Annotated in this window: 49 protein-coding genes (1 of these 49 running past the window's edge); 22 read left to right on the top strand and 27 right to left on the bottom strand. The window is 50.9% G+C overall.

Going from position 1 to position 57,671, the window contains the following annotated elements:
- The 4 genes from AC3WQT_RS28485 to AC3WQT_RS28470 form a co-directional block, all read left to right on the top strand.
- A protein-coding gene (locus AC3WQT_RS28485) for a tetratricopeptide repeat protein (RefSeq protein WP_492709340.1) crosses the window boundary here: on the top strand, positions 1 to 195 show its 3' end. It extends 1,047 nt beyond the left edge of the window; 195 of the gene's 1,242 nt are visible here — the last part of the coding sequence; its start codon lies off the left edge, out of view; it ends in the stop codon at positions 193 to 195.
- 115 nt (positions 196 to 310) lie between these two features.
- The gene (locus AC3WQT_RS28480; RefSeq protein ID WP_492709338.1) at positions 311 to 1,120 is read left to right on the top strand and encodes a Crp/Fnr family transcriptional regulator; all 810 of its coding nucleotides are present in this window, start codon (positions 311 to 313) and stop codon (positions 1,118 to 1,120) included.
- Positions 1,121 to 1,159: 39 nt separating this feature from the next.
- A complete protein-coding gene (locus AC3WQT_RS28475) occupies positions 1,160 to 2,683 on the top strand; it encodes an MBOAT family O-acyltransferase (protein WP_492709336.1) in 1,524 nt (507 codons plus the stop codon).
- Between the two features lie 12 nt (positions 2,684 to 2,695).
- Positions 2,696 to 3,673 (top strand): hypothetical protein, encoded by a 978-nt coding sequence (locus tag AC3WQT_RS28470; RefSeq protein WP_492709334.1) that lies wholly within the window; start codon positions 2,696 to 2,698, stop codon positions 3,671 to 3,673.
- A 34-nt stretch (positions 3,674 to 3,707) separates the two neighbouring features.
- On the opposite strand, the gene AC3WQT_RS28465 is transcribed toward AC3WQT_RS28470, so the two are convergent.
- Both AC3WQT_RS28465 and AC3WQT_RS28460 read right to left on the bottom strand, forming a co-directional pair.
- Positions 3,708 to 7,010, bottom strand: a complete 3,303-nt coding sequence (locus AC3WQT_RS28465) for a glycosyltransferase family 4 protein (RefSeq protein ID WP_492709332.1) — start codon at positions 7,008 to 7,010, stop codon at positions 3,708 to 3,710.
- A 58-nt stretch (positions 7,011 to 7,068) separates the two neighbouring features.
- A complete protein-coding gene (locus tag AC3WQT_RS28460) occupies positions 7,069 to 8,358 on the bottom strand; it encodes a class I SAM-dependent methyltransferase (protein ID WP_492709330.1) in 1,290 nt (429 codons plus the stop codon).
- A gap of 348 nt (positions 8,359 to 8,706) precedes the next feature.
- Here AC3WQT_RS28460 and AC3WQT_RS28455 point away from each other — a divergent pair, with 348 nt between their 5' ends.
- The 3 genes from AC3WQT_RS28455 to AC3WQT_RS28445 are packed head-to-tail and all read left to right on the top strand — an operon-like array spanning position 8,707 to position 12,220.
- Positions 8,707 to 10,161 (top strand): mannose-1-phosphate guanylyltransferase/mannose-6-phosphate isomerase, encoded by a 1,455-nt coding sequence (locus AC3WQT_RS28455; RefSeq protein WP_492709328.1) that lies wholly within the window; start codon positions 8,707 to 8,709, stop codon positions 10,159 to 10,161.
- A gap of 23 nt (positions 10,162 to 10,184) precedes the next feature.
- On the top strand, positions 10,185 to 10,979 hold the full coding sequence (locus AC3WQT_RS28450) for an ABC transporter permease (RefSeq protein ID WP_492709326.1): 795 nt from the start codon (positions 10,185 to 10,187) through the stop codon (positions 10,977 to 10,979).
- The gene (locus AC3WQT_RS28445) at positions 10,976 to 12,220 is read left to right on the top strand and encodes an ABC transporter ATP-binding protein (protein ID WP_492709324.1); all 1,245 of its coding nucleotides are present in this window, start codon (positions 10,976 to 10,978) and stop codon (positions 12,218 to 12,220) included. The genes AC3WQT_RS28450 and AC3WQT_RS28445 overlap by 4 nt, the downstream gene beginning before the upstream one ends.
- 17 nt (positions 12,221 to 12,237) lie before the next feature.
- Here the strand turns inward: AC3WQT_RS28445 and AC3WQT_RS28440 are convergent, their stop codons facing one another.
- From AC3WQT_RS28440 to AC3WQT_RS28410, 7 genes are all read right to left on the bottom strand, one after another.
- Entirely contained in the window at positions 12,238 to 13,362 is a 1,125-nt protein-coding gene (locus AC3WQT_RS28440; RefSeq protein ID WP_492709322.1) for a glycosyltransferase family 4 protein, read from the bottom strand.
- A gap of 12 nt (positions 13,363 to 13,374) precedes the next feature.
- Complete coding sequence (locus AC3WQT_RS28435; RefSeq protein WP_492709320.1) at positions 13,375 to 14,583, bottom strand: glycosyltransferase family 4 protein; 1,209 nt, start codon at positions 14,581 to 14,583, stop codon at positions 13,375 to 13,377.
- Positions 14,580 to 15,476 carry a GDP-mannose 4,6-dehydratase gene (locus tag AC3WQT_RS28430; RefSeq protein WP_492709348.1) on the bottom strand — a complete coding sequence of 299 codons (897 nt, stop codon included), beginning with the start codon at positions 15,474 to 15,476 and terminating at the stop codon, positions 14,580 to 14,582. The genes AC3WQT_RS28435 and AC3WQT_RS28430 overlap by 4 nt, the downstream gene beginning before the upstream one ends.
- A gap of 8 nt (positions 15,477 to 15,484) precedes the next feature.
- Positions 15,485 to 16,522: a GDP-mannose 4,6-dehydratase gene (gene gmd, locus AC3WQT_RS28425; protein ID WP_492709319.1), complete on the bottom strand. Its 1,038-nt coding sequence runs from the start codon at positions 16,520 to 16,522 to the stop codon at positions 15,485 to 15,487.
- 256 nt (positions 16,523 to 16,778) lie between these two features.
- The gene (gene pyrE / locus AC3WQT_RS28420; RefSeq protein WP_492709317.1) at positions 16,779 to 17,447 is read right to left on the bottom strand and encodes an orotate phosphoribosyltransferase; all 669 of its coding nucleotides are present in this window, start codon (positions 17,445 to 17,447) and stop codon (positions 16,779 to 16,781) included.
- A gap of 73 nt (positions 17,448 to 17,520) precedes the next feature.
- Positions 17,521 to 20,526, bottom strand: coding sequence for a glycosyltransferase (locus AC3WQT_RS28415; RefSeq protein ID WP_492709315.1), 3,006 nt, complete (start codon positions 20,524 to 20,526; stop codon positions 17,521 to 17,523).
- Between the two features lie 15 nt (positions 20,527 to 20,541).
- Complete coding sequence (locus AC3WQT_RS28410) at positions 20,542 to 20,826, bottom strand: hypothetical protein (RefSeq protein ID WP_492709313.1); 285 nt, start codon at positions 20,824 to 20,826, stop codon at positions 20,542 to 20,544.
- Between the two features lie 139 nt (positions 20,827 to 20,965).
- Between AC3WQT_RS28410 and AC3WQT_RS28405 the strand changes: the two genes are divergently transcribed.
- Positions 20,966 to 21,739 carry an exodeoxyribonuclease III gene (locus tag AC3WQT_RS28405; RefSeq protein WP_492709312.1) on the top strand — a complete coding sequence of 258 codons (774 nt, stop codon included), beginning with the start codon at positions 20,966 to 20,968 and terminating at the stop codon, positions 21,737 to 21,739.
- A gap of 73 nt (positions 21,740 to 21,812) precedes the next feature.
- Here the strand turns inward: AC3WQT_RS28405 and AC3WQT_RS28400 are convergent, their stop codons facing one another.
- From AC3WQT_RS28400 to AC3WQT_RS28340, 13 genes are all read right to left on the bottom strand, one after another.
- Positions 21,813 to 23,510, bottom strand: a complete 1,698-nt coding sequence (locus AC3WQT_RS28400; protein WP_492709310.1) for a bifunctional metallophosphatase/5'-nucleotidase — start codon at positions 23,508 to 23,510, stop codon at positions 21,813 to 21,815.
- Between the two features lie 112 nt (positions 23,511 to 23,622).
- On the bottom strand, positions 23,623 to 26,007 hold the full coding sequence (locus tag AC3WQT_RS28395) for a TonB-dependent receptor (protein WP_492709308.1): 2,385 nt from the start codon (positions 26,005 to 26,007) through the stop codon (positions 23,623 to 23,625).
- 529 nt (positions 26,008 to 26,536) lie between these two features.
- Positions 26,537 to 27,445 carry a M48 family metallopeptidase gene (locus tag AC3WQT_RS28390; RefSeq protein WP_492709306.1) on the bottom strand — a complete coding sequence of 303 codons (909 nt, stop codon included), beginning with the start codon at positions 27,443 to 27,445 and terminating at the stop codon, positions 26,537 to 26,539.
- 103 nt (positions 27,446 to 27,548) lie between these two features.
- Positions 27,549 to 28,157 (bottom strand): methionine biosynthesis protein MetW, encoded by a 609-nt coding sequence (gene metW / locus AC3WQT_RS28385; protein ID WP_492709304.1) that lies wholly within the window; start codon positions 28,155 to 28,157, stop codon positions 27,549 to 27,551.
- Positions 28,154 to 29,317 (bottom strand): homoserine O-succinyltransferase MetX, encoded by a 1,164-nt coding sequence (gene metX / locus AC3WQT_RS28380; protein WP_492709302.1) that lies wholly within the window; start codon positions 29,315 to 29,317, stop codon positions 28,154 to 28,156. Before metX ends, metW begins: the two co-directional genes overlap by 4 nt.
- A gap of 250 nt (positions 29,318 to 29,567) precedes the next feature.
- A complete protein-coding gene (gene ptsP / locus AC3WQT_RS28375; RefSeq protein WP_492709300.1) occupies positions 29,568 to 31,334 on the bottom strand; it encodes a phosphoenolpyruvate--protein phosphotransferase in 1,767 nt (588 codons plus the stop codon).
- A gap of 282 nt (positions 31,335 to 31,616) precedes the next feature.
- Positions 31,617 to 31,886 carry an HPr family phosphocarrier protein gene (locus AC3WQT_RS28370; protein ID WP_423010119.1) on the bottom strand — a complete coding sequence of 90 codons (270 nt, stop codon included), beginning with the start codon at positions 31,884 to 31,886 and terminating at the stop codon, positions 31,617 to 31,619.
- Between the two features lie 19 nt (positions 31,887 to 31,905).
- Positions 31,906 to 32,313 (bottom strand): PTS sugar transporter subunit IIA, encoded by a 408-nt coding sequence (locus tag AC3WQT_RS28365; protein WP_422976802.1) that lies wholly within the window; start codon positions 32,311 to 32,313, stop codon positions 31,906 to 31,908.
- 55 nt (positions 32,314 to 32,368) lie between these two features.
- Positions 32,369 to 33,313, bottom strand: coding sequence for a glutathione synthase (gene gshB / locus AC3WQT_RS28360; protein WP_492709297.1), 945 nt, complete (start codon positions 33,311 to 33,313; stop codon positions 32,369 to 32,371).
- A 32-nt stretch (positions 33,314 to 33,345) separates the two neighbouring features.
- On the bottom strand, positions 33,346 to 34,644 hold the full coding sequence (gene gshA / locus AC3WQT_RS28355; protein WP_492709295.1) for a glutamate--cysteine ligase: 1,299 nt from the start codon (positions 34,642 to 34,644) through the stop codon (positions 33,346 to 33,348).
- 133 nt (positions 34,645 to 34,777) lie between these two features.
- Entirely contained in the window at positions 34,778 to 35,080 is a 303-nt protein-coding gene (locus AC3WQT_RS28350) for an antibiotic biosynthesis monooxygenase family protein (RefSeq protein WP_492709293.1), read from the bottom strand.
- Between the two features lie 47 nt (positions 35,081 to 35,127).
- A complete protein-coding gene (locus tag AC3WQT_RS28345) occupies positions 35,128 to 36,162 on the bottom strand; it encodes an AI-2E family transporter (protein WP_492709291.1) in 1,035 nt (344 codons plus the stop codon).
- Positions 36,159 to 36,548: an MAPEG family protein gene (locus tag AC3WQT_RS28340; protein WP_492709289.1), complete on the bottom strand. Its 390-nt coding sequence runs from the start codon at positions 36,546 to 36,548 to the stop codon at positions 36,159 to 36,161. The genes AC3WQT_RS28345 and AC3WQT_RS28340 overlap by 4 nt, the downstream gene beginning before the upstream one ends.
- 294 nt (positions 36,549 to 36,842) lie before the next feature.
- Here AC3WQT_RS28340 and AC3WQT_RS28335 point away from each other — a divergent pair, with 294 nt between their 5' ends.
- Both AC3WQT_RS28335 and AC3WQT_RS28330 read left to right on the top strand, forming a co-directional pair.
- The gene (locus AC3WQT_RS28335) at positions 36,843 to 37,406 is read left to right on the top strand and encodes a glycine zipper 2TM domain-containing protein (protein ID WP_492709288.1); all 564 of its coding nucleotides are present in this window, start codon (positions 36,843 to 36,845) and stop codon (positions 37,404 to 37,406) included.
- A 263-nt stretch (positions 37,407 to 37,669) separates the two neighbouring features.
- Positions 37,670 to 39,130 carry a sensor domain-containing diguanylate cyclase gene (locus AC3WQT_RS28330; protein ID WP_492709286.1) on the top strand — a complete coding sequence of 487 codons (1,461 nt, stop codon included), beginning with the start codon at positions 37,670 to 37,672 and terminating at the stop codon, positions 39,128 to 39,130.
- On the opposite strand, the gene AC3WQT_RS28325 is transcribed toward AC3WQT_RS28330, so the two are convergent.
- Together AC3WQT_RS28325 and AC3WQT_RS28320 are read right to left on the bottom strand one after the other, a co-directional pair.
- Positions 39,115 to 39,951, bottom strand: coding sequence for a Rossmann-like and DUF2520 domain-containing protein (locus AC3WQT_RS28325; protein WP_492709284.1), 837 nt, complete (start codon positions 39,949 to 39,951; stop codon positions 39,115 to 39,117). The genes AC3WQT_RS28330 and AC3WQT_RS28325 overlap by 16 nt on opposite strands.
- Positions 39,952 to 39,954: 3 nt before the next feature.
- On the bottom strand, positions 39,955 to 40,656 hold the full coding sequence (locus AC3WQT_RS28320) for a Crp/Fnr family transcriptional regulator (protein ID WP_492709282.1): 702 nt from the start codon (positions 40,654 to 40,656) through the stop codon (positions 39,955 to 39,957).
- Between the two features lie 298 nt (positions 40,657 to 40,954).
- On the opposite strand from AC3WQT_RS28320, the gene AC3WQT_RS28315 reads away from it, so the two are divergent.
- From AC3WQT_RS28315 to AC3WQT_RS28265, 11 genes are all read left to right on the top strand, one after another.
- A complete protein-coding gene (locus AC3WQT_RS28315; RefSeq protein ID WP_492709280.1) occupies positions 40,955 to 42,907 on the top strand; it encodes an AMP-dependent synthetase/ligase in 1,953 nt (650 codons plus the stop codon).
- 11 nt (positions 42,908 to 42,918) lie between these two features.
- The gene (locus AC3WQT_RS28310; protein WP_186955877.1) at positions 42,919 to 43,707 is read left to right on the top strand and encodes an ABC transporter ATP-binding protein; all 789 of its coding nucleotides are present in this window, start codon (positions 42,919 to 42,921) and stop codon (positions 43,705 to 43,707) included.
- An 88-nt stretch (positions 43,708 to 43,795) separates the two neighbouring features.
- A complete protein-coding gene (locus AC3WQT_RS28305) occupies positions 43,796 to 44,692 on the top strand; it encodes a branched-chain amino acid ABC transporter permease (protein WP_492709346.1) in 897 nt (298 codons plus the stop codon).
- 160 nt (positions 44,693 to 44,852) lie between these two features.
- Positions 44,853 to 45,911 carry a branched-chain amino acid ABC transporter permease gene (locus AC3WQT_RS28300; protein ID WP_492709277.1) on the top strand — a complete coding sequence of 353 codons (1,059 nt, stop codon included), beginning with the start codon at positions 44,853 to 44,855 and terminating at the stop codon, positions 45,909 to 45,911.
- Positions 45,912 to 46,031: 120 nt separating this feature from the next.
- Positions 46,032 to 47,333 carry an ABC transporter substrate-binding protein gene (locus AC3WQT_RS28295; protein ID WP_492709275.1) on the top strand — a complete coding sequence of 434 codons (1,302 nt, stop codon included), beginning with the start codon at positions 46,032 to 46,034 and terminating at the stop codon, positions 47,331 to 47,333.
- Between the two features lie 67 nt (positions 47,334 to 47,400).
- On the top strand, positions 47,401 to 48,270 hold the full coding sequence (locus AC3WQT_RS28290; protein WP_492709273.1) for an ABC transporter ATP-binding protein: 870 nt from the start codon (positions 47,401 to 47,403) through the stop codon (positions 48,268 to 48,270).
- A gap of 215 nt (positions 48,271 to 48,485) precedes the next feature.
- Positions 48,486 to 49,733, top strand: a complete 1,248-nt coding sequence (locus AC3WQT_RS28285; protein WP_492709271.1) for a phenylacetate--CoA ligase family protein — start codon at positions 48,486 to 48,488, stop codon at positions 49,731 to 49,733.
- 214 nt (positions 49,734 to 49,947) lie between these two features.
- Entirely contained in the window at positions 49,948 to 50,406 is a 459-nt protein-coding gene (locus AC3WQT_RS28280) for a (2Fe-2S)-binding protein (RefSeq protein ID WP_492709269.1), read from the top strand.
- An 11-nt stretch (positions 50,407 to 50,417) separates the two neighbouring features.
- Entirely contained in the window at positions 50,418 to 52,664 is a 2,247-nt protein-coding gene (locus tag AC3WQT_RS28275) for a xanthine dehydrogenase family protein molybdopterin-binding subunit (protein WP_492709267.1), read from the top strand.
- Between the two features lie 134 nt (positions 52,665 to 52,798).
- On the top strand, positions 52,799 to 53,257 hold the full coding sequence (locus AC3WQT_RS28270; RefSeq protein ID WP_492709265.1) for a cache domain-containing protein: 459 nt from the start codon (positions 52,799 to 52,801) through the stop codon (positions 53,255 to 53,257).
- 72 nt (positions 53,258 to 53,329) lie between these two features.
- Positions 53,330 to 53,764, top strand: a complete 435-nt coding sequence (locus AC3WQT_RS28265; RefSeq protein ID WP_492709263.1) for a DUF3052 family protein — start codon at positions 53,330 to 53,332, stop codon at positions 53,762 to 53,764.
- Positions 53,765 to 53,790: 26 nt separating this feature from the next.
- Here the strand turns inward: AC3WQT_RS28265 and AC3WQT_RS28260 are convergent, their stop codons facing one another.
- From AC3WQT_RS28260 to AC3WQT_RS28250, 3 genes are all read right to left on the bottom strand, one after another.
- Positions 53,791 to 54,903, bottom strand: coding sequence for a carbonic anhydrase (locus tag AC3WQT_RS28260; RefSeq protein WP_492709261.1), 1,113 nt, complete (start codon positions 54,901 to 54,903; stop codon positions 53,791 to 53,793).
- Between the two features lie 123 nt (positions 54,904 to 55,026).
- Positions 55,027 to 55,329 (bottom strand): DUF1330 domain-containing protein, encoded by a 303-nt coding sequence (locus AC3WQT_RS28255; RefSeq protein ID WP_162061220.1) that lies wholly within the window; start codon positions 55,327 to 55,329, stop codon positions 55,027 to 55,029.
- A 22-nt stretch (positions 55,330 to 55,351) separates the two neighbouring features.
- Positions 55,352 to 56,350, bottom strand: a complete 999-nt coding sequence (locus AC3WQT_RS28250; protein WP_492709259.1) for an NAD(P)H-dependent flavin oxidoreductase — start codon at positions 56,348 to 56,350, stop codon at positions 55,352 to 55,354.
- Between the two features lie 94 nt (positions 56,351 to 56,444).
- Here AC3WQT_RS28250 and AC3WQT_RS28245 point away from each other — a divergent pair, with 94 nt between their 5' ends.
- Positions 56,445 to 57,299 carry an enoyl-CoA hydratase-related protein gene (locus AC3WQT_RS28245; protein WP_492709257.1) on the top strand — a complete coding sequence of 285 codons (855 nt, stop codon included), beginning with the start codon at positions 56,445 to 56,447 and terminating at the stop codon, positions 57,297 to 57,299.
- Positions 57,300 to 57,671 lie beyond the last annotated feature (372 nt).

Here is a 57,671-nt window from a genome sequence, read left to right as displayed (position 1 = left end):
ATTTACTCACCCAATCTGATTGATGTAGCAAGGCGACAAGATATCCAGATGGTGAAAGCTGGATTAAATTGGTATTTCACAGACAAACAGTCACTGCAATTGGAATTCCGTGCGATAAATAACAAGGAAAATATCTCCATCCTTCAATACAATAGCAAGTCGGTACAATTGAGCTGGCAATGGCAAAATTTCTGAATTTTAATTTTATGTCAGCATCATCACTTGCCATCATCTATGAATCAGGAAATATTGAAAACGAATGAAGGGTCACCAATTGGCAATACAAGCCCCTTCAACATTGGATTGATCAATGACAGTATCAAATAACGAAGTCGCTGTTATTCACAACAAGGCACCGGGCGGGGAGTCGCAAACGCCCTTGCCTGGGCAGTTGCAATTAAATATTCCCATTCAGACCAAAGTACAGGTCAAAGTCAACCAGATTACAGTCAACTTGCGCAATATCCCCCTGTTAATGGGGTTGAGCGACGAGGACATGAACAAGGTCAAGGGCGACATGCGCGTGCGTCACTTCAATAAACGGGATGTGGTATTGCAAAAGGGTGGCATCGGTGACAGCCTGTTATTTTTGCTCTCAGGACAATTGCAAGTCGTCGATGTTACCGAAGATGGCCGCGCTATTGGTTTGCGCATGCTAAAGGAAGGTGATTTTTTTGGTGAAATAGCCATCATCAATGGCACTCCGCGTTCTGCCTCGGTAGTCGCTTTGAGCAATGTGCTAGTAGGCTTTTTACCCAGTGCCACGGCACTGCATTTGTTTTCGCACTCACCAGCCATGGCAAACATGATGCTGCGCCATCTGGCTGAAAAAATCCAACGCGATTCTGAATTCCGTGCCTTGCTCAGCATAGGCAATACTTCGCGTCGCATCTACGCCTTCATTGCCCTGTTCAAAAAAATCATGCCAGGCAATCTCGAGGTCATAGAAAACCTGCCCACTCATCAGGACATTGCCATGATGATCAACACCAGCCGCGAAACCGTTACCCGCGCGCTCTTGCATCTGGCCCAGCAAGGCATAGTCGAAAAAGACTTGCATCGTCTCATCATCCGCAAACCTGACGAGCTGCAAAAACTGGCGCTGGGCGCTACCGTGTGAACACAGCCGCACACCTGATACAGTGCCAGGCTGCCCGCCATGCTATTTAATTCCTTTGGATTCCTGTTCCTCTTCCTGCCCATCACACTGGCAGTATGGTGGCTATGCAAGCATCAATGGGGATTAAGACCGGCTTTGGGCTGGCTGGTGCTGGCTTCGCTGGTATTTTATGCAGTCTGGGATGTGCGTTATCTGGCAGTGCTCCTGAGTTCGATCAGTATCAATTTCTGGCTCGGTGGCAGCATCCTGAAGGCCAGGCAGCAAGCGCTGGATCTGCACGCAACAAGATGGATGAAGGCAGGCATCGTCTTTAACCTGCTGGTACTGGGTGGTTTCAAATACACCTATTTTTTGCTCGCCAATCTGTTCGCGGCATTCCATGCAGCACCACCGATAGACCCCATCATCCTGCCATTGGCAATCTCGTTTGTCACCTTCCAGAAAATTGCCTATCTGGTTGATTGCAGGCATGGTGATGTGCACAGACACAATGTGCTCGACTATCTGTTTTTTGTTTCCTTTTTTCCGCAACTGATCGCCGGGCCTATCGTGCATCACAAGCCTTTGATTGCGCAAACCAGGGCAGATGAAAATCCCCTGTTCAGACAAAAAGAAGCACTCATCACCGGCGTGTGTTTTCTCGCACTTGGCTTGTTCAAAAAAACCATCCTGGCCGACAGCATGGCGCGCTATGCCAGCCCGGTTTTTGAGCTGGCCAGGCAAGCAACACCGGGTAGCGAAGCAGCATGGCAGGCCATGCTGGCGTATAGCTTGCAATTGTATTTTGATTTTTCTGCGTATTCAGACATGGCAATAGGCCTGGCGCTGATGTTTGGCTTCAAGCTGCCAGTCAATTTTTTCTCGCCTTATAAAGCCACTTCCATCATCGACTTCTGGCGGCGCTGGCACATGACGCTGTCCAGTTTCTTGCGCGATTATCTGTACATACCCCTGGGCGGAAACCGCCACGGCCAATTCATGCGTTACCGCAATCTATGGCTGACGATGCTGCTAGCTGGCATCTGGCATGGTGCTGGCTGGAACTTTTTTTTATGGGGTGCTTTGCATGGCACTATGCTGCTCATCAATCACTTCTGGCACCATGTACTGGAAAGCAGTTCAGCGCTAAGCAGACTATGGGGGAAACTACCCAAAATAATTACTATCGCTGTGACCTTCATCCTCGTTGCCTTCGCCTGGGTATTGTTCCGTGCGCCTGATATGACAAGTGCCGGACATATGTATACCGCTTTGCTGCAACCTGGCTCAGGCGTACATCTACCCGCCCTGCCCTGGAAAAATATCGCCCAGATATTTGAAGGCTTGTTGAGCACAGCACCAGATGCAGGCTGGTTGTGGATAGGCATAGGCATGGCTGTCGTCTGGTTCTTGCCTAACACGACAGAATTACTGAATTACGATCCCAGCCCGAATATCGCAATCAGACCACTCAGCGAAAAAAGGCAAATCACATTCGGTATCATTGCAGGCATCTGCCTGTGGTTTGCGCTGAAATGGATGGCAGTCAGGCCAGCCACAGAATTTTTGTATTTTAATTTTTAGTTGGGCGAGGATATGAAGAAATTCTTGCTCGCATTGACCGGCAGTTTTTTGGTTCTCAGCCTGTTATGGATAGTCGGCATCAAATACCAGCTCGGTTCGCCGACAGCCAGCTCACGCTGGGTTTATGATGCTTATCAACATAAAATCCACGCAGCACAAGTAGTCAAAACACCACGTGTATTGATCGTGGCAGGTTCAAATGCCATGTTTGGCATAGATTCAGGCATGCTGGAAGATTACTGGCACAAACCTGTCGTTAATCTCGCTGTCAATGCAGGGCTAGGCTTGCCTTATATACTGGATGTATCACGTCGAGTCGCACGCCCCGGCGACACCATACTCATGCCCATGGAATATGCGCTTTACCTTGATGAGGGCAAAGCCAATTCGCAGATTATCGACTATGTCATGGCCAGGGATCTCGATTACTGGCGCAGCCTGTCACGCATTACTCAACTGCAATATGCCGCAGGTTTGGGAGCAGATCGCTGGCTGCATGGTTTGCGGCATTTGCCAGACGGACCGGTCACCAGCGGCACTTATGGAGCTCATCATCTTGATACAAGAGGTGATCAGACCCACACAAGCGCAGCAGAACGCAGCGCTGGCGATATCGCCTCAGTCAAAGCAACCAAAGCCTGGGATTACGCGCATAGAGCAGCCATAGAAACTGGCGGCTGGAAGCTCATGGAAAATTATGCGAAATGGGCAAAGGAAAATAACATCTGCCTGATCGCCATGCCCACAGTCTTGCTGCATCATGCCAAATACGATACAGATGCAGAAGACCTGGCCTTTTACGCAGGGCTACCAGACCGCATGAATCAACTGGGCATAGCGTATCTGGGGAAGCCAAAAGATTTCATGTATCCGGAGAGCTGGTTCTTTGATACTGATCACCACCTGCAAGACTGGGCCAGACAAAAGCATACTGCAAAGCTGATCGCTTTACTGCAAACACGTTCTCAGGCAGCTTGCGGCCGGCCATAAAAAACGGCGGAATATATCCGCCGTTTTTGTGCGCTCAGATGCGACCAATATCGATATCCAGTGCATTCGCAATACCATCAATCGTATTCAACAAGCGTTGCGACAAGGCTGGCCATTGTCTGGTGGCAGTCCAGGCCTTCGCCTGTATTGCTTTCTCTTTCAGCCTTAGTTCATCATGTAAAATTGCAGTGATGCCTTCAGCAATATCTGCAGGTTCGGTACCAGGCAAAACATGCACCGCATCTTTGACATCATCAAAAATCGACAAAGGCGTCACTGCTACCGGGCGGCCAGAAGCCAGCCCCATGCGTACTGCAGCGCTCGAAGATTCCTGCGTTTGCTGATACGGATAAACAATCAGGTCTGCCTGCTGCAGCCATGACTGGCTGATTTCATCCGTCAGATAATCCGACAGGAAAGTCACATGCGCATCCAGGCCTGATTCAAAAATCAAATGGCGGCATTGATGATATTCATTGTCGGACAAGCCGGATGGATAGAGTGAATTGACCAGCAACAAATGATAATTCCTGCCCTGCCCGCGCAATTTTATAAATGCCTTGATCAATGCCTGTACGCCTTTATGCGGCAACAGGAATCCGTAAGCGGCGATCACAGTCTTGCCTGTCAGACTCGCAGTATCCACTCTGGCTGCAGCATGCTCCAGCGTTGGCATCAAGCCCTGCGGAAAAAACACCAGATTATCCGCAACACCCAGGTTCTTGAGACGGTTCATGTCATCCAGGCCATGCACGAAGATACGGTCAGCCAGATTCAATTCGGCAACGATAGTGGACAAGCTGATCAGTCCATCTTCTCTTTGCACGTCGGCTGTCGAATGAAAGAATAAGTGGATCGCCTTGCCGTCTTCCTTGACACGCCTGATCAGGCGCGCCATGGCTGCCAGTGAAAAGAAACCGAAATTGTATTGGACAACAATCACATCCAGTTTCTGTTCCTGGATCATCAGCCAGGTATGCTCCAGATCCTCGTCCATGCTGGCATCCCAACTACGAATGACATTCTCAGCATCGCGCGCTGTTCTTTCAGGGATATGGCTGCTCAGATAAACCACCCTGTCCTGCGGCATGCCAGCAGTCAGGAAAGAAGAATACGAAGCGATACCACAACGCGCATTCCAGCTACTGATCCAGCCTATGCGCGGTTCCTTGCGCAACAGCGGTTGTTGCTCAAGCGCTGCAATCGCCTGGCGGGTTCTGCTGGCGACATCTGACCATGCATAGTGCGTTGATATAAACGCATGCGCTGCTGCAGTTTTTCTGGCGATGACATCTGCCGGGCTGGCATGTACTTCCCGCATCAGCGCCGCCAGATGATTGACATCAGGGTCTGCCCAGGCTGAATGCGTGGAACTGAAATGCGAAGTTGATTTGGCGTATTGATAGTCACATAGCCAGATCCTGCTGTCGTCGCAGAAATCCATCTGCCCGCTCCATGCGGTAGCAATCACCGGCAGTTTCAGCCACATTGCTTCAGCTACCGGCAAACCATAGCCCTCGCCACGGCTGGGGGCAACCAGCACATCACATGCCTCATACAAGCCACGCATTTGCGCCTGGCTATAATCATCCATGATGATCAGCACATGCGGGAAATCCGGATCAGCGGCCTGAAGTGCCGCCAATTGTTCAGCCACATCATTATGCGGATTGGGAAAAGTCTTGATGACCAGGCTGACCTCATCACTGGCCCGGTAAGACTGGCCATAAGCTAACAACAAGGCATCAGGCCCCTTGCGCGGGAAACAGGATGAGACATGCAGGAAACGATAAGCCTTGAGGCTATCCAAAACAGCCTGCGGTACCGGTAGCGCAGCAACACGCATGACATGATCAACACCATTGCCAACAGCAGCAATCGGTACACGCACACCATTGTCACGCAAGACTGTGCCGACAAAGCGCGACACCACCAAAATCAAATCCAGCTTGCGGTTGAATTCATTGACAAACTCTTGCGGGAAACCCGTCTCTTCCCAACCATAGGAATTCACGATCCTGACGCGCGCCTGCATATCATCCAGCGTCGGCGGATAGCAATTGCGCAAGGCCAGGTCAGGCATATTTACTGCCTGTTGAGATACCGTTTGCAATTCAGCGATATCAGGATTGGCGGCCAGGAAATCTGCCGAGGCTGCGAAGTCACCATAACCTTCACGGCTGCGCAAACCCAGTTGCACAGCCTCGTCATTTTGGGATGCCAAGGCACGCGTCAGTTCACGGTTGACGATGGCCAGGCTATAGGTAGAATCGAAAGGGCCCTCGATTTGCCACAGGGGCTTTTGCTGTTCATTGGTAGCCACTGCCTGTTGAGGAATTTGTGCGCCCAGCTTTTGCAGGAATTGCTGCAAATCTGCCTGAATTTTTTGACGCGAGAAGCGTTGGATATTTTGTCGCTGACCGGCAATGATGCGACGGCGCAAAGCCGGCTCAGTTAAGAGCATATGCACATGCGCGGCGCAAGTGGCCGGGGTCACGTCAGCATCCAGCAAGATGCCTGCGCCGCCCATGGTGGAAGTGACGCCTTCAGTAGCACGTGCAATCACTGGCACATCATGCAGCATGGCTTCGATCAGAGGCATGCCAAAACCCTCATGTTCGCTGAGACTGACATAGGCGTCAGCATTGCGGTACAGGGCCAGCAAATTCTCATCAGAAACTTTGCCTGTCATCAGCACCTGTGCCTCCAGCTTCAATTCAGCGATGCGGGTACGCACTTCCTGTTCATACGGCATGCTGGTGACACCACCTGCCAATATCAGGCGTACTGACTGGCGCGAGAAATGGCGCAATTCATCGAGCATGTCCAGCAATTGCAACTGATGCTTATGTTCGCACAAACGGCCAACAAACAGGATATTGTGGGCACCGCGCAAGCTGTTCATCAGCTCCGTGTTATAGCTATGATGCTGCCAGCGCGTCACGTCCACCAGTAAGGGAATCGTCGTCACATCTGTATGGCCAGCCGCACGCAATTCAGCACTGTTCAAATCAGAATCACCGATGGCAGCCTGAAAATCCTGCGCCCACAATGCCAATTGCTGCCTGCCCAGCATGCTTAATTCAGGCAAGCCATTATCGGGTAAAAATTGTGGCGGAGTGATGTTGTGGTACACCAGCACCTTGCACGCTTTGATGTCTTTGAGCCAGGCGCAATTCTCATAGCCCAGGCTGTGATGCACCAGCAGGATGTCATCTTCAGCAAGCTGCAATTCACTATAGTGCTGCACTTCATCACGCACTTCGTCCTGCACAAGGTCACAATAAATGGCGGAAGTAAAACCCATCTCGCGCAAGAGCTTGCGAGTAAAGAACATGCCATTGCTGACGCCGTCACCTCTTCCACAGGAAGGGCTGAATTGATGTATCTGCATCTTATTTACGACCTATGACTGCATAATCCTGAGCACCGAATAATTCCTTATTGAGCAGTGCTTCAACCTCAGTGCCACCGTGCAGCAAGTGATCATCAGGGTAAGGATGCAAACGCAAAATTTCTGCATGGCTAAAGCCACGCTGCCGCGCCATGAATTCAGCCACCTGTGGCACGATAGGATGCAAATGGGTAGGGTCAAAATAAAAATTGCAGGCACCCACCTTGAGGTTTTCCGGATTCGGAGTCTCAAAAATAATGACGCCACCAGGGCACAATGCATGACGGGCTGCATCAAACAGCGCAATCAATTGCTCGAACGGCAAATGCTCTATGATCTGAAAACCAGTCACTGCTCCTATGCTGCCTGCAGGCTGTTCGCGCAAATAGGCAATGGCGTCAGCATGGCGGCACAGAAAACCTTGGTCCAGACAGGCATTGACCATAGAGATATTCATATCCACGCCCATCGCAGGTATGCCTTGTTCATCGAGCAATTCCAGCCATTCACCACGGCCACAACCGACGTCGATGACCAGCTTGCGTTCGTCTTTTGCCTGTTCGCTGATATGCGCCAGATACGGCAAATAGACTTTCAAGCGCTCCTTGATATCAGCACGTGAACCGCGGAACAAGGCTTCGAATTCCAGATAAAACTGATCCTGGTCAAAATCGCTGGCAACTTTGGCTACGGGCTGGCTAGTGTTGGCAGGAACGAGCTGATTTGCTGGCTCCGTAGTAATTACAGCAGCTTGCTCAACCTGCTTAATACCGTTTTGCAAACCAGCACGCATCATCAGGTTCATGGAACGCAACTGCCGACCTATGTGCAGGCGATCCAACTCCATTAACCTGTTACCAATATCAAGTGCATCGTATTTTTCCAGCCGTATGGCGAGTTTTTGCTCTTCCATTTTCAAGATTTTTTGTTCCTGACTGCGCAACTGCAATTGCAAACCATCAATCTGCCTTTGCAAATTTGTCAACGCAACTTCGGTCTGGAAGCGGGTGCGCGGCAAGCGCAACAATGCCTGGCCCCAGGCCAATGCATAACCCAGACCTGGTATGGAACGCAATTTCTGGCGCAAACCTTGCGGCGGTGCTGATACTTCAGCATTTTGTTGAGCAATATCTTGCTGATTCAACATGATTTCCCTTGCATCATCCTGCTCTGCCCCCATCTCATTCGAAGCAATGCCGACGGGTGTTGAATGCTTCCTGCTTTTCAATATCAAACTGGTCTTGTCAGCCAGTTGCTGTGCTTCGCATTCAGATTTGTTCTGTGTTGCCATATTCGCCATATAATCCGGATGTTTTATTCATAATAGGCGGCAAATGATTCGTGTTTAGACCGCTAAAAGGCTAGAAAAAGGGGTAGAAGTATAAATGATGATGTAAACTGCGACGAAATTATCAGCGTCTGCAAATTTCCAGATTATTTCAGCTTCAGACTTTTTGCCTGACTCTGGCTTACCCTTCAGGTCCTGCAAGTTTAGCCTATTCAGCAATTGCTCACATCTGACCAGCCTAGCCGGAGGAAAATTGCCGCTGATTGCATACTTATTGCAATATATTAAATATTTTATAATGATTTGCCTCAGGACATAAACCCAAAGGCATAAAGATTACGAAAGTTATCCATGTTATTACAGCCTGTCATTCTCTCCGGGGGATCTGGAACCCGGCTATGGCCGCTATCGCGTGAAAAGCATCCCAAGCAATTGCTCGCCCTGATAGGCGAAGAGACCATGTTGCAGGCAACTGCAACACGCGTCAGGGACTTTTCTGGTGCCGTGGGCGTGGCCGAAAGAATGATCGTGGTCTGCAATGAAGAATACCGCTTCATCACGGCAGAGCAATTGCGCGTCGCAGGTTTCAACAACTGCAGCCTGTTGCTCGAACCAAGCGGTCGCAATACAGCCCCGGCATTAACACTGGCAGCCCTGGCAGCGGTGGCATCAGACACTGATGCAGTCCTGCTGGTGATGCCGGCTGACCATGTCATCAATGATAAACAGGGTTTTCACCAGGCCATACAAGATGGTCTGCAACAAGCCATCGATGGTGCCATGGTGACTTTTGGTATCGTACCAGACCGCCCTGAAACCGGTTATGGCTACATCCAGACTGGCGATGTGTTACCAGGCCAGGCGGTGCGCGAACTGCAGGCCTTTGTAGAAAAGCCGGTATTGGAGGTAGCCCAGCAATATCTGGATGGTGGCCGCCATTTATGGAATAGCGGCATTTTCATGATGCGTGCAAGCACTTGGCTGAAAGCCATACAGCACTTTCATCCAGCCATGCATGAGGCCTGCAAACTGGCAATGGACAAAGCCAGCATCGATAGCGACTTTGTCCGCGTTGATAAAGAAGCCTTCCTGTCTTGCCCTTCTGACTCCATTGACTATGCCGTCATGGAAAAACTGGCCAAAGACCAGTATCTGCATATCCCCGGCTATGTCGTGCCTTTCAATGCAGGCTGGTCTGACGTAGGTGCCTGGGATGCGGTCTGGCAAGTGTCAGACAAGGATGAGAACGGCAATACTGCCCATGGCGATGTGCTGCTGGAAGACTCGCGCAATTGCCTGGTAATTTCTGACAGCCGCCTGGTTGCCTGCCTGGGTCTGGAAGATGTCATCGTGGTCGAAACACCAGATGCGGTACTGGTTACCAATAAAGCCAATACCCAGAACATCAAACGTGTTGTAACCCGCCTGAAAGATGAAAACTATACCCAGACCGATAACCACCGCAAGGTCTATCGTCCATGGGGACATTATGATTCTGTCGATAGTGGCGAACATTTCCAGGTCAAACGCATCGTCGTCAAACCGGGTGGCCGTCTTTCGATGCAAATGCATCATCACCGTGCCGAACACTGGATCGTGGTCAGTGGCACAGCGCTGGTCACGCGTGGCGAAGAAGTCATGACCCTGGTTGCCAATCAATCCACCTACATCCCGCTGGGCGTCAAGCACAGGCTGGAAAACCCGGGTGTAACCGATCTTGAACTGATAGAAGTGCAATCCGGTACTTACCTGGGTGAAGATGATATCGTCAGATTCGATGATATCTATGGACGTGTTGCAGGCTAATCCCTGCTAAGGAAAACCAAGCTTTGAAAGCTGTACTTATCTCATTGTGGCACTACCGCCACTTTATCCTGTCGTCCATCAAGGCCGAGTTTGCCGGGCGCTTTGCGCGCAGCAAACTGGGTGCCCTGTGGATGATTTTAAATCCTCTGGCACAAGCTACCATCTTCGCTATCGTCTTGTCTGAAGTGCTGGTCACCAAGATACCAAATATCGAAAACAAGTCGGCCTATGCGATTTATCTGATGGCTGGTATGGCAGCCTGGGGTTTGTTTGCGGAAATCATGACACGCTGTACCACGGTGTTTATTGACTATTCAAACACGCTGAAAAAAATCTCTTTCCCCAGACTCTGCCTGCCTGTGATCGTTGGTGGCAGCGCCCTCATCAACCACTTGTTATTGCTGGCAGCAATAGCAGTCGTGTTTTTATTCTTTGGCCACATGCCGACAGCAGCATGGCTGGTACTGCCGCTGGGCATGCTGCTGATCATCCTGTTTGCCTTTGGCCTGGGCATCATACTAGGGCTGCTGAATGTATTTTCACGCGACGTTGGTCAGGTCATGGGCATCGTCCTGCAACTGTGGTTCTGGTTCACGCCTGTGGTCTATCTGATGGACAATATGCCCAAGCGCTTTATCGCGGTATTAAACCTGAACCCGATGACACCGCTGGTCAAGATCTACCAGAACGCGTTGCTATATGGCGCAGTACCAAACGTGGCAGATTTGCTGGTTCCTGTGCTGATTTCATCCGGCATGTTTATATTTTCATTCTGGATTTTCCGCCGTGCCAGCGCAGATCTGGTGGATGCATTATGAGTCAAATTGTATTGAGTGTCTCTGGCGTTGGAAAATGCTATTCGAAATTCAGCGGCCTGTTGTCACGCCTGATGTACTGGGCTGGGCTGCCAGTAAAACCTGCGTATGAATACTGGGCCAACCGCGATATCAGTTTCAATGTGCCTGCGGGCCAGGCAGTAGCCATCATAGGCCAGAACGGCGCAGGTAAAAGCACGCTACTGAAAATGATTACCGGTACGGTACGGCCAACAACTGGCAGTATCGCCGTCAGCGGCCGCATCAGCGCGATGCTGGAACTGGGGCTGGGTTTTAACCCTGAATTTTCTGGCAGGCAAAATGCCTATATGGCGGGCGGTCTGATGGGTCTCAGTGGTGAGCAGCTGGACGAGCTCATGCCAGGCATAGAAAGCTTTGCTGAAATTGGCGCCTTTTTTGATCAGCCCTTGCGCGTGTATTCCAGCGGCATGCAGGCACGCCTGGCTTTTGCTGTTGCCACTGCAGTGCGCCCGGATGTACTCATCGTTGATGAAATCCTGTCGGTGGGTGACAGCTATTTCCAGCACCGCAGTTTCGACCGTATACGTCAGTTCAAGGAACAGGGCACTTCCATCATTCTGGTCACGCATGGCATGGGTGATGTGCGTAGCCTGTGTGATCACGTCATCCTGATCGATAAGGGTTGCGTACTCAAGCAAGGTGCGGCAGATGAAGTGGTCGATTATTACAATGCGATGATTGCCCGCAAGGAAAACGAAAATTTCTCCGTTGAGCAGAACCGCAATGAACAAGGCTGGCTGCAAACACGTTCAGGCACAGGCATGGCGACTGTCAGCAAGCTCACCTTGCGCGACCAGGACAGTGATCAGGTACTGGCCGCGGCCCACGTAGGGCAAAAGGTCAAACTGGTGGCTGAAGTGCAATTGCGTGCCGACATCCCGGAACTGGTGCTGGGGCTGATGTTACGTGACAAGCAAGGCAGCGTCATCTGGGGCAGCAATACATGGTATTCGCAACAGGTGCAAAATGATTTGCGCCAGGGTGATACGCTGGAATTTGTCCTGCCCTTTGAATGTCCTTTGGGACCAGGTTCTTACTCTGTCACCACTGCACTGACCAAGGCAAAAACCCATCTCGATGAAAACTATGAGTGGTCAGATAATCTGCTGGTGTTTGATGTCATCAATGTGGATCACACTGAGTTCATCGGCAGCAACTGGCTGCGTGGGGAGTTTGAAATCAGGAAATTGACGGTAAGCTAGGCAAACTTACTTGTGCCTTATTTGTGCTTATGCTCATCTATGACTTGCTGGTAAAGGCGGGCATAATTGCTCGCCATTTTATCGGCGGTGAATAAATCCAGATAACGCTGACGCGCATTGATACCCATTTGTGCCGCCTCTTGCGGATGTGCCAGCAAATATTCCATGGCCTGCCTGAAAGCTGCCGGATCACTCGGTGGTACTACCATGCCAGTCTGGCCGGCGACATTGATATAAGTCGTACCGGTGCCGATTTCGCTCGAAATCATGGGCTTGCCATACATCGCCCCTTCCAGCAATGAAATGCCAAAAGCTTCCGAACGCAGGTGTGAAGGAAATGCCAGCGCATAACACAGCGTTAGCAAGGCGACCTTGTCAGGTTCAGGCAAGGCACCAAGGAAATGCACGTTCTTCAGTTGCAGGCTTTCTGCCTGGCGCTTGAGTTCGATTTCTTCTGGCCCGTCACCAACGATGACGATAGGGATATCCGTCCCCGCCGCCGCTTCCAGCAGGATATGCAGGCCCTTGTAGTAACGCAACATGCCGACGAACAGGAAAAAGTTTTCACCTACCCTGGTACGCCATTTCGCCAGCAGCTCCGCTGAGGGGACTGGGTAAATACTATTGTCCAGACCATAGGTGATCACCTCGGTCTTGTCTTTATACAGTTCCAGCGTCGGGCTGGTGGCCAGATAATTGGGCGAGGTCGCCACAATGCGGTCTACATCGCGCAAGAACTGGTGTTTGAGCGGCGAATACAGTTTCAGTAAATATTTTTGCCTGACGATGTCCGAGTGGTAAGTGACGACACTGGGTTTTTTGATACGCCCCAGGAAATGAGCGATATCCATGAAAGGCCAGGGAAAGTGATAGTGAATCACATCCGCCTGTTTGGCCAGTTCAACAAAACGCGACAACGCCGACCAGGAGAAACCGGTTGAAGCAATTTCAAAATTCAAATGGGCGCGATGTACCTTGTGTCCTTCAAATTCTATCAGCGGGCGGTCCGCATCGCGTGTCAGGGTCAGTACTTCATTTTCCACACCCAGACGTGTTGTACCCACCGCCATCTGGCGTATGACTTGTTCAACGCCACCGAAGGTGTCGGGGTAATAGGTGCGGTAGAAGTGCAGGACTTTCACTGGGCGCTATCCTTAACCGGCTCTAACCGTATTGACCGTCTTGACCATCTGATAGGCAGCCACGGTGTTACGCACACAGGCATCCCAGGTCAGCTCGGCAGAACGCTGCAAACCGCGTGTTTTGGCGATGCTGCGCCATTCTTCATCCTCCAGCGCCTGGCGCAAGCCATCGCGTATGGAATTAACATCCGCCGGGTCTACCAGCATGGCGGCACCAGCGGCTACTTCTGGCATGGAAGAACAATTCGAAGTCAGCACAGGCACACCACTGGCCATGGCTTCGGCGATAGGCAAACCAAAACCTTCATACCAGGATGGATAGGTAAACAAGCGGCAACCGGCATACAGGATGGGGAGCAATTGCTGGTCAACGAAACCCAGGTATTTGATCCAGCCTTCACGCTGGCCTTTTTCTATCTCGTCATGAATGGCTTCGCTTTGCCAGCCCTCGCCACCCACCAGTACCAACGGCCAGCGCTGACGCAGGCTATCTGGCAAGGCACGGTAAGCTGCCAGCAAATGCAGCAGGTTCTTACGGGGTTCTATGGTCGAGACGAAAAAACTATAACCATCCGGTTGCAAGCCAAATTCATGCAAGACTGGCGCTGTTTCTTCTGCAGTATATGGGTGGAAAACTTCATCGACACCCAGCAAAACGGCGCGCACCTGATCAGGGCCCAGACTGAATTCCTGCATCACTTCGTCTCGCGTCGCCATGGAGTCTGTCAACACCAGGCTGGCCCGCTGGATTGCTTCAGGAATAGCAATGCGCATGCGGTCTATCCTGGCCTTGGGATGCCATTGCGGATACCGGTAAACCGATAAATCATGCACCGTCACCACACTGGGCAAACGGGTTTTGGGTACGAAATAATTAGGGCCGTGAAAAATCCCGTCTGGCACACTGTTCAATTGGCGTCCAGCAAGGATGGGCAGTAACTTGCCATACAAGCGCGCCACCATGGGTAGCTGCCCCAACTGGCGGCGTATGCGGCTTTTGTAACTGGTTCTGGCTGGTGCCGTGACTACTGGCCCTGTTACTGTTGCATCAGTATTTGCTGGCTGATCTATGCGTGGCAAATCGCGCCAGAAACCATCTGACAAATAACGTACAGATTCTATCTCTGTCTGCAAAGGCAGGCGTGTGGCAAGTTCCCATGCGTATCTGCCTATGCCAGCCAGTGGTGGGTGTATGGCTTCTATAGACAGGACGACATTCATGCTGCGTCCTTGTGCTGCAGCATCCAGGCCAGCGTATCGCGCAAGGCGATGGCAGGCAATTCACCTATGCATGCCTGCAAACGCTGACCATTTCCCATGAGTTTATGTACCTCATTGGCACGCACAAATGCAGGGTTCACATGTACCTTGATTTCGTAACCAGCAAGTTCGCTGGCCATTTGCAATACAGAGCGCAAAGTATGGGCCGTGCCGGAACAGATATTGAAAGTCTGTCCTGCAGGTGCCTGCTCCAGCAAGCGGGCATATGCCTTGGCAACCGTGCGTACATCAGAAAAATCCCTGGCGACGTCCAAATTGCCGAGTTCTATATCACTAGCCTGACGGCGGTAATGGTTGATGATTTTAGGCAGCAGGAAATTTTCTGTCTGGCCAACACCGGTGTAATTGAAGGGACGGGTCACAATGATGGGCAATTTATCCATCCATAAACGCGCCACATGCTCCATCGCCAGTTTGCTGACGCCATAATCATTGGCAGGCTGAGCAGGTTCACTCTCTGCGATGACTTCTGTACGGGTATTGCCATAGATATTAGCGCTGCTGGCGACCAGCACGGCTTTTGGCTTTTTATCCAGGCTGGCCAGTGCTTCCAGCAAATTACGGGTACCGACCACATTGACGCGATAAATTTCTGCAGCATCGCCATGGGCAACAAATGAAATGGCGGCAAGATGGGCAACCACATCTGGCTGGATTTCTGCTACCAGTTCAGCCAGGCGCTGCTTGTCACCCAGATCGACGGCAAAATTGTCTTGCCCAGGTGCTTCTGCTCCGTGGGTAGTACCAAAAACCCGGTAACCAGCCTCTTTCAGTTCTTGCGCCAGATAACGACCTGTAAATCCCTTAATACCTGTTATCAGGGCGCGCGGCATCGCAGACATCAGAACGACGCGCCGTTCTGATTACGGCGCAAATCCGCTTCTACCATCATCTGGCACAATTCTTCCAGCGTGGTTTTCGGTTCCCAGCCCAGCACTTTTTTGGCTTTGGCAGGGTCGCCGATGAGCAATTCAACTTCGGCAGGACGATAGAATTTTGGATTGACACGCACCAGCACTTTGCCGCTTTTTGCGCACGTAGCTGTTTCGTGTTCGCCTTCGCCTGACCATTGCAACTGTATGTCTGCTGCCTTGAAAGCCATGGTGACAAAATCACGCACAGTTTCGGTACGGTTGGTCGCCAATACAAAAGTATCTGGCTTGTCGGCTTGCAGCATGCGCCACATGCCTTCTACATATTCCTTGGCATAACCCCAGTCGCGCTTGGCGTCCATATTGCCGAGTTCCAGCACGTCGAGTTTGCCGAGCTTGATCTTGGCGACAGAATCAGTAATTTTACGCGTCACAAATTCGCGGCCACGCAGCGGAAATTCATGATTGAACAAGATACCGCTACAGCCAAAGATACCATACGATTCGCGGTAATTGATGGTCATCCAGTGCGCATACAACTTGGCTACGCCATACGGGCTGCGAGGATAAAACGGTGTTGATTCAATTTGTGGCACGGCTTGCACCTTGCCAAACATTTCGGACGTCGAAGCCTGATAGAAACGGATTTCAGTATTAACGATACGAATTGCTTCAAGCAGATTCAAGGCACCGATACCGGTAATTTCTGTCGTAGTCAGCGGCTGTTCAAACGACACGCCAACAAAACTTTGCGCTGCCAGGTTATAAACTTCGGTCACGCCTGTAGTTTGCAGCAGACGTATGCTGGCCGATAAATCGGTGAGATCATATTCAACCAGATGCAAGGCAGGATGAGTAGCAATACCCAACTCTTCTATGCGCCAAAAATTGACTGAACTGGTACGGCGATACGTGCCATAAACGGTATAGCCTTTTTCCAACAGCAATTGAGCCAGATAGGCTCCGTCCTGACCAGTAATACCAGTGATTAACGCTTTTTTACTCATTCAAGAAAACCTCTTCGCCATGGCGAACATTCAAAATTCTTCGTTCAAAATTCTTTTTGCTAACCAGATAATGGACCGCTAGTTTGAATCCATCTGTGACAGTGATCACAATTTATCCACAGTTGCACAGTATACAATGAGTGTTCGCCGCACTGCGGAAAATTAATGCAAGCGCATGTAAGTGCTACTACTTAGAGCTCATTCAAACCGGATAAACGTCAATTATCTGGAATTATTTCTATATTATTAATACCAATCAGTCCAGCGCGCCATAACGCTTGCGGTAAGCGGCGACTGCCTCTTTATATTGAGACAACTGCACATCACCGCCAGCAACCGACAGATAATCAAATAAATCATTCAGGTTGGCGATAGAAACGACCGGCATGTCATACGCCTGGCCGACTTCTTGCGCGGCAGAATGGGCAGAGAGGGCATCATCCTTGCCGGAACGTTCCATACGGTCCAGGGCGATCAGCACTGCGCTTGGGGTAGCGCCAGCGTTACGGATCAAGTCCACCGATTCACGCACCGATGTGCCTGCAGAAATAACGTCATCAATGATGACGACCTTGCCTGCCAGTTTGGCACCGACAATGCTGCCGCCTTCGCCATGATCCTTGGCTTCTTTGCGGTTATACGCAAACGGTACGTTCCTGCCCATGCGCGCCAGTGCCACTGCGGTGGCTGATGCCAGGGTAATGCCCTTATAGGCAGGACCAAACAGCATGTCAAATTCCAGGCCAGAATCCAGCAAGGTACGTGCATAGAAATCGGCGATTCTGCCGAGATTGGCACCATCATTAAACAAACCGGCGTTAAAAAAATAAGGTGAGGTGCGACCGGCTTTGGTGACGAATTCGCCAAAGCGTATCACTCCAGCCTCGACTGAAAACTGTATAAAATCTTGTCTCAAAGTACTCAAAATAACCTCAATTCCTTTAATTTGTGCCGTTTTCTTTACCAGACCACAGCATAACATGCGTCCTTGTCAGGATTTAGTCTGTTTCAGGCGGTAAAACCAGTAAAAATTCCGTCATCAGCGCCTTAGACACTGACAAATCCACCATATTTGCCTGCATTTGAGTGGAAATGGCGTTACAAGTGACACCAAGTTGTTGTAATTGCATGGTCTGCATTTGCAAATCTTTACATCCGGATAAATCCAGATACAAATCTCCCGCGCGGATGGCGACAAAATCGTCTGCTGGCGGCAAGCCGGGCAAGTCCAGTTGCTTGAAAGTCCAGTCTCTGGCGTAACGATAATCGGGGCCTGCATACCAAACCGGCTCAAAGCGCAAATCCTGGCGCTTGAGCACCAAACTTTCCAATACCGCTTTCAAACCTGCGGGAATGATGTCCTGCGACTGGCACCACGCACTGACATCCAGCATCACCATGCATTTGCCGGGGCGAGGCGTGCAATTGGCCAGATGGCGCGCCAGTTCGCGTAAATCATCGTTTGCTACTTCTGCCTGCAAGTGTGGATGTTGCGGCGACACGGGCGAGATGTCAGCAATGGCGGCCAGGCTGCGGTGCATGCGCGCGGCTGGTTCTGTCAGTGCAAATTCTTCTATCGCTTCGGCATACATACGTGCGGCCAGTGCAGGTGCATGATGTTCTTGCACAAACTGCCTTGCCCTTTGCCCCACAGCCTTGCGAAGCGCGGTGTCATCATGTAGCTGGCTGATGCTTAGCAATAATTCAGCTTGGGTAAAATTGTCTGGCATTGCCTGCACAGCATTTTCCGGTAGTTCTGCCATGGCGCCGTTACGGTTCAAAATCACAGGCAAACCATAAGCCATGCATTCAAGGACAGCAGCCGAGGTTTCGCCACGTGAGAGCGTGCGCAATTGCACAGCACCATCGGCAGCCTGCATGTATAAGGCAAATTCTTCTGCAGTTGTAAAACCGGTGATGCGCACACGCTCGCAATTGGCGATACGCTCTTGCAACTGCGCGCCATATTCACCCGGATCATTCTTGCCAACAAACACCAGATGGCAACGTTCGTTCTTGCCAAGTGACGATTCCAGCCAGGTATCCAGCAAAGCATGATTGAGCTTGGTCGGCCCCAGCATACCAAAGCTGCACAATACAAAATCATGCTCGTCCAGCCCCAGCTTGTTGCGTGCGAGGTGTCTGACAGATGCAGCAGGAATACGTCTCAACAAGGGCACTTGCTGCCACTGACAGGCTGGCCAGCCTTTGATCCAGGTGCGTGCGAGTTCTTGCGCATAGGCCGAATGTACTATCACACCTTCGGCACGTTCAAGTATGCCGCTACTGCAAGGATATTTGCCCATCACTGCCGTGTAATCAGGCGCATTGCGTCTTTCCAGCAAAGCTGCATAGCCATGTGAGAGGTACATATGCTGCGCCCATATACCAGGCCTGGATGAACTCATCTCAAGATTGGCGAGCGAGTCACTCAAGAAATAATCATGCAAAACCACGATGCCAGGGTAGCTGGCAAACAGCGGATACATATAAGCATGCACGGCAGAATTACCAAAATGATAGACGACACGGTCAAAGCTGGCAGCATGCTCAATAAACCACTGGCTATCATGTATGGCGAAATTGGCTGTCAGCCACGGGGCATCTATCTGGCTTTGTTCTGCAATCAGGGTGATGTCGTAATAATCGGCCAGCTCAGGCAACAAATCTGCGCTGTAGTTGGCAATGCCGGAAGCCACAGGTGGCAAAGGTGAAATATACGCCAGCCTTGGTTTGACAGATGGCAGGCACACATGGACTTTGGCAGCAGCCACTTGCTGTAAGTGGGCATGGCTGACTTCAATCGCATGCAGCGCTTTTTTGGCTGACGCATCCCAGGAAAATTTCTTGCATTGTTTCAAGCCGTGTTCGCGCAAATAGGCAGCAAATTCTGGCTGCTCCAGTACCTGCAGCATTTTTGCTGTGATGGCCCGTGTATCTCGAGGGTCAAACAAGGCATCGGGACATTCCAGCACTTCAGGCAAACTGCTGGTGTTGGCCGCAATCACCGGAGCACCACAACACATGGCTTCCAGCGCAGGCAGGCCAAAGCCCTCATGCCATGACGGGAAAACGAATAATTTGCAATCCTGATACAGCAATGGCAAATCTTCATCCGGTACAAAGCCGGTCAGTATGATTTCATCCTCTGCCAGTTCCAGTTGCGTGACCAGTGCAGCTATACGTTCGCGGTCTGCTTTTTGCACGCTGCAGACGATGGCCAGTTGGTGTTGCTGACGCACTGCAAGTGGCAAACCAGCGTAAGCCTGGATCAAGCCATCGATATTCTTGCGTATATCAATACCGCCGGTGTACATCACCATATCGCGGGTGACGCCATAGCGCTGACGCAATGCCTGCATGGTCTCATCGCTGCAGCTACGCAACTGGAAATGCTCATCCACGGCAGAAGAAATATTGACGACGCGATCTGGCGACAACTGCAGCAAATCCATGCCCTCCTGTCTCGATGAGTCAGAGATGGCCAGCAATAAATCCGCGCGTTTCAAACTGGCGAGTTTGCGGTAATACCAGGCTCTTTGTGCAGGGTCGTTCAAATACTGTTTGTCGTACATCAGGGGGATCAAGTCATACAGCGTCACCGCCGTGGGCAAATGTTCACCCGATATGGCAACGCTGGACACTGCATCATCGCCCGACCCTTCAAACAGGCTGGTGACATGGACAAAATCAGGGCGCAGGGTAGCCAGTGCCTGTTCTCTCAGTAATTCTGCCGCACGGCTGCGCCAATAGTTTTGTGGCACCAGTTCTGCCACCGGGCCGGGTGCGCCCCAGGTGACAATGCGCTCTTGCGGCACCATGCCGGCAAAGGTGTCACGCAGGGGCTGTATGGTGTCAGGGAACAAATTGCTCAGTAACAGCCAGATTTCATGCTGGCCTGCATTGCGTACCATGGCTTTGGCCAGCGCCAGTGAATAACGGCCTATGCCACGGTGGCGGCTACCAGTGGATTGACAGGCTTGTAGATCGATAATGATGCGCATGGTGGGAGGTCTGTTTTACTTTTGTCGGCTACGGCTAAGGCTGCGGTGCATGCGGCTCTGGAGTTCATTCAAAATTCGCTGGCCTTCGTCATTGAGCCGGTCGGGCATGACTTCGACCGCTTCAGCCTTGACTGTTTTGGCGGGCATGAGTTTTTTGAGCAAAACCTTGATATCACGCAGCAACTTGGGCAAACCGCCGCTCTTCAATAATTCCACCGAATAACGCAAAGGCGCAGTCAGTTTCCAGGAAGAACTGGCATATACCGCCTTGAGTTCAGCACGCAATTGTTCTTCATTCATGATGGCGCAAAGGGATAGCTACCCAGAGGGAAAAGTAGGCAAGTATAAACCATCTGTTTGCTTATTCCTCCCAAGTACACGTATTGCTGCGCTATCTGGTATGCTTTCTATCTCATTTTTTAAGTCACTACCTACCAGCATGACTAAAATCATCTCCGCCAATCTGAATGGCATACGTTCCGCCGCCAAAAAAGGTTTTTTTGAGTGGATGCAAAAGGAAAACCCTGACGTGGTCTGCGTGCAGGAGCTGAAAGCCCAGGAAGCGGACATGACGCCAGACTTCCTGAACCCGCACGAATATCATGGTCATTTTCACTATGCCGAGAAAAAAGGCTATTCCGGCGTTGGCGTCTATAGCAAAAAAGAACCGGACGCCGTCGTTATCGGCTTTGGCAGCCCGGAATTCGATGCCGAAGGCCGTTATGTACGCTGTGATTTTGGCAAGCTGTCGGTGATATCCGTGTATTGCCCTTCCGGCTCATCGTCTCCTGAGCGGCAGGAAGCCAAGTTCCGTTTCATGGAATTGTTTTACCCGCATCTGCAACAACTGATCGCCGAAGGCAGGGAAATCATCATCTGCGGGGACTGGAATATCGCCCACAAAGAAATTGATTTGAAAAACTGGAAGAGCAATCAAAAGAATTCCGGCTTTTTGCCTGAAGAGCGTGCCTGGATGACGCGCCTGTTTGATGAGCAGGGCTGGCTGGACGTCTACCGTCATTTGCATCCTGAAACGACGGGAGATGCCTATACCTGGTGGAGCAACCGTGGCCAGGCCTGGGCAAATAATGTGGGATGGCGTATTGACTACCATGTCGCCACCAGCGGCATAGGTAAAAAAGCGCATACGGCCTCGATATACAAGGAAGCACGCTTCTCTGATCATGCACCGTTAATCATAGAATACAAATAAGCTCTTAATCCCTTAATGAAAAACGCCCGTCAGCTGGATAGACGGGCTTTTTTACTTCTAAAACATTTACAGATTAACCTGGCAAGCGTTTTACACGGTCACGTTTAACCTCAGTCAATTTACTACCCTGCTCACGCACATACGACTCAAAGGCTTCCAGGTCACGGCCTATCAACTCTTTGTCTTTTGCTTGCTTGAGAACGGCAAAGCCATCACCACCATCTGCGATGAAACTGTTTACCACCACGCTGTATTGCTGGTTCAGGTCAAGCAGCTTGCCTTTGATTTTGACATCCTTTACGCGCTCACTGATGCCGGCACGCGGGTCATAGCTGTAGCTAAGCGTGTGAGATACAAACAGTTTTTTTGGATCATTGACTTCACGCCCCAGCCACTGCTGCTGCAGCAGAGTCAGGATTTGCGCGCCTGTCAGCTTCATGCGAACCAGGTTATTGCCAAACGGTTGTACCGCATATAAATCACCATAGGACACTGCCACTGGACCAGTTGCCTTGCCAGAAGGCAGGTCACTGCGTATGCCACCGGCATTCATGAAGGCGACATCAGCACCACCCGCATGATGCCCATGATGGAGCTGCGAGTCAGCGATGATATTGCCCAGGCTACTGTCAAACACACCTGCTTCGCTATTGCGCGATAAAGGCGCACTCAAGTTGACGATAGGACGCTGGCGCAAACCTGCCGTTTGTGCTGCCACCTGATCCACTAGCTGCTTTGCAGCCTGATCGGGCTGCAGCGCTTGCTGGTCAATCAGATGATTGACGGCGACTGCATTGACCACCTGATTGGTCTTGCGGTCTATCGTCAGGGTTGATTCTGTCAGGAAGGAGCCGTAGCTGCGTCCCTGCACCACCAACCTGCCGTCTATCTTGCAGGTATAGCCCTGGTGCGAATGACCAGAAACAATCAGGCTGACGGCCTTGTCGAGTTTTTTGCTGATCTCGATGATCGGGCCTTGCAAACCTTCACAACGGTAACTGGGATCAGTCTCTGGACCTTTGTAGATCGCGCCTTCATGTATCAACACGACGATGGCAGCGACGCCCTGCTTTTGCAGTGCAGGCACATAGCGGTTAATCGCCGTCGCTTCATCTTCAAAACTGAGATGCTTGACCGCATCACCTGCCACCAGATTGGGTACATCGGATGTCACCGCACCGATAAAACCTACCTTGACGTCGCCGACCTGGCGTATCACATATGGTGTCAGCCACGGTTTGTCACTGCCCAGTTCATGGATATTGGCACCGAGATAGGAAAAGCGTGCGCCCTTGAAGTCAGCATAAGCACAACCGGTTGCCGGACATTCACCCTTGATTTTGCGCATCAGGTCGGCAGTGCCATTGTCAAATTCATGGTTACCGACTGCAGTCACTGACAAATCCAGGCGGTTCAGTGCTTCGATGACAGGCTCATCTTTCATCAGGGCCGAACCCATGGGCGAAGCACCAATCAAGTCACCCGCACCGACAAATATGCTGGCACCTACAGCCTGGCGGCGTTCTTTTAGCTTGGTAGTCAAGTAGGCATAACCACCTGCCGGTACCGAGATTTTCGCGCCAGGTCGTGCTGGGTCAATTTTTGTGGCGACATAGGGCACAGGTTGATCTGCCTGCAAATTGCCATGAAAATCATTGATACTGAAAATCGTTATATCGGTTGTTGCTGATTTTTCCGCTTTGTCAGTACTGGCACAGGCGGCAAGCAATATCGCAGCGATAGATATGCTGATTAATTTCAACTTTTGCATAAGAGATATATTCTTGCGTTAAAAAGAATAAGGCCTGCAACAAGTGTTCTTGTTGCAGGCCTGAATCAAGTCTGCGTGGTGAGTTTTGGATTCACCACGTTATGCCTTCAGATTAGAAATCTGCGGACAAGGTGACCGATGTAAAGCGTGGTGCACCCAGGTAGTAGAACACACCTTTTGCAGCAGCGCCAGGATAGGCAGTTGCATTGGTGATGTTGAAACTGGATGGGTTACGGTATTTCTCGTTCGTGATATTGCTGACACTCAGACGTACCGTTGGTTTTTTGAACCAGCTGGTGTTCGGGAACTGATAACCAGCATCAAAGCCCAACAAGGTGTAACCAGGAACGAATTCATCATTCGTCATAGTTGCAAATTGACCGCCTGTGTATTTCATTTTCAGACGTGTATACCAAACGGCTGTTTCATACTGTGCGCTCAGACCGGCTTTCCATTCTGGTGTCAAAGTCATTGCCTTGCCAGCTGTAGGAATATAAACGCCTTTTGCTACCAGCAGGTCATCTTTGATTTCGCTCTTCGCGTAACCGACGGAACCATAGAAAGACCAGCCGTTCACTGGTGTGTTACCCAGTTCAACTTCAAAGCCTTTGGTTTTTACCTTACCAACATTGGTTACCGAGCTTTGGTTAGCAACAGGATCAAAAGCGGTGGCCTGACGATCAGTAAAGTCTACTGTGTAAACTGTTGCCTGAGCAGTCAACTTGTCGCTTTGCAGACGATAGCCCAAGTCGAAGTTGTATGAAGTTTCTGGTGGTACTTCTACAAAGCCAACGCTACCATCTGCATTGATTTTCGCGTTATTTGTCGTTGCATAAACAAAGTTTGGCGGTACTTTCATGTTACGTGCCAAGCTGGCAAATATCTGATTATTGTTATCAATCTGGTAGCGTGCACCCAATTGCGGCAAAGGCTTGGTATAGGTCCGTTCCAGTTTGTAAGTCGTACCAGAATTCGTGCCTTCATTCGCGTAGTTGGTGAAATCACGTTTCATGGTCGGTACACGCAAACCGATATTGATAGTCAGTTTGTCATTCAACAGACTGATCGTATCTTGCAAAGAGAACTGGTAAGCAGTACTGATAGTTCTCCAGTCACGGCTTTGGTAAGGCGTGCCATCAGGACGAGTGATACGGCCTTCTTTCAGCCAGATGTCAGCTGCGTTACCGTTAGCATCAACAGCGACCATAGGACCGAACTGTTCATGTGTTGCACGTTCATACCAGACACCAGCCAGGATTTGGTGATTATTGATAGTGTGAACAACGGAAGCACTCACACCAGGACGGTTGGTACGTGTCACACTACTGTTGGCAACAATGACGCGATCCAGCGTATCGCCGTCGCCGTTCAGGTCGACAGTAGCAGTCAATTTGCCAGTTGTTGGATTCAGGAATGCATTTTCAGCTTGCAGACGTTGTTGCACACCACCTGTACCGTAGCCATACCAGTAGTAAGGAACAACTTTGACATCGGTATTTTCATTAATACGGAATTTGCCAGTCACAGAGAAAATCGCGTTTTCAAACGGGTTTTTTGTCAACTGATAGAAAGTGTCGGCATTTGCCTGGCTAGGATCATTATCTGCCTTGCCCTTGGTTGGCGTCACATGACCAATGAACTTGGTCGAATAGTCATAGTAGTAACCATTTTTTGCCAGATCAGCCAGGTTGAATGTACTGATGTTCTGGTTGATTGCACGGTTATACAACAATACGGCATTGATGGAATTGAACTTGTCGAAATCGATACGGTAACCAGCATCTATGTGGTTACGGTCAGCACCGCCTTCGCCTTTCCATTTGTCAGCTTGCGCATGGGAAGCAGAGATAAAGAAACGGGAACGACCATCAGCCCACAGGCCTGTGTCGTAACGCAAGAAAGTCTTGGACAGTTTCAAACCACCCAGAGTTTGCATGACGCGGAAACGTTTTTCTTTGGTCGGATCGCAAGTCGTGATACCGAAGTTACCGCCGGTTGCACCGATTTGCGGGGAATCAACGTCTGTCGAACCCTGGGTCACAAATTGGGTACAGGTATTTTCCTGATCCACGAATTCTTGTGGGAACACAGAGAAGCTACCAGAGTCATTGACTGGTACGCCATTGATCGTGGCACCAATCTGGTCACTGTTAAAACCGCGCAGTGTCAAACCACCACCAAACAAACCGGTTGCGTCGTAGTTATAGCTGTTAACCGCAGGCATCAGTTCCAGCGCTTCATAGGCATTGCCTGTAGGACGCTGCTTGGCCAGTTCTTCTGCAGTGATGGTACTACGTGCTTTTGGTGCATTTTCTTGAACCATCAAGCCCATACCGACTTTTTTGCCGGTGATGGTGACGCGATTTGCGTCAGGCTGCTCATTGGATTCTGTCTGCTGCGCGTAGGCAGAGGACATGCTCAGGCATACCAGTTGGCATGCGACTGCAACCATCGACAAACGCGATGGAAATGCGGACGATTTGTTTGATTGTTTCATTGAAGCTCCCGAATCATTTTACAAATGGAAATAAAAATTAGTGCAAAACCCCGTTTATCATCTCAAGCCACCGCAACTGCCTGATGACATCCCCTTCACCGCTCGTTCTATTGCCAAATTTTTTGGCTTTTTTTTGTAACTGGTTGTAATTCCACAACAAACACCTGCGATGACATGTCACATTAGAAATATTCTCGGCCTATAGCACCGCGCAAACGATTGCTTTTTTTGAAAATTGAAAATTTTCAACGACGCAAACGATTGCTATTTCTAAACAAAAAACAGACGGACCTTTTTACGGTGCGTCTATCTCCTAGTGACATCTTTAAACTTGAGCAATTCGCCGGGGCAAATGTCTGTCGATCAGATATTTTGATATGTGAAAATAGTCTATCACATAAAATTTTGAACTTGCAGAGTGTCCCATCCAATTATTAAAGGATGATGACAAAGTGGTTTTAGCGGCAAGATTTTGTCACAATTGTGCGACAAATTGCCATTTAGATACTATTTTTTATTTGAAAAATACTTACTTTCCCGAATATACGACGGGAGCAATGCCTTTGACATTGGTTTGGTAAGGTGGCAAGGCGCTGATACTTACCCCTTTGGCATGCGCATATAAAGGCATGACCTCAGGGAAGTGGTTGCGGATTTCTGCGATACGGGTAGTACCAGCTGGGTGAGTTGACAACCATTGTGGCGGAGCCCCTTTGCTAACCATACCCATTTTTTGCCAAAGAGCAACGCCAGCGCGCGGATCATAGCCAGCCCTGGCAGCGATATCGAGACCGACAATATCTGCCTCAGTCTCGTCACCGCGGGAAAAAGCCAGCATGCCAAACTTGGCAACCCCACCAGCTACGCCGCCTGCCAGATTGGGGTCATAACCCTTCGCGCCAGCCCACAGTTCGGCCAGTTTAATACCCACATTCGCAACCGCTGCCTTGCCAGCACGTTCGGCACCATGCTCACGCAATGCATGGGCAATTTCATGGCCCATGACGATGGCGACTTCATCGTCGGTCAGTTTCAAAGTATCAAGGATGCCGGAATAAAAGGCTATCTTCCCGCCTGGCATGCAATACGCATTGACCTGCTTGGAACCGATGAGATTGACTTCCCATTTCCATTGCCTGGCACGCTCATTCCATTTCAGCGCATACGGTATCAATTTGTCAGCAATCGCACGCAAACGGATGACCTGCGGATGGTTAGCTGGTCCCAAAGCACGTTTTTGTTCTGCGACCTGCATGGTCTGCGCATACTGCGCCGCAGCCTGGCTTTCCAGCGCACCGGTCGGGGCCAGTTTTCGCAAGACCGACATTTCACCGACCTTGACACCATCTTGCTGTCCATTGTTTTGAGCACTGGCAACAGCAGTAACAGCAAACAGGCTGGAAAATACAAGGGCAAAGTGGCTGAGTTTCATGTTCATGCGAAAACCTTGGGAGCTGGATGTTCAATCCATTAAATGGTAGCAGTAGCGACCATTTAAAGGTGTGAATCTTTCAAAATTCTGAATTTAATAAAATAAAAAATCATCCCAGTTTTTTACGCAAGCGGAAAACCGCCAGACTACCGCGTAAATTTGGCAACCAGGTGACAGGACGTCCTTCATGCAAGGCAACACATTCCAGCACTTCCAAACCAACTTCTGTGGCCAAATCGGAGAAATCCAGTATCGTCGCGCAGCGCACATTTGGGGTGTCATACCATTCGTATGGCAGGGATTTTGACACCGGCATCTTGCCGCGCAATAAGGCAGTGCGGTGCGGCCAGTAACCAAAATTAGGGAAAGAAACTATGGCTTCCCGTCCCACTCTGGCGATGTCACGCAACAGCGGCTCTACATGCTTCATCATTTGCAGCGAGGACAGGCACATGACAGTATCAAAGGCATTGTCTTCAAACATGCCTAGACCATTTTCCATGTCCTGCTGTATGACGTTGACGCCGCGACCGGCGCATGCGAGTACCTTGTCATCAGCGATTTCTATGCCATAACCACTGCACTGCTTGTCGCTTTGCAGATAATCCAGCATGACGCCATCACCACAACCAACATCAAGCACTTGTGCCTGCGGCTTGATCCAGTGGGCGATGAAGGCCAGATCGGGGCGCAAGACGTTTAATTCAGAAAAATTCATGCTGCTACTCCCAACAATTCGGCCTGCAATTCTGCATCTATGCGCTGGTAATAGGCAGCCACCAAATTCAGGTAACGCGAGTCATCCAGCAAGAAGGCATCGTGGCCATGTGGCGCATCGATTTCTGCGTAACTGACGGTGCGTTTATTGCTGACCAGGGCCTTGACAATTTCACGGCTACGTTCAGGTGAAAAACGCCAGTCAGTCGTGAAAGAGGCGAGCAGGAACTTGGCCTTGGTTTGCGACAGTGCCTTGGCCAGGTCACCACCGGTATGACGCGCAGGGTCAAAATAATCGAGTGCCTTGGTGATCAGCAAATAGGTATTGGCATCGAAATAATCTGAGAACTTGTCGCCCTGATAGCGCAGGTAGGATTCGATTTCAAAATCCACACCAAAGCCAAACTGATAGTCGCCCCCTTTCAGGTCTCGGCCAAATTTTTCTGCCATGTCGTCATCTGACAAATAGGTAATATGTCCTATCATGCGTGCCACCCTTAAGCCGCGACGCGGTACTACACCATGGGCATAAAAATCACCACCATGAAAATCGGGATCAGTCAAAATCGCCTGCCGTGCAACATCATTGAAAGCAATATTCTGGGCTGACAATTTGGGGGTAGACGCCACCACCACGCAATGACGCAGGCGATCAGGATACAAGATGCTCCAGGCCAGTGCCTGCATGCCACCAAGCGAGCCGCCCATGACAGCAGCGAATTGTTTGATGCCCATGCGATCCGCCAGTCTTGCTTGTGCATTGACCCAGTCTTCCACCGTCACGACAGGGAAATCCGCCCCATACGGTTTGCCCGTAGCAGGATTGGTATGCATGGGGCCGGTAGAACCAAAACAGGAGCCCAGGTTATTAACACCGATAACAAAGAAGCGGTTGGTATCGACAGGCTTGCCCGGCCCCACCATATTGTCCCACCAGCCTACATTCTTTGGCTGGTCGGCATACACGCCAGCCACATGGTGGGATGCATTCAGGGCATGGCAAATCAGGACTGCATTGGACTTGTCAGCATTCAGGTTGCCATAGGTTTCCACCATCAGGGTGTAACCAGCAATTGAGGTGCCGTTTTGCAAAGCCAAAGGCTCATCGAATTGAAACGCTTGTGGCGTGACGATTCCAACTGATCCAGGTGAGGATGACATACACTCTTCCATCGGGACTTAACCCGTTATCAAAAAACTCAGGAAGGCTAAAAGGTGGGCTGAATGTGAGGAGGGGAAAGCTGCATTCAAGCTCGCTTTAGCCGTATTTATCATTCGGGATATTTTCCGAAACGCGCCCGCAAGCTGATTTTCAAATCGGCGCAATAGGAGAAGGATAAACCATGTCGGGCACCGAGGTCAAACCCCAAGCACCAGAGCATGGCATTTTAGTGCAGTGTCCGCAGTGTCGCTAATGCAAAGTGGGCAACTGAGCACCCATGGCCGCCAATGTTTCCCTGATGGTTGCAGAATCATAGCTACGCAAGATTTTTTTTACATGGCCTTGCAAGGCATCAAGGCGAGTATTCAAAATCTCTTGCTTAATTTCCGGCAACAGCGCTGCCGGCATCGACAATTCGCGGAAACCCATGCCAGCCAGCAAGCGTGTCAGGCGAATATCCCCTGCCATGCCACCGCAGATAGAGACCGGTATGCCTGCCCTGTCACCCGCCGTAATGATCATTTGCAAGAGTTGCAAAATAGCCGGATGCAAATCATCGTACAAGTGTGCGACTTCATGATCTGCCCTGTCAATTGCCAATGTGTACTGAATCAAGTCATTGGTGCCGACTGACAGGAAATCGAGCTTTTTGACAAACATGGGCAGCGACAAGGCCGCCGCCGGAATTTCTATCATGGCACCGATGGCAATCTCTGCATCGAACTCCTTGCCTTCCTTGCGCAATTCAGTCTTTGCCTGTTCTATCATGGCCAGGCTTTGGTCAATTTCAAAACCGTGTGCCATCATCGGTATCAATATCTTGACCTTGCCAAAAGCCGAGGCACGCAGGATGGCGCGCAGTTGCGTCAAAAATAATTGTGGCTCAGCCAGGCAATAGCGTATGGCCCGCAAACCCAGCGCCGGATTGAGGATATTGTGTTCTGTCGTATCCAGCGGTTTGTCAGCCCCCACATCCAGGGTGCGTATCGTCACTGGCCTTCCCTTCATGGCTTGCACGGCAGTGCGATAGGCTTCGAACTGCTCTTCTTCGGTTGGCAGCTTGTGTTGCTGGCCACTGCTTTCCATGAACAGGAATTCTGAACGGAACAAACCCACCCCGCTGGCACCTGCCTCCAGTGCATGGGCGGCATCTTGTGGCAATTCTATATTTGCCAGCAAGGTGATCTCGACACCATCCTGGGTAATTGCCGGTGTCTTCTTGAGCTTGTGGAGTTTTTTCCTGGCCTTGGCCAGTATGGCCTGGCGTTCGCGATATTGTTCGAGCACCAGAGTACTGGGCGCGACGATGACCACGCCGGCATCGCTGTCGATGATGAGCCAGTCGTCCTGCTCTATCAGGCGTGACGCATTTCCCATGCCGACCACGGCAGGTATACCCAGGCTGCGCGAAACGATGGCGGTGTGCGAATTATGTCCGCCCTCATCAGTGACAAAACCAGTGAAGGCGACATCGCGGAATTGCATCATGTCTGCTGGTGAAATGTCTCTGGCAACCACGATCATATTGGCATTGCGTTCATCAATCCCATCAGAGCGTATCGCGCTGCCAGCGGTACCGGTCAATACCTTGAGTACGCGCTCTGCCACCTGCTGGATATCAGCCTTGCGCTCACGCAGGTAATCATCTTCGATTTCATCGAACTGGGCTGATAATTCATCGATCTGGCTGACCAGTGCCCATTCTGCATTGTAGTGACGGGTACGGATAATATCGAGCGGCGCTTCAGAGATCATGGGGTCGGACAAAATCAGTACATGAACGTCGATGAAGGCACCAAGTTCGGTTGGCGCATCTACCGGCAAATCCGACCAGATGGCCTGTAATTCCTTATGTACCTGGGCGATAGCCAATTGCAGTCTTTGCACTTCGGCTTCGACCTGCTCTTGTCCTACCAGATAATGTTGTACATCCAGTGCCGCCGGGCGCAGCAAGTGAGCTCGCCCGATTGCTATACCGCGTGAAACGGGGATGCCTTGCAGTGTAAAAGATGCCATGCTGTGTCCCCCAAAATACTTTATCTTCGGGCAGCCGTGATTTTGCTGCCCTGTCTTATTTCTAGTGTAATGATGTAACGCTAAGCATAAGACTTCATGCACCATTTATTGCATGATATTTTGCTGATTCAATCAAAGAAGGACAAGGTAAACGAATAGAGTCAAAACGACAATGAGAAATATGTTGCGATATGTTGCCATTTGTTTCGCTGGCAAATTGTACTTACAACGCGCTTATAAAAGCATCATCACAAATGATTACTATTGCCGATCAATTTCCGTTTATTCACCCTCACCAAACTTGTCGTTGATCAACGCATGAATGGCTTCAAAACAGGCTTGCTCATCCGCACCATCAGTTTCTAATAAAACTTTACTGCCCTTACCTGCTGCCAGCATCATCACGCCCATGATGGACTTGCCATTCACACGACGACTATTGCGGGTCAGCCATACTTCAGCCTTGAATTTGCTGGCAGTTTGCGTAAACTTTGCTGATGCACGTGCATGCAAACCCAGTTTGTTGACGATCTCAATTTCCTGTTGAATCATGCTTCGGTTTCTTTCTCAATTAGTTGGGTGACAAACGCACGCGATTGTCCAGACGTATGGCACCATTCTGGCCACCAGCCAGCGCCATTTCCACCACGACATCGAGTACATCACTACGATAAGTTATCGCCCGCAACAACATGGGCAGGCTGATGCCGGCAATAATCGCAACCCGGTCCGGGTCACCCAATTGCCTGCAACAATTCGACGGCGTACCACCCATGACATCGGTGATCACCAGCACGCCGGAACCATCGTCCAGACGCAGCACGGCTTCACGCGCTAGGCGGTTGACCTCATCAATATTCTGGTCGGCAATCACGTCTATCGCTTCAAAGCGTTCGGGCATGCCACGGAAAACATGGGCCGCAGCCTGCATAAAAGCAGTCCCCAGAGGTGCATGCGTCATTAAAAGTATGCCAACCATCGTTCTTTAACTCTCTTGTGATGGCCGGCACTCGCCCGCCATCCTTCATTTATATTTAAGCTGCAACTGCCGTTTCAAGGGCATCAATAAACATGCCAGCAACATTGAAGCCTTTTTGCTGGGTAATTTCCTGGAAACAGGTAGGGCTGGTCACATTAACCTCAGTCAAATTAGCCCCAATTACATCTAATCCTACCAGCAACAGGCCTCTTTGATAAAGTTCAGGTGCCAAAGTCTGCGCAATCTCAAGATCGCTGGCAGACAATTCCTGCGCCACACCCAAACCGCCTGCCGCCAGGTTACCCCTGACCTCACCATTTTGCGGGATACGCGCCAAGGCAAATGGCACAACCTTGCCACCGATCAGCAATATCCTTTTGTCACCATGGACAATTTCAGGGATATAGCGCTGCACCATGATGGTACGACTGCCATTCACCGTCAAAGTCTCAATGACAGAGCCCAGGTTCATACCGTCTTCACGGATACGGAAGATGCCAGTACCGCCCATGCCATCCAGAGGTTTGAGGATGATATCCTGATGTTCTTTATGGAAAGCACGGATACGCTGCTCATCCCGTGTCACCAGTGTAGGCGCAGTGAACTGGCTGAACTGGGCAATGCTGAGTTTTTCATTATGATTGCGGATGGCTGCCGGTTTATTGAACACCCGTGCACCCTGCTGCTCTGCCAGTTCCAGCAAATAAGTCGCGTAGATATATTCCATATCAAATGGCGGATCCTTGCGCTGCAGGATGGCATCAAAAGCACTCAGGGCAAGTGACTCAGGTTCAGACAACCTGAACCAGTCCTGGCTATCACCGGTCAGGGTAATGCGGCTGATATTGGCTATCACCTTGCCGCTTTCCAACGCCATATCATCCGGCCCAAATGCGTAGATCTCATGACCACGCTTGTCTGCCTCTACCATCATGGCGTAAGTGGAATCTTTATACGTCTTGAAGTGCGACAGCGGATCGGTCAGGAAAGCGATTTTCATGAATGTGCTCAATATTCTTGGCTAAATAGTAATCAATAAACCTCAGGATTTGGATCTGTCTTTTCCAGCTCCAGTGATGCCGCCAGCAAAGCCAGGCGCGCCACTACACCATACATGTAAAAACGATTTGGTGCTGCCGTACCCGGTTTTGCCTTCATGTCCGGCACTGCATGTTGCTGGGCAAAGGCCAGCGGCACGAAATGCATGCCGGGTGCATTGAGGTTTTCATCAACACCACGGTCTTCATGCACGCGGTAAAAACCGCCGACCACATAGCGGTCTATCATGTAAACCACAGGTTCAGCCACGGATTCATTGATTTGCTCAAAGGTGTAGACACCTTCCTGCACAATGACATCCCTGACTTCCATGCCATCCTTGACGACCGACATCTTGTTGCGTTGCTTGCGATTGAGATCACGCACTTCGCTGGAGTCATGCACAGTCATGATGCCCATGCCATAGGTACCTGCATCGGCCTTGACGATCACGAAAGGTTTTTCCTTGATGCCGTATTCCTTGTATTTTTTGCGTATTTTGGCGAGTATGGTATCCACTGTTGCCACCAGCGCATCTTCGCCACTGCGGTCATGGAAATTAACATCCTTGCACTTGGCAAAGTAAGGGTTCAACATCCATGGGTCTATATCAACCATTTTGGCGAATTTCTTGACCACTTCATCATAGGCGTGGAAATGATTGCTCTTGCGGCGCAAAGCCCAGCCAGCATGCAGGGGTGGCAGCAAGGTTTGCTCATTGATGTCTTCCAGAATAGCCGGTATGCCTGCCGATAAGTCATTGTTCAGCAAAATCGTGCATGGGTCGAAGTTTTTCAGGCCCAGACGGCGGCCATTGGCAGAGCGCTCCAGCGGCTCCAGTATCAATTGACTGCCATCCGGCAAATCGATAGGCGTCGGTTCTGTGATATCTGCTGACAGCGACCCCAGACGCACATTCAGACCGGTCTGGCGGAAAATCTGCATCATGCGCGCAATGTTTTGCAAATAAAACACATTGCGGGTATGGCTCTCAGGGATGACCAACAGGTTTTTGGCATCAGGGCAATATTTTTCTATCGCCGCCATCGCCGCCTGCACTGCCAGCGGCAACATTTCTGATGCCAGATTATTAAAACCGCCAGGGAATAAATTGGTGTCGACAGGGGCCAGCTTGAAACCGGCATTGCGCAAATCGACAGAGCAATAAAATGGCGGAGTGTGCTCCTGCCACTCAAGACGGAACCAGCGTTCTATCGCAGGTGTCGCTTCGAGTATCTTTTTTTCAAGATCGAGCAGGGGGCCGTTGAGAGCGGTGACGAGATGCGGAACCATAATGACCTTTTGGAGAGCAAGCTGTTGCCAAAAATGAACGCCGACCTCAGCGCCACAGGCAAATCATGACTTGATAAGCTTGGGATGAAATCCCGGTAATCAAGTCGGAATTATCCCAGGCTACACAAAAAAATCACTCAGACTTGGCTAAAAGATCAAAATGTTCCACCACAGGGGCACTGGCAAAATAGGGGCCGACGATGGCACGCCAGTCTGCGAATGCTGCAGATTCACGAAAATCCACAGTGTGGTTCTCCAAAGTTGCCCAATAAATCATGAGCAGATAGCGTTCTGGCGACTCTATGCCTTTTTGTACCTTGAAACCCAGGAAACCTTTGGCATGGCGTATCACTTCGTCAAGGCCACGCTGTATGGCGATATCAAATTCGGCTTGCTTGCCAGCCTGTATGCGTAGATCAGCTAACTCCAAAATCATATTTGCCTCTTGATAATAATAAAATTATTCTTTATCGCTGTTCTGGATCAAACCAGACCCCGGTCGCTGAGCTCTTTCTTGATATAAGCATAAAACACAGGAGCGGCGACCACACCGGGAACGCCAAACAGGGTTTCCATGACCAGGATGGCGGTCAGCAATTCCCAGGCTCTGGCGTTGACCTGAGCACCGATGATGCGTGCGTTCAGGAAGTATTCTGCCTTATGAATGACAATCATGAAAACCAGCGAAGCGACCGCCACATTCAGGGATTGTGACAATGCGACGATCACGATAACCGTATTGGAAATGATATTACCTGCGACCGGGATCAAACCCGCCAGGAAGGTTATGGCGATCATGGTCTTGGTCAGTGGCAGATGCACGCCTGCCATAGGCAGGATGGCCGCCAGATAAATCGCCGTAAACACAGTATTGATCAAAGAAATCTGTACCTGGGCGAACACGATTTTATGAAAAATCTGACCCAGGTTGCTGATCCTTTGTTGCATGGCAGCGGCAAAGGGTTTGTGGTTGCTGTCGCCACTGACATCCCTGAGCGCGATCATGCTGCCTATGATCATGCCCAACAATAAGTGCACAATCAGGTGACCAGCTTCGGGCACCAGCTGTTTCGCTTCACCGGCATGCTCACGCAACCAGTGCGTCATCATTTCCCTCAAAGCTTCGACATCTTCCGGAAGGTTAGTACTCACCCACTCAGGCAACTGGTGACGCGAAGCTTCAATAATATCAGCCAGCTTTTGCAGCAGACTGTGTAAATTCCCGGCATCACTGCGTAAAAAGGCGTGGATCGCCCAACCAGCCAGTATTAAGCCAGTAATCAGCAAAAACGATAAAAACACCACCGCAATCATGCGCGGCTGCTTGTGCCTGAAACGCAGGGCGATCGCCGGTGCCAGCACATGGATAATGGAAAAAACCAGCAAACCGGAAAACAGGGCAACCAGCAAGCCTGCCTTCAATACCAGCAACAGGGCGATGCCCATAAGGATATATGAAGCATAGATGGATAGCGACAATGTTTGACTGGCCGGACGGGCAAGAATTTTATCTTTCATTTCAGCACTCCGCTCAAACCCACTACTGCGCCCAGCATCAAAGCCACTGCCGCCAAACCTGAAATCAGGAAGCCCATGGAACGCTTGCCTGCATCTTGCAGATAAGCCAGGGCATACATGATGCGCCCGACCAACCATGCCAGACCCAGCAAAGCAGCTGGTATATCGCCACTCCAGACTGCGCACAACCAGAGCGCCGGGAAGAACAAAACCATTTGCTCCACCGTATTTGTCTGCACCCGCATGGCGCGCAAGAACTCAGGTGGGCCATCCATGGCTGGTGCCTTAACCCCAAGCTTCATGCGCAAACGTCCTACGGTCATTACATTCCAGATATACATGCAGAGTACGGCAAGTGTTAACCAGGATGTCCATTGCAAATGCATAAATTCTCCAGTGAGGATACTTGAGTGGCCTGAGAACCACCCAGATGAGGCCAATGATATAAAGTACAAGAATACAGTACCAAAAGTACATTGAAACAGACACTTACATTTTCATGTCTTCTATTTTAAAGGCTTAAGCGTTATATAGAGACTATCACAGGATGCAGACAGAAATACGCAATACCCGGCCGCCCTTTTATTGCCTTATTTGCATGTTTATTATACAGGCGAGCTTGTAGAAGCTTAGAGGCCAAGGTGATGTTTATCACATGATCATATCGAAAGAGGTAAAAAATGAAATTTTCATTCCCCACATTTTCCAAAACAGCACCTGTGCTGGCTTTGTTGGCCGCTGCTGCTTTTGTTCCCGCTGCCCATGCTGCTGATTTTGATGATTATGCGCGCGTCGTCAGCGTTACCCCGCAGGTTGAGCAAGTCAATGTGCCTCGTCAGGAATGCCGTACTGAATATGAAACCAGCCAGCGCAACTATCCTCGTCAGCAACAGGCAGAGCGCAGCAATGGCGGTGCCATCATAGGCGGCCTGGCAGGTGGTTTGCTGGGTAGCCAGGTTGGTGGCGGCAATGGCCGTATTGCTGCGGCAGCCGTAGGTGCTGTGACTGGTGCCATTGTTGGTGACCGCGTTGAGAATAATGGCAATAACGGCAACAATTACAACAGCCAGCCTGTCTATGAGAGCCGTCCTGTACGTCAGTGCCGCAACATCGACAGCTGGGAAACCCGTACCAATGGCTATGCCGTGACGTATGAGTACCATAACCGTACTTATACTTCCGTCATGCCCTATGATCCGGGTTCACGCCTGCGCATCCATGTGTCTCTGACGCCACGTCCTTGATCTGGATCACACCATCTACACTCACAAATGCCGCTGCAAAGCGGCATTTTTTCATATGGTGCTAAAAAATCCCTGCGCAGTATCCGAAACCCCGCCACTCTGTATAAAACACAAATGCAATGTAGGTATTTTGCACGCCTGCAAGCGTAAAACCAGCTCATGACAATGAGTTTGCCGCCAAATTGACCGGAATTTGCATGGGTTTATAGTATTATCTTGCGGCAAACCTCACGCTCATGCTCCGTCTCTCATTCATGCAAAAAATGTTAAAAAAATACGGTCTGCTGGTCTGGCTATCCCTGATCCTGATTGCAGGTTTTGTTTCCACTACCGTGGCATCTTTTGTCGTTTCCCGTGATGCCATACAACAAAGCATCTCCGAACAAACCCTGCCCATTACCGGTGACAATGTCTATTCTGAAATCCAGAAAGACATATTGCGCCCGGTGTTTGTCTCTTCACAAATGGCGCATGACACTTTTTTGCGTGACTGGATCATCAATGGTGAAGAGGATAAAGACCAGATCGTTAAATACCTGAAAGAAATCAAGCAAAAAAACCATGCGATTTCCAGCTTTCTGGTGTCAGATCAAAGTCACAATTATTATCATGCCGATGGCGTGCTGAAGACCATCAGCGATACCGAACCACGTGATCAATGGTTCTTCCGGGTGCGTGGCTTGAAAAGCGATTATGAAACCAATGTCGATGCCGACATGGCCAATCGCGACACCATGACCATCTTCATCAATTACCGCATCCTCGATTATTCAGGGAAGTTCATTGGTGTCACAGGCATAGGCATGACGCTGGACACCATGAAAACCCTGATAGACAGTTATCAGACCCGCTTCCGCAGGAATATCTTTTTCGTCGACCAGAAGGGCAATATTGCCCTGGCTGGCAACAACATGAAAAAGATACGCAGCAATTTAAGCAATATGTCAGGACTGAGCAGCCTGGCACCGCAAATCCTGGCTAACCGCAAAAGTGAATCCCAGCATCTGGAATACAAGAGCGAGAATGAAACCATACTCGTCAACGCACGCTTTATTCCTGAGCTGGGCTGGCATTTGCTGGTAGAGCAAGAAATGGGGAATGAGATCAAGCCCTTGCAAAATATCTTCCTTATCAATATCGCCATCAGCGCTGGCATCACCCTGATTATCCTGGTGATTCTGTTACTGACAGTCAGGCGTTATCAAAAGCGCCTGGAAAAATCAGCGTCCACCGACACCCTGACCAATTTACTGAATCGCCAGGCGTTTGATTTCGTTTTCCAGCAAGCCCTGCTCGACAGTGAACGTTCGCGCCAGCCCATGTGCGTAGTCTTGCTGGATATCGATTTTTTCAAGAAAGTGAATGACAAGCAGGGCCATCTGGTGGGTGACCATGTGCTTAAGGAAATCGCCATGATATCCAAGCGCTCACTGCGCGAAAGCGACATTATCTGTCGCTGGGGTGGCGAAGAATTCCTGATCCTGTTGAAGAACTGTACGCTGGAAAAAGCCACCTCGATTGCCGAGAACCTGCGCAATACCATCGCCAATAATGATTTCTCGCGTACCACTGACCTGACACGCACCCGCCTTTCAATTACCGTCAGCATGGGTGTGGCTGAATGCAAGGACAAGGAAAGCGAAGCCAGCGTCTTTGAACGTGCCGACCTGGCTATGTATCAAGCCAAGGAAAATGGCCGTAACAGCGTTTATTTCTCTGAGTGAGAATTCCGCGCAGCCGCCAGGTCTATGGTGGGCTGCGTAAATGCCTGATACAAGTCCCCAGCCTGCTGATCCCAGCCGTTGAGCCTGGTTTGCTGTAAAGCGACGGTCTGCATGTCGCCACGGGCGATAGGGCCGGTTAGCGCAGCCTGTGTGCCCAGATTGAAGATATTCTCCAGTGTTTGCCTTGCCAGCGGTGCCGCCATCTTTTGCGCCACATCTGCCGGTATGCCAGCCGCCTGATAAGTGCGTAAAGCGACTTCCATCAGGGTCACCAGATAATTGCTGGCAAACACAGAACCGGCGTGATACAGCAATTTATTGTCTGCCTGGATGATGACGGTCTCTGCGCCTATGGCTTGCAAGGCAGGTCGCAATAATGTGAGTGCAAACTCATCACCTTCGAGGCTGCATATCGTACCGGCAAATTGTTCTGCCAGCAAATCGACATTGGCAAAACTGCGTACAGGATGGACACTCGCTACAGCCGCGCCTGCCAATCTGGCAGGCTGCAACTCTGTCGATGCCTTGGCACCGCTACAATGGAAAATGACGCTGCCTGCCTTCAACAAACCGGCATCCGCCAGTTGCTGGCAGACACTGGCGATCTGGTCATCACTGACGCTCAGCATGGTGACATCGGCGGCTTGCAGTTGCGCGATTGCATCGACAGCCTGCCCTGCCCCCAGCCATGCCACAGCATCGCTGGCACTGGCCAGACTGCGGTTCAAGACCTGTTGTAGGGCAAACACCTGCTGGCGCCGGAAGTTTTTGGCGAGTACCTTGCCAACTTTACCTGCACCGATGATATTCAGGGTCTTCATGCTTCATTCTTCCGGGAAGCGGCGCAGGCCTTCAAGGTCAAGTATGGTGATGCCGCCATAGTCCACGCTCAGCAGATTTTTCTTTTCCAGCAGTTGCAAAGCCTGGTTGGCCCGCTGGCGCGAGACACTGGAGATATAACCGATTTCTTCCTGCGATATCTGGATTTGCATGCTGCTGCCAGCTTTCAAACCGGGATTCAAATACGGGTGGAACATGGCTGCCAGGCAACGGGCAACCCGGGTATCAGGATCAAGCATGCGGTCGTATTCAACCAGGGAGATAAAAAACCCCAGACGCTCGTTCAATTGATGCAGGAGAAAGCGGTTAAACGGAATACTGTTATCCAGCAAATAAGTGAAAGTAGCACGTGGCATATGTGCCACACGGGTATCACGCAGGGCCACTACATCATAACGACGCAGTTCCGTCTTCAGCAGCGAACCTTCACCAAACCAGCCGCCCGCCAGCATGCAACTGAAAGTCACGGTCTTGCCATCGGGCGAAATACTGCTCATTTTCAGGAAGCCATCGATGACACCCATCCAGTGCTCTACCGGATCACCTTTGCGGCAAACATAAGCACCGGCAGGAATGAAACGCTCGACAACTTCGTCTTCCACTTTTTGCATATGTTCTGGCGACAGCATGCTGGCCCACAGGGACTTGGCAAACCGCTCTTTAGGGTCGCTGATTTTTTTTGTCATATTTGTGCAACGCACCACAGAAAATTGCTTCAATTTTTCAGATTGTCAGTCGAATGACAACCACCGGCCCCTGAAGGGTCTACTATCGCTTCAACAAAAAGAAATACGGAGACATTGTAAGCGAGTTGCCCACTACAGCGAAGACTGTAGACAGACTCAATGGCAATTCATTGCATCTCGCCACAGGCCTACCGTAAAGTCCCCTAAGCTGAAGCAATAAGTAAGTTGTAAGTCAGCAGTAAGGGGGCATCAGGACACTCACATGAAGTAAGCCCTAAAACAATAGGCTGGTGGAGACATGAATCAAAAAGAAGCAGCGAATTCGACTTTTCCCAGGTTGTTATTGCAGCATGGGAAAACACGGCCACAACATCCGGCTTTCCGCGAAAAAGACCTGGGTATCTGGCAAACCTGGAACTGGCAGCAAGTCAATGCAGAAGTGCGCGCCCTTGCCTGTGGCCTGGCTGCACAGGGCTTCAAGCGTGGCATGAACCTGGCCATCATAGGCGACAACCGCCCGCGCCTGTACTGGGCCATGGCTGCCGCGCAATGTCTGGGTGGCATACCCGTGCCTTTATATCAGGATGCACCGGCTGCCGACATGGCCTATGTTTTGGAAAATGCCGAAATTGCCTTCGCTATCGTCGAAGACCAGGAACAAGTTGATAAGTTGCTGGAGATTAAACAACAGTATGCAGGCATACAACATATCGCCTTTGATGATGACCGTGGCATGCGCCATTATCACCAGCCTGAACTGACTTCCTACGCTGCCCTGCAGGAACTGGGCCGAGCTTTCGATATCACCCATCCTGATTTTTTCATGAGAGAAGTGGAACTCGGTCAGCCAGATGACACTGCCGTCATGCTGTACACCTCAGGCACCACTGGCAAGCCCAAAGGTGTTTGCCAGTCTCACCGCTCTTTCATGACAGCTGCAGTGGGCGGTATGGAATTTGATCAGCTTACGGCACAAGAAGATATCCTGTCTTATCTGCCCATGGCATGGGTAGGTGATCACCTGTTCTCCTTCGCCCAGGCCATGGCTGTAGGCTTTACCGTGAATTGCCCGGAATCCAGCGAAACCGTCTTGACGGATTTACGCGAAGTCGGCCCCACGTATTATTTTGCCCCGCCCCGCGTGTTTGAAAACATGCTGACCACGGTCATGATACGTATGGAAGACGCGGGCACAATCAAGCGCAAACTGTTTGCCCATTTCATGGATCTGGCGCGCCGTGTCGGTTCTGACATACTCGATGGCAAAGCCGTCAGTAGCATGGACCGACTGCAATATACGTTCGGCAATCTGCTGATTTATGGCCCACTGAAAAATGTACTCGGCTTGTCACGCGTACGGGTTGCCTACACTGCCGGTGCCGCTATCGGCCCTGATTTGTTCCGCTTCTATCGCTCCATCGGTGTCAACCTCAAGCAGTTGTATGGTTCCACTGAAACCTGCGCCTATGTCTGCTTGCAGCCGGATGGCAAGATCAAGTTTGACAGCGTGGGTGCAGCAGCACCCGGTGTCGAAGTCAAGCTCGCGCCAAATGGTGAAGTGCTGGTCAGGTCAGATGCCATGCTGACGGGTTACTACAAGCGCCCCGATGCAACGGCAGAAGTCATGGATGAACAAGGTTACTTCCACACCGGTGATGCAGGCATCTTTGACCAGGATGGACACCTGAAAATCATCGACCGTGCAGCCGATGTCGGCAAGATGAATCAGGGTGATATCTTTGCGCCCAACTACATAGAAAACAAACTCAAGTTCTTCCCCTTCATCAAGGAAGCGGTGGTCTTTGGCCATGAACGCGATACCGTGTGTGCCTTCATCAATATCGATATGGAGGCAGTCGGCAACTGGTCAGAAAGACGCGGCATTGCTTATTCTGGTTATACCGATCTGGCTGCCAAGGCCGAAACTTATCAACTGATACTGTCGTGCATAGAAAAAGTGAATGCAGATCTCGCCAGTGAAGACTTGATGGCAGGTACGCAGATACACCGTTTCCTGGTACTGCACAAAGAACTCGATCCTGATGATGATGAGCTGACCCGCACCCGCAAGGTCAGACGCAAATTCATTGCCGAAAAATATGCCGTGCTGATAGACGCCCTGTATTCAGACAAGCGTTCGCAGTTCATAGAAACCCTGGTCAAGTTTGAAGATGGCCGCCAGGGCAAGGTCAGTGCCGATTTGCATATCAGCGATGTCAAAACATTTTCTGCCCAAAAGCTGGCTGCGTAAGGAATATATAAATGGCAGATAACAGAAAAATCGGTGAAGTCATCCTGGACTTGCAAAACATCTCTTTGGCCTTTGGTGGCGTCAAGGCTTTGACGAATATCTCCTTCAATGTCAGGGAACATGAAATACGCGCCATCATAGGCCCCAACGGTGCGGGCAAGAGTTCAATGCTGAATGTCATCAATGGTGTGTATCGCCCACAACAAGGTGACATCACTTACCGTGGCCAGCACCGCAAGGACATGAATACCTATGCTGCCGCAAAAAGCGGTATCGCCCGTACTTTCCAGAACATCGCCCTGTTCAAAGGCATGAGCGTACTCGACAATATCATGACGGGCCGCAACCTGAAAATGAAAAGTAATTTCCTCATGCAAGCCTTGTACTGGGGCCCTGCACAAAAAGAAGAAATTGCCCATCGTGAAAAAGTGGAAGAAATTATCGACTTCCTGGAAATCCAGCATATACGCAAGATACCGGTGGGCAGGCTTTCTTATGGCTTGCAAAAACGCGTGGAGCTGGGTCGGGCACTGGCAGCCGAGCCGGAGATTTTATTGCTGGATGAACCCATGGCTGGCATGAATGTGGAAGAAAAGCAGGACATGAGCCGCTTCATCCTTGATGTCAATGACCAGCTGGGTACCACTATCGTTTTGATTGAACATGATATGGGCGTGGTCATGGATATTTCTGATCGCGTGGTCGTGCTCGATTACGGCAAGAAAATCGGTGACGGTACACCTGCTGAGGTGCTGGCGAATCAGGAAGTGATTAACGCTTACCTTGGTGTGGCGCATTGAAGATGGGAAACCTCTGTACCTCTGTGTTGAGAGGTCTTCTGTTCAAGATTCATGTTTGCTTAACGTAAGCTGAGAGCTAGAAATGAATATTAGTTTTTTCTTTGAAGTGTTTATCGGCGGCTTGCTGTCCGGCGTCATGTATGCGCTGGTGGCGCTGGGCTTTGTGTTGATCTACAAAGCCTCAGGCGTCTTCAATTTTGCGCAGGGGGCGATGGTTTTTTTTGCTGCCCTGACTTGCGTAGGCCTGACCGAAAAATTTGAAATGTCATTATGGCTGGCGATACCGTTGACCATGATGGTGATGGTGGCGCTGGGTCTGGCAATCGAACGCGTAGTATTGCGACCGCTGGTGAACCAGCCTGAGATTACCTTGTTCATGGCCACCATAGGCCTGACATTTTTTATCGAAGGCCTGGCGCAATTACTGTGGGGTTCGCAACCACACAAACTGACATTGCCTATTGAAGACGTACCCATAGAATATTTCATGGAGAAATTCAATATTCTGGTGTCGCAATTCGATGTCATCGCCGCGCTGATTTGTGCCTTGCTGGTGACTGGTCTGGCCCTGCTGTTTTCCAAAACCAAGATAGGTCGTGCATTGCGTGCGGTGGCTGATGATCATCAGGCAGCGCTCGCCGTTGGCATTCCCTTGCAACAAATCTGGGGCATAGTCTGGGCGGTTGCCGGTTTTGTCGCCCTGGTTGCTGGCCTGTTGTGGGGTGCCCGTAATGGTGTGCAGTTTGCGCTGACCTTCGTGGCCCTGAAAGCCTTGCCGGTATTGATTTTGGGTGGATTCACTTCCGTCCCCGGCGCGATTGTTGGCGGCCTGATTATTGGTGCATCTGAGAAACTGGCAGAAGTGTACATAGGCCCACTGGTGGGTGGTGGTATAGAAGGCTGGTTCCCGTATGTGCTGGCATTGCTGTTCCTGCTGGTCAGGCCAGAAGGTTTGTTTGGTGAAAAAATCATACGCAGGATTTAATGTCCTGCAGTTCAGCACAATAAGGACTTACGCAAAATTGTCACAGCAAGGTGTAGCGACGAAGACAATACGAATAGTACAGCGAGGAGCGGCAACGCAGCTGGGGCGGTTTTGCGAAAGTCCTGATAATCAAACGTAATTAGCAGAGTAGAGGAACACTATGTTCTACCGTGAAGCAGGTCAGTTTAAAACGAGTTACCAGGCAGATAGCCAGATTTTCCCGATACGGCAAGACCGTATCGGTATTGCCATCGTCCTGATCGCAGCATTTGTTGCCGTACCCGGACTGGCAACCGATTATGCGTTTTCTGCGATTTTCATTCCCTTCCTGATTTTCTCGCTGGCAGCGCTGGGCTTGAATATCCTGACTGGTTATGCAGGGCAATTGTCACTGGGTTCAGCAGCCTTTATGGCCGTCGGTGCCTTTGCTTCTTATAATTTTGTCTTGCGCATACCCGGCATACCGGTCTTGCTGGCTTTCGTACTTGGTGGTTTGTCAGCGGCCATGGTAGGTATTGCGTTTGGTTTGCCGTCGCTGCGCATACGCGGTTTTTACCTGGCAGCAGCCACGCTGGCAACCCAATTTTTCGTGGTCTGGTGCCTGACCAAGATACAGTGGTTTACCAATTACAGTTCTTCCGGTGTAATCACGGCGCAAGAAATGGTGATCATGGGTATGAGCATCAATACCCCAGTCAAAAAATACCTGCTGACCCTGACGGTAGTGTGCGTCATGGCCATGCTGGCCAAGAATATGGTGCGCTCCAACGTGGGCCGCTCATGGATGGCGGTGCGTGACATGGACGTGGCGGCAGAAGTCATCGGTTTCCGACTCATGCGCACCAAGTTGCTGGCTTTTGCCGTGTCTTCATTTTACTGCGGCATTGCCGGTGCCCTGTATGCCTATGCCTATCTGGGTACGGTAGAGCCAGAAGCCTATAACCTCGACCTGTCTTTCCGTATCCTGTTCATGATCATCATTGGTGGTGTCGGCTCGATACTCGGCTCCTTCCTGGGTTCTGCCTTCATCATCCTTTTGCCCATCGTCCTGAACCTGATTGCCCATGGCCTGTCTTTGCCTACCAATGTAGCGTCAAACCTGGAACTGATGGTATTTGGCGCATTGATTATTTTCTTCCTGATCGTTGAACCACATGGTCTGGCGAGGTTGTGGCAAATCACCAAGGAAAAATTGCGACTCTGGCCTTTCCCCCATTGAGTGGCAGTAACAAGATTAGTACCAACAGTAAAAGAGAGTTCATAATAAAGATGCTTCGCCTTTGCAACAAGAGGTAGAAAAGCATCAGGCAATATCCATCCAAAACCACAAGGAGACAATATGAAACTGCTTAAATCCCTGCTCATGGCCTCGGCAATCCTGGGTGCCGTCAATGCAGCCCAGGCGAATGATCAATTCATTCCCGTCCTGTCTTATCGCGTTGGCCCTTATGCGGCTGGCGGTTCAGGCTTTTACGGCGGTGCCATCGATTATTTCAATCTCATCAATGCCAAGGGTGGTTTGAATGGTGTGAAGATTTCCTGGGAGGAATGCGAGACTGAATACAATGCTTCGCGCGGCGTCGAATGTTATGAACGCCTGAAGAAAAACCAGGGTGGCGCATCACTGATAGAGCCACTGTCTACCGGTATCGCCTACGGTATTCTCGATCGCGTCGCTGAAGACAAGATCCCTTTGACTACGCTGGGTTATGGCCGTTCTGATGCGGCCAATGGTAAAGTTTTCCCGTATGTATTCCCGCTGATCACCAGCTACTGGAACCAGGCTGCAGCGATGACCAAATACCTGGGCGATAAATCCGGTGGCCTGGACAAACTCAAGGGCAAGAAAATTGTCCATCTCTACCATGATTCTGCCTTTGGTAAAGAACCTATCCCGGTACTGGAAGCACAGGCCAAGCAATATGGCTTCGAACTCATCAAGATCCCGGTTGCTCATCCTGGTAATGAACAACAATCGCAATGGCTGCAAATTCGCCAGGCCAATCCTGATTACGTGATCCTGTGGGGTTGGGGAGTCATGAATGCAGTAGCGATCAAGACCGCGCAACGCAATGGTTATTCTCGTGAAAAAATGCTGGGTGTCTGGTGGGCAGGTTCAGAAGAAGATGCGATCCCCGCTGGCGATGCAGCAAAAGGCTATACCGCGATGACCTTCAATACGCCAGGCAATTACCCTGTGCTCGATGAAATCCGCAGCAAGGTCTATGCGGCTGGCAAGGGCAATCTGGGTGACAAATCCCGTATCGGTTCCGTGTATCACATGCGTGGTGTGACTGCTGCCATCTTGTGGACAGAAGCCATCCTGAAAGCGCAGGAGAAATTCGGCAAAGGCAAACTCATGACTTCCGAGCAAATCCGCTGGGGCTTTGAAAACCTGAATGTCGATGAAGCACGCCAAAAAGCTTTGGGTGCGATGGGCATGTTCCCGCCAGTGAAAACTTCTTGCGAAGACCATGAAGGTTCCGGCGCTGTCAAGGTACAGCAATGGACCGGCGATAAGTGGAAAGCCATCACGCCTAACTGGGTTACTGGTGACAAGGCCTTGACACGTGCCATGCTGGAAGAATCATCCAACAAATATGCGGCTGAGAAAAAAATCACACCTGCCTGTTTGAAGTAAAAAAAGTAAGCGACGGAGGCCTGGCCTCCGTCGTCCTGGCAATACTAATTCATAGCACATCAAGATCATGAGCGTACACAGCATTACGGCAGAAGCAGCGGGCGCAGCAGGCAATACGGCGGCAGCAGCGGCCGACATCGCCTATCTCAGCGTCAACAATATTGAAGTCATCTACGATCATGTGATCCTGGTGTTGAAAGGTATTTCCCTGCAAGTGCCGCAAGGAAAAATCGTCGCCTTGCTGGGTGCCAATGGGGCGGGTAAATCAACCACGTTGAAGGCGATATCAACGCTGCTGAGAAACGAGCGCGGCGATATCACCAAGGGCGATATTACTTTCCGCGGGCAGCGCGTTGATCACCTGACGCCGAATGAACTGGTCAAGCGCGGCCTGTCACAAGTCATGGAAGGCCGTCACTGTTTCGGGCATTTGACTGTGGAAGAAAACCTGCTGACCGGAGCCTACACGCGCAGCCTGTCGCGCAGTGAACTCAAGGCTGAACTGGAAAAGGTGTACCACTACTTCCCACGCCTGCGTGAGCGCCGTAATTCGCAGGCGGGCTATACCTCGGGTGGCGAGCAACAGATGTGCGCGATAGGTCGCGCCCTGATGGCCAAGCCGTCGATGATTTTGCTCGATGAACCATCGATGGGCATCGCACCACAACTGGTGGAAGAGATTTTTGAAATCGTCAAAAGCCTGAATGTGCAAGAAAAAGTATCTTTCCTGCTGGCCGAACAAAATACCAATGTCGCCCTGCGTTACGCAGACTTTGGCTACATCCTGGAAAACGGCAGGGTCGTCATGGAAGGCGAAGCCAAAGACCTTAGCAGCAATGAAGACGTCAAGGAATTTTACCTCGGCGTCTCAGGTGCAGGCCGCAAGAGTTTCAAGGATATGAAGTTTTATAGAAGGCGCAAACGCTGGCTGGCATGAGAACCTGCTTACGATCTTAAGCGCGAACGCAGTTGTTGCTTATGTGGGGCTCATGTGCTGCTCAAAATGCTCATGTACTGAAGTACATTCCGCTTTTTGCGCTGCGTGTTTGTTACCCTGACCCCGCTGACACTCGCTCGCTACAGATCGTCAACAGATTCAAAAAATCTTAATAAATGCAACAAAAAATAAATCAACCACTATAGAGCATGCTCATGAGTGACTATCTGGACGCCCTGGAAACCCGCAATCCACAAAGCCGCGAACAAGCGCTGATGAACAAGCTACCGCAATTGATTGCCCATGCCCAGACTGCAGAAGGCTGGGGCAGAATATTGCAGGGAGTGGATGCGCATGACATCAAGAGCCGCAGTGCACTGGCACAATTGCCGGTGACACGGAAATCCGATCTCAAGGATCTGCAAAAAGCCCTGCCACCATTTGGTGGCCTGAATACTACTCCGGCGCGCCAGATGGGACATATCTTCATGTCGCCCGGTCCCATCTTTGACCCTGAAGGCCGCGGCCAGGACTGGTGGCGCTTTGCGCGCCCCATGCATGCCATAGGCTTGCGGGCTGGCCACCTCTTGCAAAACTGTTTTTCCTACCATTTCACACCTGCCGCCTTCATGGTGGAAAGTGCCGCTGCCCGTATAGGTTGTGCAGTCATCCCGGCCGGTATAGGCCAGACGGAAATGCAGGTACAGGCCATGGCCGAATTGCGGCCTGATGCCTACATAGGTACGCCCAGTTTTTTGAAAATCATCCTGGAAAAAGCGCTGGACATGGGTGCCGATATTTCCAGCGTACAGCGCGCCATTGTCGGTGCAGAAGCCTTGCCGCCTTCCCTGCGCAAATGGCTGCAGGAACATGGTGTGGCCCATGTATTGCAAATCTATGCGTCAGCCGATATAGGCAATATCGCTTATGAAAGCATGACCGATGGCCAGGTCAATCCCGGCATGATACTGGATGAAGACTTGATACTCGAAATCGTCCGTCCCGGCACGGGTGACCTGGTGGCGGAAGGTGAAGTCGGTGAGGTCGTCATCACTTCCTTTAATCCTGACTACCCCCTGATACGTTTTGGTACAGGTGACATGTCAGCGATACTGCCAGGCACTTCAGCTTGTGGCCGTACCAACCAGCGCATCAAGGGCTGGATGGGCCGGGCGGACCAGACTACCAAGGTCAAGGGTATGTTTGTCCATCCTTCGCAGGTGGCAGAAGTCGTCAAGCGCCATCCTGAAATCAGCAAGGCCAGGCTGGTCGTTACCGGTGAAATGGCGAATGACGTCATGAGCCTGCATTGTGAAACTCTGGCTGCCAGCCCTGTACTGCAAGCTGCCATCATTGATAGCCTGCGCGATGTCACCAAATTGCGCGGTGATGTGCAGTTTGTTGCACCCGGCAGCCTGGCGAATGATGGCAAGGTTATAGACGACGCCCGCAAATACGAATAAAACCAAGCGCTTCTGACGCTGGGACAACAAAAAACCACGGAAAAGACAGCTTTTCCGTGGTTTTTGTCTCTCTTGCACTAATGTTCCAAAAATATTCTATAGTAGTTAGGTAAACCAAATATAGATGAACCTGCCTGCCAGACTTGTCCACTCTGTTTCCCCCGTTTTTTCCTGTTCTGCCCTGCAACCACTACACCGGATGGAGAACCGTTCCATGACTGCACTGAATATCAATAGCAAAGAACACCAGGTAGATGCCGATCCTTCCACGCCCGTGCTCTGGGCGCTGCGTGATTCCCTGGGCCTGACTGGCACCAAGTTTGGCTGCGGTGCAGCATTGTGTGGCGCCTGCACTGTGCATTTGAACGGCCAGGCAATACGCTCTTGCGTCACCCCCATCTCTTCTGTCGCAGGGCAAAAAATCACCACCATAGAAGCCATGAGCCAGGACAAGGTCGGCAAAGCCGTGCAGGCAGCCTGGATCAAGCATGACGTGGCCCAATGTGGTTACTGTCAAAGCGGTCAGATCATGAGCGCCACGGCATTGTTGAAAACCAACAAGAAACCCAGCGATGCTGATATCGACGGTGCCATGGCAGGCAATATCTGCCGATGTGGAACTTATGTGCGCATCCGTGCCGCCATCCATGATGCTGCATCCACTCTGGCCTGAGGAGAATAGCCATGCATTTTGAAACCCGCCTCGATGAATTACCACGCCATTTGCAGTCGCTATTGCAATCCACTACACCTGAAACCGCCTCTACTGGCCTGAGCCGCCGCAGCTTTTTGAAGGTGGCAACTGCCAGCGGCTTTGCCCTGGGTTGCTATCCCATACTGGCAACTGCACAGGATGCCGCTGCCAAAGCACCTGCAGGCTTGAAGCCTACCGAACAACCTGGCGCATTCGTACAGATCGCCAAAGATGGCACAGTCACCGTCACCTTCAACCGCCTGGAATTTGGCCAAGGCGTGCAAACCAGCCTGCCATTAATACTGGCAGAAGAACTTGATGCCGACTGGTCCAAGGTCAAAAGCGCAAATGGCAATAACCACCCAGCCTATGTCGACCCGGCATTTGGCATGCATTTGACGGGTGGTTCGAACTCCATCGCCCATTCCTATACCCAGTACCGAGAACTCGGTGCGCGTACCCGCGCGATGCTGGTGCAAGCTGCAGCCAGCCAGTGGCAAGTTGATCCTGCCAGCCTGCGTACCGAGAATGGCAATGTCATCGGCCCCGGTGGCAAGAAGCTGGGTTATGGCGAACTGGCTGATGCTGCGATGAAATTGCCAGTGCCAGAAAAAGTCACGCTGAAGGACCCGAAAAACTTCCGCCTGATAGGCAAACCCACAGGTCGCCTGGACGCAAAAGCAAAATCCACAGGCACTCAGGATTTTGGTATTGATACCCATTTGCCCGGCATGCTGACTGCCGTAGTGGTACGGCCACCGGTATTTGGAGCCAAGGTCAAGACTATTGATGACACTGCCGCAAAAGCCATCAAGGGTGTCAAGGCAGTGCTGCGCGTACCGACGGACCGTGGTGGCGAGGGCGTGGCGATTATTGCGACCGGTTATTGGCCAGCCAAACAGGCCCGCGATGTACTGAAGTTGGAATGGGATACCGATGGTGTGGAAAAAGTCGATTCCGCCAAAATGTTGGCCAGCTACAAGGAACTGGCCAAGAAGCAAGGTGCACTCAAATTCAATGATGATGTCTCAAAAATAGCAGCAGCACCGCATAAGCTGAATGCAGAATTTGTCTTCCCCTATCTTGCGCATACCCCTATGGAGCCGCTGAACTGCACGGTTGCCATCAAAGGCGACAAGGCAGAATTGTGGATGGGTACGCAAATGCCCGGCCTGGATGGTTTTGCAGCCGCCAAGACCCTGGGCCTGAAGCCGGAAAATATCGCAGTACATACCCAGTATGCAGGCGGCGGTTTTGGCCGCAGGGCGATTGCCACCAGCGATTATGTGGTGGAAGCCTGCCATGTCGCCAAGGCCGCGCAAACAGCAGGACTGGATGCCCCGGTACGCACGCTGTGGAGCCGGGAAGATGATGTCAAAGGTGGTTACTACCGCCCCATGCACTTGCACAAGGCCGAAATTGGTTTTGATGCCCAGGGTAATATCCTTGGCTGGGATCATGTCATCGTCGGCCAGTCGATTGTCAGCGGCACACCATTTGAATCCATGATGGTCAAGGATGGCGTGGATATCACCGCAGTCGAAGGCATGAAAGAGCCGTATGAAATGCCTATGCGCCTGTCTGTCCATCATCCCAAGATCAATGTGCCGGTCTTGTGGTGGCGCAGCGTGGGTTCTACCCACACCGCCTTTGTCATGGAAACCCTGCTCGATGAAATTGCCCAGACCACCAAGCAAGACCCGGTAGCTTATCGCCTGAAACTCATGGGTGACAAGCATCCACGGCATAAAGCGGCATTGCAACTGGCGGTGGAAAAATCTGGTTATGGCAAGAAGAAATTGCCAGCAGGACGAGCTTATGGTGTGGCTGTACATGAATCATTTTCTTCCGTCGTTGCTTACGTCGTTGAAGCATCCATGAAAAATGGCCAGCCCAAGTTACATAAGGTGACTGCGGGTGTGCACTGCAACCTGGCTGTCAATCCAAAAAGCGTAGAAGCCCAGGTGCAGGGTGCGGCGCTGATGGGGCTCTCCATGTGCCTGCCAGGTGCTGCCATTACGCTCAAGGATGGTGTGGTTGAGCAAAGCAACTTTGGTGATTTTGTGGTGCCACGCATTACCGATATGCCACAGATTGCAGTACATATCGTCCCTAGTGCAGATGCCCCTACCGGCATGGGTGAGCCTGGCTTGCCCGCACTGGCACCTGCTTTTGCGAATGCCATCGCCAGGGTCAGTGGCAAGCGCTGGCGCGAGCTGCCTTATAAACCCGCATAAGCAAAGCTAATTTTTGTTACTTGCATGCAATGTAGGTAGTAATGAAGCGCAGATAGTTGTATGTTGAGGGATATCAGATTCCAGGAGTTTGATGATTGCTGGAATTTGGTATCCCACAATAAAGGAGACTTATCATGCGTAGTTTCATTAAATTCCTGACACTGACTTTATTCAGTATTTTTGTCAGCCAAAGCGTATTCGCTGCAGACCATGGTACGGCGCAAGAAGCTGAGGCCATGGTGAAAAAAGCCATTGCCCATATCAAATCCAAGGGAGCAGATGCGGCCTACCCTGAATTTAATAATCCCAAAGGTAATTTCAGTGACCGCGACCTGTATATTTTTGTACTCGACATGAGTGGTAAAACCCTGGCTCACGGTGCCAATCCCAAGCTCTTGGGCAAAAATATCAGTACGCTAAGAGATGTCGATAACAAAGCCTTTATTGAAGAACTCCTGGCAACCGCAAAGAGCAAGGGAAAAGGCTGGATAGATTACAAATGGCCAAATCCGACTACCAAGGCCATAGAATTGAAATCCACCTATTTTGAGAAATCTGATGATGTCGTCGTTGGTTGTGGCATCTATAAGTAAATGCTGTTCGGGCTCATCTGATTGATGTTAAGCAGTATCTGAAAGGATACTGCTTTTTTAATTTTTTTTGCGATGAATTCTACTTCCACCGGCTATTCCGGTACACCACTGGCAAAGAAACTGGGCATACAAACTGACAGCCATGTTTGCGCCAGACATGCGCCTGAAAACTATCTGGATTTGCTGGCAGCCTTGCCAGACGGTGTGGTGTTTGACAAAAAGACTACGCCTGCGACAGATATCGTCCACCTGTTCACCGACAAGAAAACTGTCCTCGTCAAAGAATTGCTGACCTGTAAAGCAAGCTTGAGAAGTGATGCTGCAATCTGGGTATCATGGCCCAAGAAAGCCTCGAAAGTGCCTACCGACATCACGGAAGATACGATAAGGGAAGTCGCCCTGCCCATGGGCTATGTGGATATCAAGGTCTGTGCTGTCAGCGATATATGGTCAGGCTTGAAACTGGTGGTGCGCAAAGAATTAAGGCCGGACTGGCCAGCCTCATAACGTCGTCTATTGACACTTGTTACCGCTTAATTTGATTCCTTGATCAGACGACCAGAGTTCTTTTGTATGGGCCGTGCATTCATGGGATACAGGCGGCTAAATATCGTCAACTGGTCTGGTGAAATTTCTACCGGTTCTTTCATGACCAGCCACAACACACCTTCGCTGCAGGGTGGTGTCGTCAGTGAACCCATATAGGTATAGTAATCACGTTTGACTGGCAGTATGTCGTTCATGTCCATGGTCGTCAAAGCCTGTACTGGATCATTCTTTTCCAGCGGCAGGTTATTCCAGACATGCTGCACCAGACTGTGCGACTTGCCACGCTCTATCAGCACGGCCACCACGGCCAGTTTGCCATCAGCATCCTTGTGCACCAGGTGAGCGACCATTTCAAAGCTCTTGCCATTCACCCGTTCTTCGGATGGCTTATGGAAATGGAATTGCACCAGCTCATAATTGTGGCCCAGCACATTGATATAGTTACCCGCGCCGATATTCACCTGTATGGTGTGACCATTATCAATGACAGAAAAACGGCTGGGCTTGTAGTCAAAGGCAATCGGGTCGAGATCCACCTTGATACCATCGCGGATATCGATGGGTGATTGTCTTTCGCCTATATCGCATTTGGCATTGGCAGTATTAAGCTTGCCCCAGTTTAAAGGGCCGCCTTCACCTTTATAGCTCCAGTGGATATCGGCGTGGCTGGCCGCCAGCCCGCCTGCTGCAGCCGCACTGTTGGTACCATGATCGCTCTTGGGTTTGGCCGTTTCAGGCCTGCGTACTGGCGGCGCATAAGATGGCCGCATGACAGGCTTGGGCGCGCTGCGTGCTGCGGCCTCATCCTTGTCCTTGCGAATGACGCTGAGACGCTCTGCTATGCGTGCAGCCAGCTCATCTGCAGCCAATGCTTCTTTGGCACGGATCGCGGCTTCCTTGGCGGATTCCTTGCTCTCTTTGGAAGCGGGCTTGCGCTCTTCTTTGGCTGTTGCAGATGCCGAGGCTGATGCAGAAGCAGAGCCAGAGGCTTCTTCCTTCGCTGATGCAGGCTTGATAGGTTTGGACGGTGGTGGATCGTTCGCCTGAGCGGACAAGGCCAACAACATGGGGAGCAGCAGAGCGAGAGAGCGGCGCATAGTGGAGTGAATTTAGGATATCGGTTTGCAGAGAGATACCTTAGTTACGGCAAGTCTCTTTGCAAACTTGAATCCTGAAAGCAATGTGTGGTTTTTTAGCCCTCAAGCCACCGCGATCTCAGCTTACACCCCTTCAACGATGAACAAACGACCTATGGAATTGGCATGACGGATTTCCATGGCCTTGGCATATTCAACCGAGTCATACCATAGCTGCGCCTGTTGCAAGCTGGGAAACTCAACCAGCACCGAGCGCCAGCCTTCATTATGAGCATCGTCCCGCCCCTCTTTTTGCACGCGTGTACCACCGCGTACCAGAAATTGCCCGCCATATTGGGCTACGCTGGCTGTAGCCAATGGCCGGTATTCAGCATAGGCATCGGCATTGGTGACCTGGATTTCTGCAACGACATAAGCTTTACTCATGATATTCCTGACAATTAATTGATCACAAAGACAATACGCGCGCTTTAGCGGCAGCGTATTCCAATTTCAAACGTGCTACCACTTCAGCCACAGTCAGCACATCATCCATCAGGCCCACGCCCTGGCCAGCACCCCAGATGTCACGCCAGGCCTTGGCCTTGCTGCCACCACCAGAACCGAAATTCATCGCGCTCTTGTCGGCCACTGGCAGATTGTCCGGGTCCAGCCCGGCGGCGATGATGGATTTTTTGAGGTAATTGCCATGCACGCCGGTGAACAGATTGGTATACACGATATCCGCAGCAGCAGAATCAAGAATGGCCTGGCGATAGGCTTCATCGACATTTGATTCTACCGTAGCCAGCCAGCGCGAGCCTATATAGGCAAAATCAGCTCCCATGGCTTGTGCCGCCAATACGGCATCACCCGTAGCGATAGAACCTGACAAGGCAATCGGGCCATCAAAGAAGCGCCGTACTTCACCCACCAGGGCAAACGGCGACAGACCACCAGCATGGCCACCTGCACCGGCCGCCACCAGTATCAAACCATCGACCCCGGCTTCCAGCGCTTTTTGTGCATGGCGTATGGAAATCACATCATGCATGACGATGCCGCCATAGCTGTGTATTGCATCCAGCATTTCTGGCGGTGGTGCACGCAGGGAAGAAATGATGATGGGTATCTGGTGTTTGACGCACACCTCGACATCATGCGCCAGCCTGTCATTCGACTGATGGACGATCTGGTTGACTGCGATCGGACCTATCACAGTGTCGGGATGGGCTTCCTGATGTGCTGCCAGTTCAGCCTGCAATTCTGTCAGCCAAACATCCAGCAACTCTGCTGGCCGGGCATTCAGGGCAGGGAAAGAGCCTACTATGCCCGCCTTGCATTGCGCTGCCACCAGTTTGGGGCCACTGGCAATGAACAGGGGTGAGCCAATGACGGGCAGGCTAAGATGTTGCAAAGCTGATGGCAGGCGTGATGCAGAATGCGGTACAGGTGAATCTTGAGTCATAGTTGATATCCTCTAAGCTGAAGCACAGACAACAGATTTCTTGCATATATCCAGTATGATTTTACCGTGCCAATAAAAATCCTGTGGAGACACCATGACTTATCAATGCTTTGACTTCAGTATCAACAATAAAATTGCCCACCTGCGCCTGAACCGCCCGGCCACGCTAAACACCATGCAACCAGTGTTTTTTCGTGAGCTGACAGAAATTTTGCAAAACCTGCAAAACCAGGCGAATGCGCGCGTGCTTATCATCTCTTCTACTGGCAAACACTTTACAGCTGGCATGGCACTCGATGTCTTCGCCGGTGGCGGCATCACACTGGACGATGCCAGCGCCGTTGGTCGCGCCAATATCGCCCTGGCACTAAAGGACATGCATCATGCCTTCAACCTCATCGAATCCCTGCGCATGCCTGTCATCACCGCCATCCACGGTGGTTGCATAGGCGGCGGTGTCGACATGATTTGCGCCAGCGACATACGCCTGGCCAGCAGCGATGCTTTTTTCTGCATACAGGAAATCAACATAGGCATGACCGCCGACCTCGGCACTTTACAACGCCTGCCCAAGCTCATCCCCGAAGGCATAGTCCACGAAATGGCCTACACAGGCCGCCGCCTGCCCGCACAACGCGCGCTGGCAGTTGGCCTGCTCAATGATGTATTTGATACCCAGGAAAACATGCTGGCAGCCGCCCTGCAAATGGCCACAGAAATCGCCGAAAAACCCCCGGTCGCCATCTGGGGCAGCAAACAAGCCATCCACTACGCCCGCGACCACAGCACCCACGACGCCCTGCAACAAATGGGCTGGCTGCAATCCGGCATCTGGCAAAGCAGTAATTTGATGGAAGCCTTCGTGGCGAAGCAACAAGGCAGACCGACGGAGTATGCGGATCTGGCGCCGGTTAGTTCGTTTTCTGAGGCGGCTTATCATTTGAAGTAGGGAGTAGTCATCTCAATCTTAACGTCGATCAAACCAATACAAAGATACATGAGTGATGGTCGTGTTGACGTTGTTTTTGACTTTGGGGGTTGCTGTTGAATTTGACGTTGTTTTTGACTTTTGTAGTACCCATGTGTCGACGCCGTTTGTGCAGTACAGAAAATGGAAAAAGAAGAGCCGCTGTTTGAGCCGCAGGCGAGTTTCGGATCTTCCCATTTTTTGTACTGCACAAACGGGAACCCCCTTCAGGGGGCGGCTACGCCTGGGTCGCCTTCTTTTGCTTCCTTTTCTTGGCGTGTAGTGGTCAAGTAAATCAGGACAAAGAAATAGGAGTTTTTACGGCGTAATGACGTTCGAAGACAGAGGGAGATA

It is taken from the genome of Undibacterium sp. FW305-107, assembly GCF_058788535.1.
The sequence above is the reverse complement of the archived record's forward strand: the minus strand, read 5'-3'. Positions and strand labels throughout refer to the sequence as shown.

Excerpts from the sequence above, each read along its gene's own strand:
- AC3WQT_RS28480 (WP_492709338.1), top strand. The coding sequence starts at position 311 with ATGACAGTATCAAATAACGAAGTCGCTGTTATTCACAACAAGGCACCG.
- AC3WQT_RS28475 (WP_492709336.1), top strand. The coding sequence starts at position 1,160 with ATGCTATTTAATTCCTTTGGATTCCTGTTCCTCTTCCTGCCCATCACA.
- AC3WQT_RS28470 (WP_492709334.1), top strand. The coding sequence starts at position 2,696 with ATGAAGAAATTCTTGCTCGCATTGACCGGCAGTTTTTTGGTTCTCAGC.
- AC3WQT_RS28465 (WP_492709332.1), bottom strand. The coding sequence starts at position 7,010 with ATGTTCTTTACTCGCAAGCTCTTGCGCGAGATGGGTTTTACTTCCGCC.
- AC3WQT_RS28460 (WP_492709330.1), bottom strand. The coding sequence starts at position 8,358 with ATGGCAACACAGAACAAATCTGAATGCGAAGCACAGCAACTGGCTGAC.
- AC3WQT_RS28455 (WP_492709328.1), top strand. The coding sequence starts at position 8,707 with ATGTTATTACAGCCTGTCATTCTCTCCGGGGGATCTGGAACCCGGCTA.
- AC3WQT_RS28445 (WP_492709324.1), top strand. The coding sequence starts at position 10,976 with ATGAGTCAAATTGTATTGAGTGTCTCTGGCGTTGGAAAATGCTATTCG.
- AC3WQT_RS28435 (WP_492709320.1), bottom strand. The coding sequence starts at position 14,583 with ATGAATGTCGTCCTGTCTATAGAAGCCATACACCCACCACTGGCTGGC.
- AC3WQT_RS28430 (WP_492709348.1), bottom strand. The coding sequence starts at position 15,476 with ATGCCGCGCGCCCTGATAACAGGTATTAAGGGATTTACAGGTCGTTAT.
- gmd (WP_492709319.1), bottom strand. The coding sequence starts at position 16,522 with ATGAGTAAAAAAGCGTTAATCACTGGTATTACTGGTCAGGACGGAGCC.
- AC3WQT_RS28415 (WP_492709315.1), bottom strand. The coding sequence starts at position 20,526 with ATGCGCATCATTATCGATCTACAAGCCTGTCAATCCACTGGTAGCCGC.
- AC3WQT_RS28410 (WP_492709313.1), bottom strand. The coding sequence starts at position 20,826 with ATGAATGAAGAACAATTGCGTGCTGAACTCAAGGCGGTATATGCCAGT.
- AC3WQT_RS28405 (WP_492709312.1), top strand. The coding sequence starts at position 20,966 with ATGACTAAAATCATCTCCGCCAATCTGAATGGCATACGTTCCGCCGCC.
- AC3WQT_RS28400 (WP_492709310.1), bottom strand. The coding sequence starts at position 23,510 with ATGCAAAAGTTGAAATTAATCAGCATATCTATCGCTGCGATATTGCTT.
- AC3WQT_RS28395 (WP_492709308.1), bottom strand. The coding sequence starts at position 26,007 with ATGAAACAATCAAACAAATCGTCCGCATTTCCATCGCGTTTGTCGATG.
- AC3WQT_RS28390 (WP_492709306.1), bottom strand. The coding sequence starts at position 27,445 with ATGAACATGAAACTCAGCCACTTTGCCCTTGTATTTTCCAGCCTGTTT.
- metW (WP_492709304.1), bottom strand. The coding sequence starts at position 28,157 with ATGAATTTTTCTGAATTAAACGTCTTGCGCCCCGATCTGGCCTTCATC.
- metX (WP_492709302.1), bottom strand. The coding sequence starts at position 29,317 with ATGTCATCCTCACCTGGATCAGTTGGAATCGTCACGCCACAAGCGTTT.
- ptsP (WP_492709300.1), bottom strand. The coding sequence starts at position 31,334 with ATGGCATCTTTTACACTGCAAGGCATCCCCGTTTCACGCGGTATAGCA.
- AC3WQT_RS28370 (WP_423010119.1), bottom strand. The coding sequence starts at position 31,886 with ATGATTCAACAGGAAATTGAGATCGTCAACAAACTGGGTTTGCATGCA.
- AC3WQT_RS28365 (WP_422976802.1), bottom strand. The coding sequence starts at position 32,313 with ATGGTTGGCATACTTTTAATGACGCATGCACCTCTGGGGACTGCTTTT.
- gshB (WP_492709297.1), bottom strand. The coding sequence starts at position 33,313 with ATGAAAATCGCTTTCCTGACCGATCCGCTGTCGCACTTCAAGACGTAT.
- gshA (WP_492709295.1), bottom strand. The coding sequence starts at position 34,644 with ATGGTTCCGCATCTCGTCACCGCTCTCAACGGCCCCCTGCTCGATCTT.
- AC3WQT_RS28350 (WP_492709293.1), bottom strand. The coding sequence starts at position 35,080 with ATGATTTTGGAGTTAGCTGATCTACGCATACAGGCTGGCAAGCAAGCC.
- AC3WQT_RS28345 (WP_492709291.1), bottom strand. The coding sequence starts at position 36,162 with ATGAAAGATAAAATTCTTGCCCGTCCGGCCAGTCAAACATTGTCGCTA.
- AC3WQT_RS28340 (WP_492709289.1), bottom strand. The coding sequence starts at position 36,548 with ATGCATTTGCAATGGACATCCTGGTTAACACTTGCCGTACTCTGCATG.
- AC3WQT_RS28335 (WP_492709288.1), top strand. The coding sequence starts at position 36,843 with ATGAAATTTTCATTCCCCACATTTTCCAAAACAGCACCTGTGCTGGCT.
- AC3WQT_RS28330 (WP_492709286.1), top strand. The coding sequence starts at position 37,670 with ATGTTAAAAAAATACGGTCTGCTGGTCTGGCTATCCCTGATCCTGATT.
- AC3WQT_RS28325 (WP_492709284.1), bottom strand. The coding sequence starts at position 39,951 with ATGAAGACCCTGAATATCATCGGTGCAGGTAAAGTTGGCAAGGTACTC.
- AC3WQT_RS28320 (WP_492709282.1), bottom strand. The coding sequence starts at position 40,656 with ATGACAAAAAAAATCAGCGACCCTAAAGAGCGGTTTGCCAAGTCCCTG.
- AC3WQT_RS28315 (WP_492709280.1), top strand. The coding sequence starts at position 40,955 with ATGAATCAAAAAGAAGCAGCGAATTCGACTTTTCCCAGGTTGTTATTG.
- AC3WQT_RS28310 (WP_186955877.1), top strand. The coding sequence starts at position 42,919 with ATGGCAGATAACAGAAAAATCGGTGAAGTCATCCTGGACTTGCAAAAC.
- AC3WQT_RS28300 (WP_492709277.1), top strand. The coding sequence starts at position 44,853 with ATGTTCTACCGTGAAGCAGGTCAGTTTAAAACGAGTTACCAGGCAGAT.
- AC3WQT_RS28295 (WP_492709275.1), top strand. The coding sequence starts at position 46,032 with ATGAAACTGCTTAAATCCCTGCTCATGGCCTCGGCAATCCTGGGTGCC.
- AC3WQT_RS28290 (WP_492709273.1), top strand. The coding sequence starts at position 47,401 with ATGAGCGTACACAGCATTACGGCAGAAGCAGCGGGCGCAGCAGGCAAT.
- AC3WQT_RS28285 (WP_492709271.1), top strand. The coding sequence starts at position 48,486 with ATGAGTGACTATCTGGACGCCCTGGAAACCCGCAATCCACAAAGCCGC.
- AC3WQT_RS28280 (WP_492709269.1), top strand. The coding sequence starts at position 49,948 with ATGACTGCACTGAATATCAATAGCAAAGAACACCAGGTAGATGCCGAT.
- AC3WQT_RS28275 (WP_492709267.1), top strand. The coding sequence starts at position 50,418 with ATGCATTTTGAAACCCGCCTCGATGAATTACCACGCCATTTGCAGTCG.
- AC3WQT_RS28270 (WP_492709265.1), top strand. The coding sequence starts at position 52,799 with ATGCGTAGTTTCATTAAATTCCTGACACTGACTTTATTCAGTATTTTT.
- AC3WQT_RS28265 (WP_492709263.1), top strand. The coding sequence starts at position 53,330 with ATGAATTCTACTTCCACCGGCTATTCCGGTACACCACTGGCAAAGAAA.
- AC3WQT_RS28260 (WP_492709261.1), bottom strand. The coding sequence starts at position 54,903 with ATGCGCCGCTCTCTCGCTCTGCTGCTCCCCATGTTGTTGGCCTTGTCC.
- AC3WQT_RS28255 (WP_162061220.1), bottom strand. The coding sequence starts at position 55,329 with ATGAGTAAAGCTTATGTCGTTGCAGAAATCCAGGTCACCAATGCCGAT.
- AC3WQT_RS28250 (WP_492709259.1), bottom strand. The coding sequence starts at position 56,350 with ATGACTCAAGATTCACCTGTACCGCATTCTGCATCACGCCTGCCATCA.
- AC3WQT_RS28245 (WP_492709257.1), top strand. The coding sequence starts at position 56,445 with ATGACTTATCAATGCTTTGACTTCAGTATCAACAATAAAATTGCCCAC.